Raw genomic sequence first — 57,671 nt, 5'->3', positions numbered from 1 at the left:
AAGGAGAGCGGCAAGGTAGGCGCTTTTGATGAAAAGGTGGAAGCGGCACTGGAAATGGGCATCGAAACAATCGTCATCGGTCGTCCGAAGATCGATTACGGAACGAAGTTTTCCGACTTTACCAGTGTTTTAGAACAACTCAAAGAGGTTGTTCAATAAGTCGTCTTTTGATCACGAAGTGGTTCGTGAAGCATATTCGACATCGAATATGGCGTTCACCGTCAAAGTCCGGTTCTCGCCATCTTCTCGGTGCTGAAAAGCCGACTTTTTGAACGCGCATTTAAATTGTGACTGGAGGAAACTAACCATGGATTTCAAAACGGAATTTAAACCAATGACCGTACAACCGCAAGAGATTGAGGAATTGAGCTTTCAAATCATTACAGATGAGCTGGGCGAGCATTCTTTTACAGAAGAACAATATCCGGTAGTACAACGTGTCATCCACGCATCCGCAGACTTTGACCTCGGACGCAGTCTTGTTTTCCACCCGGACGCAGTAAAATCGGGAATCGAAGCGATCCGCAGCGGCAAAATCGTCGTAGCAGACGTACAAATGGTGCAAGTCGGCATCAGCAAAAACCGCATTGAAAAATTCGGAGGAGAAGTAAAGGTGTACATCTCTGACCGCGATGTGATGGAAGAGGCGAAGCGTCTGAATACGACCCGTGCGATCATTTCCATGCGCAAAGCGATCAAGGAAGCGGATGGCGGTATCTTTTGCATCGGAAACGCACCTACGGCACTCCTGGAGCTGATCCGCATGGTGAAGGAAGGCGAAGCAAAGCCAGGTCTGGTGATCGGTATGCCAGTTGGCTTCGTTTCTGCGGCAGAATCCAAGGAAGAGCTGGCGAAGCTCGATATCCCATTCATCACGAACATGGGACGTAAAGGCGGAAGCCCAGTAACCGTAGCAGCATTGAATGCCATTTCGATCATGGCGGAACGGTTGGGCTAAGCAGATGGCAGCCAAAGCAGCAACGGACGAAAAAGAGGCAAAGCCCCTCCGCCACGGATATACGACTGGATCATGTGCAACGGCGACGACCAAGGCTGCTTTGATCGCGCTGATTACTCAGGAAGAGCAAAGCCAAGCGACGATTCGCCTGCCAATCGGCGAGGACGTCACCTTTCAGATGGAGAGCTGTGAATTTTCATTGGCGAGGGCGACAGTTAGCACGATCAAGGATGGGGGAGACGACCCTGACGCGACACACGGTGCCCTTATCCTCTCAACCGTAGAATGGTCGGATGAGCCCGGCATTATTTTGGATGGCGGACTCGGTGTGGGACGGGTGACCAAGCCAGGTTTGCCCGTTCCGATTGGCGAGGCAGCGATCAATCCCGTCCCGCGTAAAATGATCAGGGAAACCGCGCAGGCTGTTCTGGATGAGTACGGGACCCAGCGCGGGATCAAAATCGTAATCTCCGTGCCTGCGGGCGAGGAAATCGCCAAAAAAACATTGAATGGACGACTCGGCATACTCGGCGGCATCTCCATTTTGGGGACGCGTGGAATCGTGGTGCCGTTTTCCACTTCTGCTTACAAGGCAAGCGTGGCGCAAGCGGTCAACGTCGCCAAGGAAGCTGGCTGCGATCATATTGTGCTGTCGACGGGTGGAAAGAGTGAATCTTACGGGGTCGCTACTTATCCAGAGCTGTCGGAAGAAGCATTCGTGGAAATGGGCGATTTCGTCGGCTTTTCTCTCAAGCAGTGCAAGAACAAGAAGATGCGCAAAGTGACCTTGGTCGGGATGATGGGCAAGTTTTCCAAGGTAGCGCAGGGCGTCATGATGGTTCACTCCAAAAGCGCACCGGTTGACTTCGGCTTCCTCGCTCAAATGGCGGCAGATGCGGGAGCTTCGCAGGAGCGTATTGACGAAATTTTGGGAGCCAACACCGCTTCGCAGGTAGGCGATATGATGGTGGACACGCCCGCCTTTTTCGAGATCATGTGCGAAAACTGTTGTCGCGCTGCACTTAAGGAAGTGGGCGGCGGCATCGAGGTCGAAACCATCATCATCACAATGAAAGGGTCCCTGTTGGGAAGGGTGACGATCAATGACACAGGCGATGAAAGTAATTGGAATCGGGGATGATGGACAGCAGAGTCTGCTGCCGTTGTACCGGACTTGGATAGAAGAAAGTGAACTGTTGGTTGGAGGAGAGCGACACCTCAGTTTTTTCCCGGAGTATACAGGGGAAAAGCGTGTACTGAAGGGCGGTCTGACTGCCATGGTGGAGGAGCTGCGTACAGAGACGCGCAAGACTGTCATTCTGGCGTCAGGCGACCCGCTCTTTTACGGGATCGGCAGCTTGCTTGCAAAAAAACTGAACGTGGAGATTTACCCGCACCTAAGCTCCATCCAGCTCGCTTTTGCCAAAATGGGAGAAGCATGGCAGGATGCGACACTTGCTAGCGTGCACGGACGCAGTATCAAAGGTCTGGCACAGCGGATCGACGGGAAGGATAAGGTCGCACTGTTGACGGATCGGGAAAACTCACCAGCAGCGATCGCCCGCTATCTCCTTTCGTTCCACATGACCGAGTACGATGCGTTCGTGGCGGAGAATCTGGGCAGTGCGGAAGAGCGGACAGGCTGGTATTCCCTTGAGGAAATGGCAGATGGTATCTTCTCTGATCTGAATGTCGTGATTTTGAAAAAACGCCGTCCAAGCCCGGTATGGCCGTTTGGAATCGCAGACGAGGAGTTTTCCCAGCGCAAGCCAGACAAGGGACTCATTACGAAAAAAGAAGTGCGCATTTTAAGCATTGCACAGTTGCAATTGCATGCCAAAAGCATCGTCTGGGACATCGGCACCTGCACAGGCTCTGTCGCCATTGAAGCGGCACGAATTGCGCGTGAGGGTGAAGTGTACGGCGTAGAGAAGAACGCGGACGATCTGGAAAACTGCCGCCAGAACATGGCGAAGTTTCGCACGGATTTGACAGTGATCAATGCACGTGCCCCACATGGCTTGGATCAGTTCCCAGACCCGGATGCCGTATTTATTGGCGGCAGTGGCGGAGAATTGCGCGAGCTGTTGAACATCTGCTGCACACGACTGCGCCCGAATGGTCGGATTGTAGTGAACGCAGCGACCATTGAGACATTGTACGAAGCGACACAAGCATTCGCGCAGGAAGGATTCGAGACATCGGTGACACTGGCACAGCTATCGCGCAGCAAGCCGATTTTGTCCCTGACGCGCTTTGAAGCATTGAATCCGATCTACATCATTACGGCCTGGGCCAAGCAGGCAGAAGACCAAGGAGGAGACAGCAAGTGACTAAGATCGGAACATTGTACGGACTGGGCGTAGGTCCCGGCGACCCTGAATTGATTACCGTAAAGGCATTTCGTCTATTGCAGCAATCGCCAGTGATTGCCTACCCGAAAAAACGGATGGGCAGCAAAAGCTACGCACATCAAATCGCGGAGCTGTATGTGCAATCCCCAGACAAGGAAATGCTCGGACTCGTTTTCCCGATGACGCGGGACAAAGAAATTTTGGAGCGCGAGTGGAACAACACGGTAGAGGTCGTCTGGGAACGTCTGTCTGAAGGCAAAGACGTCGCTTTTGTAACGGAAGGCGATCCAATGTTTTACAGCACGTTCATCCACATGATGCGCGTCATGCATGAGGAGCACCCAGAAGTGCCAATCGTGACTGTACCAGGTGTCTCTTCGTTTTTGGGAGCAGCATCGCGATTCAATCTGCCACTGGCGGATGGCGATGAGCAGATCGGTATCATCCCGGCAACAGAAGACAAGGAAGCCATGCGCAAAGCGCTTGAGAACCACGATACCGTCGTGTTCCTGAAGGTAGCAAAAGTACTGCCAATGATCATTGGCTTGCTGAAAGAAATGGGGCTGGCTGAAAAGGCAGCGGTAGCGACCAAGGTCACTTCCTCCGAGGAAATGGTTTGGACCGATATGCGTGAACTAGAGCGGGCAGAGCTTAGCTATCTTACACTGATGGTGGTGAAAAAGTAATGAAACTGTACATAGTGGGAGCGGGTCCCGGCGACCCTGATTTGATTACAGTGAAAGGCTTGAAGCTGCTGCAAAAGGCAGATGTCATTATGTATACCGACTCTCTCGTGAACGAGGATTTGGTAGCAATGAGCAATCCCGATGCAGAGGTACTGCAAAGCTCAGGTATGGCATTGGAAGAAATGGTAGAGCTGTTGGTAGACCGGATTAGTAGCGGAAAAACAGTCGTACGCCTGCATACAGGTGATCCCTCCATTTATGGCGCGATTATGGAACAGATCGCATTGTTGAAGGAAAAGGGCATCGAGGTAGAAATCGTTCCAGGTGTGAGCTCCGTATTTGCGGCAGCGGCAGCAATAGGTGCCGAGCTGACGATTCCTGATCTGACACAGACGATCATCCTCACACGCGCGGAAGGTCGCACACCTGTGCCTGAAAGAGAAAAGCTGCGTGCACTCGCTGAGCATCATTGCACGTTGGCTCTGTACCTTAGCGCGACTTTGACGAAAAAAGTAGTCCGCGAGCTGGTCGAGGCAGGCTGGAGCGAGGATACGCCTGTCGCAGTTGTACAACGTGCAAGCTGGCCGGATCAATTGATCATTCGCACCACACTGAAGAATTTGGACGAAGACATGGGCAAAAACGGCATCCGCAAGCACGCGATGATTTTGGCTGGCTGGGCATTGGACCCGAATATCCATGACAAGAGCGAGCAATACCGTTCCAAGCTGTACGATAAAACCTTTACACACGGGTTCAGAAAAGGTGTGAAGGAATAATGAAGATCATCGAACTGATCGAGGGAGAAATCCCTGTTATCGAGCAGCGCGGAGACTATGCGATCGTCGCCATCACGAAGCACGGAGTAGAGATGGCGCGCGATTTGGCACAGAAATTCCCTGGGACGGACCTGTACTACATGAGCAAGTTCGAGCGTGGAGATGAGGAAGCGCGCGGCATCCAGCTGTTTTCGAACAGTGTACGGATGCTGTTTCCCGCTCTCTGGCCTGCTTATAAAGGGTTAATCATCATTATTTCACTGGGTGCGGTTATTCGGATGATCGCACCTTTGCTCGAAGATAAAAAGAAAGACCCGGGTGTCGTCGTCGTCGATGATCGTGGGGAGAATGTCATCAGTGTGCTGTCCGGTCATTTGGGCGGTGCCAATGAGCTGGCTCGCGAGGTAGCGGCAGTCATGGGCGCTCGCCCGATTATCACGACAGCATCTGACGTACAAAAGACGATCCCGGTCGATCTATTTGGTAGACGTTTTGGCTGGGAGTGGGATTCCGCTGAAAAGCTGACCCCTGTCAGTGCTTCTGTCGTAAATGAGGAGCGCGTAGCTGTCATCAATGAATCCGGTGAACGTGACTGGTGGATGCATGACACGCCGATGCCACCGTCCATCAAGGAATACGCGACAATCGCTGAGGCAAAAGCCGATCAGCCGCAAGGTGCTCTAGTCGTTTCTCATCGCTTGCTCACACCGGAGGAACAATCGATTTTGGACAACGGCGTCCTTTATCGTCCGAAGGTAATCGTGCTCGGGATGGGCTGCAACCGTGGAACCTCCGCAGAGGAGATCGAGGCAGTCATCAAGGAAACGCTGGATGAACTGCAATTTTCAATCAAAAGTGTAAAAGCACTGGCGACCATCGAGCTGAAAAAGGATGAAGCAGGTCTGATCGCCGTTTGCGAAAAATACGGCTGGTCATTCGTCTGGTATTCGCCTGAAGAGTTGAATCAGGTAGAAATCAGCGATCCGTCTGATACCGTCTTCAAGTTCACTGGCGCGTACGGAGTGAGCGAGCCTGCCGCGAAGCTGTATGCTGGCGCGGGCGAACTCGTTTTGACCAAGAAGAAGTCGGGCAACACCACCATTTCGGTCGGATTGATGCCCTATCATGAGGAGGAGCGCGCATGACGGACAGCCGCCGTATTGTGATTGCCGGAACAGGCAGCGGAGCGGGTAAGACAACCGTTACCATCGGACTGATGGCTGCTCTGAAAAGAAAAGGGCATACCGTACAGGGCTTCAAGTGCGGACCTGACTACATCGATCCTACGTATCATACGGCTGTGACGGGCAGAGCCTCGCGCAATCTGGACAGCTTCATGCTGGAGCACGAGATCGTGAAGGAGATATTTGTCCGCGGCAGCGAGGGTGCAGACATCTCGATTATCGAGGGTGTCATGGGTATGTACGATGGCAAGGAAGCGACCAGCGATAAAGGCAGTACGGCCGAAATCAGCATCCTGACTGGCTCTCCGGTTCTGTTGGTGGTCAATTGTCAGAGCATGGCGCGCAGTGCGGCAGCGATTGTCAAAGGCTTTCAATTGCTCAACCCACAGGCGAGAATCGTCGGTGTCATCGCGAACAAGGTCGGCAGTGAGGGACATCACAAAATCGTGAAGGCAGCGATCGAGCAGGAGTGTGGGATTCCGGTCGTGGGCTACCTGAAACGGGAGAACGAGCTGGAAATACCGGAACGTCATCTCGGATTGGTGCCATCTGTCGAGCGTGGAGAGCTGACACCGCTGTTTGAAAAGCTGGCTGATCTGATCGCGGAGACAGTAGATTTGGAACAAATCTGGGAGCTGGCCAAGGCAGAGCCGCTACAAGCGGAACCTACGCTGTTTGCTCCGCGAAAAGCATCTGCCACTGTCACCATTGCTGTAGCGAAGGACCCTGCTTTTCATTTTTACTATCCGGAAAATTTGGAGCTGCTCGAAGCATATGGCGCGAAGCTCGCGTTTTTTTCACCGCTGGCCGGAGAGGGAGTGCCTGAGGACGCGGATGGCTTGTACATCGGGGGAGGCTTCCCGGAGGAATTTGCAGCAGAGCTATCGCAAAATGAAGCGGTGAAGCAATCGATCCGATCTGCGATCACAAAAGGCTTGCCTACCTTGGCTGAGTGCGGTGGCTACATGTTTTTGACAGAAGCAATCGTGACGACAGAGGGCGACAGCTATCCGATGGTGGGGCTCATCCCAGGCAAGGTGACCATGCAGAAAAAGCTCGCAGCGCTTGGCTATCGGGAAGTGCGCGGCAAGGGAGTCAATTTCTTGCTCGGAACCGAGGAACAGGCAAAAGGACATGAATTCCATTACTCTACTTATGCTTCGGATCAAGAGCTACCAGCAGCATATGAGACGAAAGGGCTTCGCGGTACGAAACCGGAGGGCTATGCACAGGATAATCTGGTCGCAGGCTATACTCACTTGCATTTCGGCTCCAATCCTGACCTGGTCGAACGTTGGCTGAGCCGTTGCGCGGAGGTGGCCGCTCGTGCCTAAAACCCTCCCGTTGATGGTGCAAGGTACCAGCTCGGATGCAGGAAAAAGTGCGATTGCTACAGCGCTGTGCCGGATTTTTGCCCAGGATGGCTACAAGACAGCTCCGTTCAAATCACAAAATATGGCGTTGAACTCCTACGTTACGCTTGATGGAAAAGAAATCGGCCGGGCACAGGGCGTTCAGGCGGAAGCAGCAGGAATTCTGGCGACGACCGATATGAACCCCATTTTGATCAAACCTACTAGAGATTCCGAATCGCAAATTGTTGTCAACGGCGAGCCATACGGCAACATGAAAGCGATGGCCTATCGTACAGAATTTTTCCACGAGGGCTTGCGGATCATTGAGGAAGCGTATCAACGACTCGCTAGCACCTACGAGCGGGTCGTCATCGAAGGGGCTGGCAGTCCGGCAGAGGTTAATCTAAATGACCGCGAGCTCGTCAATATGCGAGTCGCTCGTCTTACGAACGCACCCGTCATTTTGGTGGCAGACATCGAGCGTGGGGGTGTGTTTGCTAGCTTGGTCGGTACCCTTCAGCTGCTTGAACCCGAAGATCGGGACCGTGTGATCGGAGTCATCATCAATCGTTTTCGCGGTGATTTGACACTTTTGCAGCCGGGGCTGGACTGGTTCGAAGAATATACGGGCAAGCCTGTCCTTGGTGTCGTGCCATTTATTCCAGACTTGTGGATCGATGCGGAGGATTCGCTGATTTTGCACCGTTATCAAGGTCAGCGTGAGACACCGAGAGAGATTGACATTGCAGTTTTGCGTTACCCGCGAATTTCCAACTTTACAGACGTGGACCCGTTTTTTGTAGAGCCGGATTGCCGGATGCGCTTTGTGACACGTTTGGAAGAGTTGGGTGAACCAGATCTGATTGTCTTGCCGGGCAGCAAGAATACACTTGAAGATTTGCAATTTCTGCGAGAGACAGGTCTTGCCGCGGCGGTCAAAGACCTTCATCATAAAGGGAAGACGTATATCGTCGGCTTGTGTGGCGGCTATCAAATGCTGGGAGAATCCATTCACGATCCAGCTGGGGTCGAGTCTCCGTTGCAGCAGCTTGATGGTCTAGGTCTCATCCCGATGATCACGACGATGACGCAGAAGAAAACGACAGTTTTGTCCCGCGGAGAAGCAGTATTTGCGAAGGAAAGGCTGACGGTGGAAGGCTACGAGATTCACATGGGGCAATCTGCTTATCCGAGCAATGATTTTCCTTTTATCCAGATGGAGGGGCGTACGGAGGGCTATTGTCAGGAGGAGCGGCAGTTGATCGGCACGTATTTTCATGGCCTGTTCCACAATGACCACTTCCGCACGCTGTTGCTGAATACCATCCGTGAGAAAAAAGGTCTTCCACCTATCGAGGATCGCCCATCCTTTGTCGCTCTGAGAGAGCAGGGGTACGATCTGTTGGCGGAAACCGTTCGTCGCCATGTGAAGTTGGATACGATCGAAGAGTACATGAAGGCTTTTCAAGAAAAAGAGATGCTACAGAGTAAAATTATTCAATAAACCCTTCAGGTTTCTACCTTTCTTACAATCTTGCTGGCTGATGTTCATGGTCCAAGGATCAAGAGCGAATAAATCTAAGAAAATGACAAAGGAGCTGGCTGAGGGTGATACTGGCGAAGAAAATTAGGCTAAAGCCAACCCCTGAGCAAGAACAACAACTTTGGAGATCGGCAGGAACTGCTCGTTGGGTTTACAACTGGACACTAGCAAGACAAGAAGTAAACTATCATAACGGTGGCGCGTTTTTGTTAGACGGAGGTTTAAGAAAAGAACTTACACAACTCAAACAGTCAGAAGAATATGTTTGGTTATATGACGTCTCCAACAATATCACCAAACAGGCTGTCAAAGACGCATGTGATGCATATAAGAGATTCTTCAAAGGACTGGCAGATCAGCCGAGATTCAAGAGACGTAGGCACTCTAAGCCATCGTTTTACAACGACCCTGTGAAGTTAAAAGCAAAGTCTGGTCTCGTTCTCATCGAGAAGGTCGGGTGGGTATCTACATCGGAGCAAGTTCCCATGGATGTGAAATATAACAATCCACGCATCTCCTTTGACGGGAAATATTGGTATCTATCTGTTGGTTTTGAACATGAGATAAAAAAGCCAGAACGAACAGGTCAAGCTCTTGGAATTGACGTAGGTATCAAAGAACTTGCTGTCTGCTCGAATGGAATGGTATTCAAAAACATCAATAAAACGAGAGAAGTAAAGAAAGCTGAGAAGCGTTTGCGTCGGTTACAGCGTAGAGTTTTTCGTCAATATGAATCGAACAAGGAGGGAAACCGTTTCGTCAAAACATGTAACATTGTGAAAGTCGAGAAATCGGTTCGTTTGCTTTATCGAAGACTAACGAATATCCGTACAAACCATATCCATCAGGCTACTAATGCTATCGTGAAAACCAAGCCTAGCAAAGTAGTGATGGAGAACTTGAATATCAGAGGTATGATGAGGAATCACTATTTATCAAAAGCTCTCGCACAACAGAAGTTGTATGCGTTCAAAAGACAGTTACAATACAAGTGCGAGAAATACAGTATTGGCTTCCTGGAAGCTGAGCAATGGTATCCATCATCTAAAACCTGCTCTGATTGCGGAGAAATCAAGAGGGACTTGAAACTATCCGATCGGGTATTTAAGTGTGGTTGCGGTCTAGAACTAGATAGAGACCTCAATGCTTCTATCAATCTAGCGAAATTAGCAAACTAACTTTGATAAGTTATGGCTAATGTGTAGGATTCGTTGTATCCGAATTTACGCCTGTGGAGTGTTACAAAATGTAAGTAGCTACGGCAAAAGCAGACACGAAGAAGCAGGAAGCAAACAAAAGATGCGTAGACTTTTATTATCTTTTGGCAACGGTGCAAATATAATGTCAGTCATTTATCCGGCGATTGAGCCACGAAATCAGGAAGCAAGTGAGCAAACGAGACAGCATGTGGATCAGTTGACCAAGCCTCTTGGCAGCCTTGGTCGCTTGGAGCAATTGGCTATTGAGCTGGCAGGGATGACAGGTGAGACGATGCCTGTTGTGACACCGCCGGGCGTGCTTGTTTTTGCGGCCGATCACGGTGTGGCACGGGAAGGTGTCTCTGCCTATCCGCAGGAAGTGACAGTGCAAATGGTGCTGAATATGGTTCATGGCGGAGCGGGAGTCAACGTCTTCGCCAGACAAATCGGAGCCATCCAAAAAATCGTAGATGTCGGTGTAGCGGTCGAGGTCGAAGCTCCGGGCGTTTACAACAAGCGAATCAGAGCAGGCTCGGGCAATATGCTGAAAGAAGCAGCGATGACCGCAGACGAAGCGCAGCGCTCCATTGCAGTTGGCCTCGAGATGGCAGAAGCGATTATCGGGGAAGGTGCAAAAGTCCTGATCGTCGGTGAAGTAGGGATTGGCAACACGACAGCCAGTAGTGCGATTCTGTCAGCCTTAACTGGAGCTGATCCTGAGCAAATCGTCGGACGAGGAACAGGGCTGGATGACGCAGGCTGGCAGCGTAAAAAGGCAGTTGTTCGTGACGTGCTTGCGCTGCATCGCCCGGATGCAACCAATCCGTTGGACGTTTTGGCAAAAGTCGGCGGACTGGAAATCGGAGCAATGGCAGGGGCGATCATGGGAGCAGCTTCTCGCCGCGTCCCTGTGCTGCTGGACGGTTTTATCGCTACGGTAGCGGCTTTGCTTGCTGTTCGAATGGAGCCACTCGTTGCTGATTACTTGATCGCGGGTCACCGTTCTGAGGAGCCGGGGCATGATTTTGTCCTGCAAGCATTAGGCAAGGAGCCATTGCTCAGCCTGAATTTGCGACTGGGCGAAGGAAGCGGAGCAACATTGGCGTTTCCAATTGTGGAAGCAGCGACACGGATGGTTCGTGAGATGGCGACATTTGCATCAGCAGGAGTAAGTGACCGATGAGCGGCGCGGGTAAAGTCTATCTCGTAGGAGCCGGCCCTGGCGATCCAAAGCTGATTACCGTAAAAGGAATGGAATGCCTGCAAAAGGCAGAGGTGGTTGTGTATGATCGTCTGGCAAATCCAGCTCTGCTGGAGTACGCGCCACAGACGGCGGAACGCATCTACTGCGGCAAGCTGCCAGATCATCACACGATGAGACAGGAATCAATTAACGAGCTGTTAGCGGAAAAAGCGCTGGAAGGAAAAGTCGTCGTTCGGCTAAAAGGTGGCGATCCTTGTGTATTTGGCCGTGCGGGAGAAGAAGCGCAGCATTTGGCTGAGCGAGGAATTGCCTTCGAAATTGTCCCGGGAGTAACAGCTGGGATTGCAGCCTCGGCGTACGCGGGCATTCCAGTGACACACCGCGATCACGGCTCGTCATTTGCTGTCGTGACGGGACATTTGCGCGAAGACAAGCCGGAGTTAGCTGTAGAAAAATGGCGTGCTCTCGCGAATGGCATCGACACCGTTGCCTTTTACATGGGTGTAGCCAATCTGCCGTTGATCCGCACCCAATTAATCAAGCACGGACGCGATCCGCATACGCCAGTAGCCGTCATCTCTTGGGGAACACTCCCGCAGCAAGCGGTGGTAACGGGTACCTTGGCTGATATTGAGGAACGTTTGGCTGAAAACAGTCACATCACGAATCCAGCTATCATTCTGGTCGGTGATGTTGTGAAGATGCGTGAGAAAATCAACTGGTTTGAAGCTACGCTTGGTATGGAGCAAGTGCAACAATAGGAAGCTGAGGGGAGGGAACGCTGGTGATGCACTATGCCATGATGGTCAATCTACAAAACAAGCGTTGCTTGGTGGTCGGTGGCGGGCAGGTAGCCGAGCGGAAAATCGGCAGTCTGCTTGCTGCTGGTGCGGATGTCACCGTTGTGAGTCCCTCCTGTACGGCAATCATCCTTGAATGGGCACACGCTAAGAAGCTGATGGTAGCACTGCGCCCCTTTATCCCGCAGGACGTAGAGGAGGCAGTGCTCATCATCGCGGCGACGAGTGATCCCGCCGTCAATCTGACTGTATACGAAGCGTGCCGTCCGCATCAATGGATCAATATCGTTGATCGCCCCGATCTCTGTTCTTTTACCGTTCCATCCGTCGTTGCACGTGGAGACTTGCAGATTGCTATCTCTACGGGTGGGAACAACCCGGGTCTGGCGAAGAAAATGCGCCGCCAGCTCGAAGAATGGGTGGGACCGGAATACGAGGACTACACGCTTTTTCTCGGCAGCATGAGAAGACAAGTACTCGCACTGGCGGTGAGCGAAGCGGACAAACGGGCAATCTTGGCAGAGCTTTTGGACGACCGATTTTTACAGTGGACCAAAAGTGGCGAAACCGACCGAAGGGATCGGGAGGCAGAAGCGCTGCTTAACATCACAAAAGAGTAGATCAACGCAAAAATAGGATGGCTCTCACTAAGCTACTTGGTGGGAGCTTTTTTCTAGCTCTTTAGCCAGATCATTTCCAAATGCCTTTGGACCTCTTGAAAGCCGAGCTTGCTGTACATTTCCTGTGGCGTATCATCTGCATAGGTCGTCAAGTACATATGGGTGGCCCCGAGTTTTTTGGCGTCCTGCATCATGACCCGAATGATTTCCGTGCCGAATCCTCTACGCTGCCAGGCATCCAGTATAAAAAATTCCTCCATACGAACGAGCTCCTTGTAAAGATGCCATTCACATGCACCGACTGGCTCCTGATCGACAAAGCACACATACTGAATGATCTCACCTTTTTCATAAATTTCTCTTTTCCGGTTCGCTTTACGGACAGCAAAATCAGGATTGATCATGACGGAATCACTCGCGGTAAGGCAGCGTATGCCTGCTTCCATGACGTCAGTTGAATCCCCTCGTAAAACGGAGCAGTGTGGATTCGGCGCTAGTTTATCGGCAACATCCAGCGGTGCAAGCATGTACAGCATCGTATTTACTTCAAACCCAAGCTGGGTCGCAAAAGACACTAATTCTTCTGAATAAGGTAGCGACGGGTGCAGCTCCAGCTTCAAGTGGCCAAGCTGTTGCTCTTTGGCATGTCGAAGCTCTTGCTCGATGTAAGCTTGCACCCAGTCTTGAGTGGGAACTGACATAATTTCTGTATAATTATGGCTATACATGTCCGGGACCGATGCATCGCGATATACGCGCACTTGTGGATGCTCCGTTCGCGTAGAAAAAGCAAGGGCATAGCGCTCCTGCAAAGTAAAAATATTCGTGAGCATTCCTTTATTCCCCATTTCCTGATATGGTGATAATTGTTTGGATACTTGTCTTCCCTAGAGTAAGACATTTTCCTAAAGGAGGAAACGAAAATGTCGGATGCTTTTCAAATAGGCCCCTTATTGTTGAAAATGAGCATGCTGGCGGTCATTGTTTCGCTTTCGCTCGGCTTTGTGGCTATTTCCGCTCAGCTTAAAAATAACAGAGAAATGAAATCAGCCGTTATTGAGCTGTTGAGCAATGCGCTGGTGCTGGCATTTCTCATTTGGAAGTTCAGCTACGTCCTGTTTTATTTTTCGAAAGCGGTGGAGAATCCCTCATCCATTCTTTATTTTTCTGGAGGAGAAAACGGAGCCATGCTGGCAGTCGTGGCAGTTGTCGTCTACCTCACCAAGACGGTACGCAAAAAAGCGATTCCTGTTCATTTCGTCGTCTTGGGAATGGCGACAGGTTCACTTGCTGCAACAGGCGTTTACCAGCTGCTCACGATCGTGTTAGAACAGAGCAGCATGTGGTATCACGTACAGCAGTTCGCCATATGCGCCTTCTTTCTTTGGTGGCTGCAACGGGCAAAGGAAGGACTCATTCATCTAGTGGCTTGGCTTGCACCCGTGATGTGGTTTGCCATTAGCCAAGTCTATGTGCACTTTTTTGTTCCGAATCGAGAAGCTGTGTTTGCAGGACTTTCCGGCGATCAGCTCATGTACTATGCATTTGCTCTCTTGCTGCTCTTTTTGTCCAGACGAGTGAAGCCGATAGGGGGAACGACCGATGAAGAAGCATCATAATGTTTGGGCGATCGTCGTACTCTTGGGGCTTTTGGGATGGGGCATTTTTGATGCGGAATTCTTGAACAAGCAGGAGCCCATCGCTTCAGGCAACGGGCAGATTGGCATTGAAAAAGGAAATACCGCTCCGGATTTTGAACTCCAGCAGATAGGTGGCGGTACGGTCAAGCTGTCCGATTTACGGGGGAAAAAAGTCATTCTCAATCTGTGGGCGACGTGGTGTCCTCCTTGCCGCGCAGAAATGCCGGACATGCAGCGTTACTACGAAGAGAACAAGGAAAAAGGCGTCGTTATTCTCGGGGTTAATTTGACCGATACGGAGACGAGCCCGGAAGCGGTGGCGGATTTTGTGAAGTTGTATGGCATTACCTTCCCGATCTTGCTCGATCCCGATAAAGAAGTGGCGAATGTGTACAAAGCCATTTCGATTCCGACCAGCTACATCATTGATTCGAACGGCGTGGTCCAGAATAAATACATCGGCCCGATGAGTGAAGAAATCATGGAGAACATGCTGTCTACGATCAAATAGAAAAACCGACAGCAGGCATATCTGCTGTCGGTAGTGATGTCTCTCCTATTATCCAGCGTCTGCTTTGTTTTCTGGTTCTTTGAGTGGTGTCTTTCGATCCAGACGAAACACAGCATTGAGCAACTTGTAAATATGCTTGGATTCCTTGGTCAACAATGGACCTAAAATGGCGAGAATCAAAACGTAAAGAGCCGCAAATGGTTGCAGAATTTCCATGAGTGCGCCCGCTTTTCCGAGATTAGCCATGATAATGGAGAACTCACCGCGAGATACGATGGTCAGTCCAATATTGGTAGAAGCCTTAGGAGACAGTCCAGCGCTTCGGCCAGCCAAAAGTCCGGCCACGACGTTACCGAAGAGGGTAATGGCGACTGCAGCGATGGACAACCATACGGCTCCACCCAACTCCAACGGATCAATCGTCAAGCCGAAGCTGAAGAAGAACATGGCTCCGAAGAAGTCACGAAACGGCAGGATGAGGTGCTCGATGCGCTTCATGTGTTGTGTTTCTGCCAAGACGAGACCTACGAGCAATGCTCCGATGGCTTCGGCAACATGGATCGTTTCGGAAAAACCCGCAATCAGAAACAGAGCGGCAAACACCGTAATCATAAACACTTCGTTTGATTTGATGTTCAATGCCCGATTCAGGAAAGGTACGAGCTTGCGGCCTACGATAATGAGGAGAAGCATGTAGCCGAGTGCAATCAATGCGGATGAGAGTACGCCAGCAAGAGAGGTTGCACCACTTAACACCAAGCCGGACACGATCGAAATATAGACGGCCAAGAATATGTCTTCGAACATGATGATCCCCAAGATCATCTCTGTTTCGCGATTTGCTGTACGTTTGAGATCCACCAGTACTTTTGCCACAATGGCGCTGGAGGAAATAGTGGTAATACCGGCGATAATCAATACCTCTTTGAGAGGGAAGCCAGCGGCCCAACCAAATACGAGGCCGAGGGTAAAGTTAATCACGATGTAGATCGTACCGCCTACGGCAATGGATCGACCAGCCTTGATCAGACGGCCTACCGAAAATTCCAGTCCGAGGTAAAACAACAGGAAGAGTACGCCAAGTCTGCCCATAAATTCGATGAGCGGGGCGCTTTCAATAAAGCGGAGATCAAACAAACCGATGTCGGGAGCGTGTGGACCCACGATCATCCCGACAAGAATGTAGAAGGGTACAATGGAGAATTTTAACTTCATAGAGAGGAACCCCGCAATTGCTATGAGTGCGAGGGCGAGACCGACTTCAAAAACGATGTGCTCCAATATCACTCACCTCCGTTGCTGAGATTAGTCTTGAGAGCCTTCACCTGCTTCCGTTCACCTGCAACGACCAACGTAGATCCTGTACAAAGGACATACTCGGGGCCGGGATTAATCGTTTGTTTATGGTCTTTTTCGATAACAGCGATGATGGTAGCTCCTGTTTCTTGACGAATGTTGAGCTCCCCAATAGTCTTGCCAATGGCAGGAGCGTTCGATTCAATCTTGTACCATTCGATCATGAGTTTGTCTAACGCAACCTCGACTGTTTCCAGTGCAGACGGTTTGTACGTCAAACCGCCTACGATGGCAGCAATTTGTCTCGCCTCATCATCGTCAAGGGTAACCATGGAGATCGTTTCGTCCATATCATCACGGTCAAAGTGATACATTTCCCGGCGGCCGTCATCGTGAATGACGATAACCAGCTTGTCGCCACTTCTGGTTTCGACCTGGTACTTCCTACCGATTCCTGGTAAATCGGATTCTCTAATAGAGAACATGTAAGATCCTCCTTCGCGCAAAACACTGTATTGGCATAGATAGCGGCTCTTTTTTTCAGTGAGCAACAAGTCGTCAATAATTATTTGGAATTATATCCATTCCGGTGATATTTTAGTAATAATCCCCCCTGTTGTGCGGATTATTGTCGACATTCATACCTACATCAACTATTATACACGAAATGACGTCGTTTTTCTTCAAAATGAAACGTTTTTATTAAAAAATGACACACTTATAAACGAACAGGAATATTAACCTTCCTCTAAAACGCGGTCGCTCCACCATGAGTGGGCTTCGATAGAGGTTATTTTAAGGATGATGAAACATGGCGAATAAACAGTATCGATTAACAGAAGCTGAATGGATCTTTATTCAAGACATGCGGTCCATGGATATGGATGAGCTATTGGACATCGTGATCGCATTGCGCAATGAGGTAAGGGAGCTGGAGAAAAAGGCGGAGCTGATCAGAGAGCGCGAGAAAGAGGGCTGGCAGGAGGAGTATCAGGCAGCACAGAAGCGAATTAATCACCTGCGCCAATTTGAGCAGGAGCTTCGTAAGACATGGCCAAATGACTAAAGCAAAAAGAGGTTCTCTCTCAATAGGAGAACCTCTTTTTTATAGGGACTAGGCCATGATCGGTTTTGCTTCTGAATCGTTGTCCGACTCGATGGCGGTTTCATCTGCTTGCTGGACGCGTCCCGGATGGAACTCATTTTCATGCTTGGCTATGACCACGGTAGCTACGCCATTTCCGATCAGATTCGTGATGGCACGAGCTTCTGACATGAATCGATCAACACCGAGCAAGAGGGCAATGCCTTCGACCGGAATGATAGGGAAGGCTGCCAAGGTAGCGGCGAGTGTAATGAAACCAGAACCTGTGACACCGGCAGCCCCTTTTGACGTAATCATCAGGATTCCTAAAAGGGTGACCTGTTCCCAGAAGCTGAGCTCGATGCCATATGCCTGGGCGATAAAAATGGCAGCCATAGATAAATAGATCGAGGTACCATCCAGGTTAAACGAGTAGCCCGTCGGTACGACCAGACCGACAACGGATTTGGAGCAACCGTACTTCTCCAGCCGATCCATCATTCTCGGAAGAGCGGACTCTGAGGAGGATGTACCGAGCACGAGCAGGATTTCCTCCCGAATGTATTTGATAAACGAGAAGATGTTGAATTTGTAGTAGCGCGCGATCCCGCCGAGTATGAGAATAATGAACAAAAACATCGTGATGTAGACAGCCGTCATCAAAAGCCCCAGTCTGGTCAGCGAACCGATGCCGAATTTGCCAATCGTGTACGCCATTGCACCAAATGCAGCTATTGGAGAAACCTTCATGATCATGTTGACGACACCAAAAAATCCGTGTGCCAGCTTATCAAACAGCTTGATGACAGGCTGGGACGCTTGCCCCATGGCAGCGAGTGAGAGACCAAACAGGACAGCGAAGAACAGAATGGGCAACAACTCGCCATTTGCCATAGCACCGACGACATTTTCCGGGATGATCGCCGTAATAAAATCAATAAAACCGTTGTTACTCTGGGCAGCAGCCTCTGTGTATTTGGAGACGTCCCCGCTGGTCAGGCCCGATTTGTCAAAGCCTACCCCAGGCTTGATCAGGTTGACCACGAGCAGTCCGATTGCCAATGCGATTGTGGTAACGATTTCAAAATAGAGCAGCGCTTTGCCACCGATCTTACCGACCTTTTTCATGTCTCCCATACTGGCGATTCCATTCACTACGGTGAAGAAGACAATCGGTGGAATGACCATTTTGATCAGTTTGACAAAAATATCGGCCAACACCTTCAGCTCTGCGCCAAATTTGGGTGCAAAATGACCAACTAGGATACCGAGAATGATGGCAATAACGACCTGTATGGTCAGATTTTTAAAGTTGATCCGCATGAAATTCGTTCCTCCTCCAGGTTTTGAAAACGCTTTATTCCTCTCTTTCGCATTGTATAAATTGTGTGAAAAATTGAAAATGATACGGTCATATTGGTTGTTTTGGTCCTTTTGGTCATAGAAATCCCCTCAAATTGGAAAGGAAAAAATCAATTGTTGACATACTCTCGACACGAACGATAGGTAAAGTAAGAGATGTACATAGTGACACGAAAGAAATAGACAACCGGGAGAATGGAGGATTTTCTATGTTCAAGAAGCAATATCTGGCGATTGCCTCAGCGTTGATTCTGACTACCACACTTATTCCGACGAGCTCTCAAGCAGCTACTGGAACGAAGAATCTGCAAGCTAAGTACAACAACATTAAAGTTATCTATAACGGTGCAACTGTTCCAACTACAATCGAACCATTCATCGTAAACGGAACCACGTACATTCCACTTCGCATGATGGCTGGTGTATTTAACAAGGATGTAGCATGGGATGGCGCGAAGTACACCGTTACGGTAAAAGACATGCCTAACTCCCAGCACGCAAACGAGTTGGCTGCACGTGACGCTCAAATCAGAAGTCTGCAAAACACCATCGATAGCCTGAACAAAGAGATCTCTGATTTGAAAAACGGCAAGAAAAACAATAATAATAACAACGATGATGATATTCAGGATGCCTTGGATGATCTGGAAGATGATCTGAATTCTGATTACGATGACTACAAAGACCTCAAATGGAGTATCTCCCTGAAGGGCGATGAGGATGATATCGACGTAGAAATCGAGATCAATCTGGATAAATACCAAGATGAATTCGATGATCTGGATGACGATGGCGATGTAGAGGCTCTCGTTGAAGATATTATCAAAGATATCTGGGACAACAAGGATTTCGAAGATGCCGACATTACAGGTGAAGTCATCGACAGCGACAATAACGATACCATTTATGAGTTCGAAGGCGATGCTAGCGACGAGGACATCAACTTTGACGTGTAAAATGATCTAAAGTGGGGACATTTCTCACAAAAAAAGCCTTGCTCCTTTTCAAAGGATGCAAGGCTTTTTTCCTATTTTCCAAAAACATCAAAGCCAAATTTTAATACGAGGATGTAAACTGATAGAATAGAGGTACGTAGACTATTAGAGAGACCATGCGACAATTCTCGAATAGGAATGATCATATGTCTGTAAATCAGGTAGGGAAGTTATGAAAAGCATTTTGTTGGTAGAAGATGAACTGGTGATATCGCGCGTGCTGAAGGCTTACTTGCAAAAGGCAGGGTATGAGGTCTGGCAAGCGAACGACGGAATCGAGGCGATGGAGCTTTTTGACGAAAAAAAGCCGGATCTTGTTCTGTTGGATGTCATGCTCCCTGAACGCAATGGCTGGGAGATCCTCCAGTACATTCGCGAAAAGAGCTCCTGTCCGGTCATTATCATGACGGCGCTTGGTCAGACAGACCAAAAGCTCAAAGGACTCAATCAAGGGGCGGATGACTACATAACGAAGCCTTTTGTCGCGGATGAAGTAGTTGCACGAGTCAATGCGGTGTTGCGCCGCTCCGTTATTTTGGTGAAAGATCAGGAAACCCGACTATTTGGAAGCTTAAAAATAAACTTTCAGTCCCACCACGTGACGTTGCACGGTCTCGAACTGACGTTTCACCCGCGTGATTTGTCCTTGCTGCTTTTTCTGGCACAAAATCCGAATCAGACCTTTACCCGTGAGCAATTGATCGAACAAGTATGGGGTATGGACTATGGTGGCAGTGACCGCGCTGTAGACCTGGCGATCAAGCGGGTCAGAAAGACACTGGAAAATTGGCCAGTTCAGGAAGGCGAGATCAAGACGCAAAGAGGGGTTGGGTATCAATTCTGTGTTTATAAAAAACAATGAGCCCGTATCGCTGCTGCGCTACTGGACCACACGCTATCTACTCACCCTCGTGATCGGATTGCTCATCATTGGGGCTGTCTCTGCTTATTGGATCAAGTACGCTGCGATTGAAAAGCAGATCGAGGTCACGCGACTGTTTGCAGAGGAAGTGGCTGATCGAGTCGTCGATGATGTTGGAAATATTTTGGTGGGCGAAAAGCTTCATCAGGTATTGGATAATCGGCGCAAGTTTATGGGTGTGGATCGCAATCTGATTTTGTTCATTGAAGATGTAAAAGGAGAGGTCGTTTACAGTCGGCCGACCAAGCTTCCACCTCCCTTGCAGCAGGCAGCACCTGAGATGCTGGAGCAGGCGGACACGCGGGATAAAGTGAGGCATCCGTCAGGGGAGACCCTGTATGTAATCAGAAAAAATTTGGAATACAATGATCGAATAATAGGCAAGGTGATCTTGCTTTTCCCAGAAACAGATATCAAGGTAGGCAAAGAAGAAATCCAATATTTGGTCATCATGTTGGGGAGTTTGGGTGTGCTTGGCTGGGCGGTTATTTATTTTCATGCGCGGAAGCTGTCTGAACCGATTCAAAATGTGGTGATGTCCGCACGACAGATCGTAGAAGGAAACTACGACGTCTTGATTAATAAAACGATCAAGGAAAAAGAAATTCACGAGCTGGTGCATACGTTTGCGGAAATGGCCGACCGTCTTCGGCAGTTGGAAAGCATGCGCACAGAGCTTTTGGCTGGGGTGACACACGAGCTGAAAACCCCCGTTACGTCGATTAGCGGATTAATCCAGGCAATTAACGACGAGGTGGTTTCCGGTGAGGAACAGAAGGAGTTTTTGGAAATCTGCCTGAAGGAAACGAAGCGCCTGCAAAAAATGGTAGAGGATTTGCTAGACTTCAATTCATTTGCCGTAGGAGCGATCACCGTTTGTCAGGAAGAGCAAAACGTGAACAAGCTGATCCGCGAGATCGCCTCACAATGGCAGATTGTCCACGACCTCGGTCACGTGACGTTTACCGTTTGGGTTCTGGAAAAGCAGGCGATGATCTATGTCGATCCGGGCCGTGTGCAGCAAATCTTGATTAACCTTTTGAACAACGCGAAACAGGCTGTCGGTGAGAAGGGGAGCATAGCGCTCACTCTATACGAAACGGACACCGATTTACGAATCGACGTCAAAGACGATGGGCCAGGAATACCCGCAAAGGAACAGCCTCTTGTGTTCGAGCGTTTCTTTCGGGGAAGCAATAAAAAAGACAAAGTACGTGGACTCGGTTTGGGGTTGTCCTATTCTCGCATGATGGCGAAGGCTCTTGGCGGAGATCTCCTCCTCGCAAAAAGCACGTCAGAGGGATCTGTATTTACGCTCATTTTGCCCATGCGCAAGGAGCAGAAAGAGGAGATTGCTTGAGAGCTTCACCGGCGTTGGTGGAGCTCTCTGATTTTCTGCATCAAGGGTTCTCCGATACTCGGAGCGAATTGATCGTAGACTGGTTGTAATGCTTCGATCCAGGCGGCACGTTCTTCGGCAGTCTGTATGTGGATGTGCATTCCCCCATTTTCTTGGAGCAAGCGCAGCTGTTTGTCATTCATCGAAACAGCCAATTGATTATTGTAAGCTGTCGCTTCCTGCATCGCTTCCGATATGGCCTGCTGAATATCGGCGGGGAGGTTGTTCCAAAACGTTTTATTAATGACGACGGTGTAGCCTAGATAGCTGTGATTGCTGATCGTCATGTGCTTTTGTACTTGATAGAGCCGTTTGGTGTACACATTGGAGATCGTATTTTCTTCGCCGTCTACTTTTCCGGCAGCCAGCATGCTGTATAATTCATTGAAGGAAGAGCCTACAGGGATTGCCTGGAGCGTGCGAAACTGAGCTTCGATCACGTTGCCTGGAATGATGCGCAAGCGTTGTCCGACAAAATCGGAAGGCATGATCAACGGGCGGTTGGCTGTGACTTGCTTAAAGCCGCTTGCCCAAAAGGCGAGTCCTTTCATGTCGGAATCTTCAAGCTTATCGAATAGTATTTGACCGATTTCCCCATTGAATACGGTTTCGACATCCTCCTGGGATCGAAACAGATAAGGCAGATCAAGCACAGCCCACTCAGGAATCGTGTTCGACAGATAGGAGAATGCAGGGGCGATCATCTGGATCTCGCCGTTTTGCAAAGCAGTCATCTCGGTTTTCTCGGTATGAAGGATACTGTTGGGAAAGACTTGTACCTCGACACGTCCGTTTGTCTTTTCCTTCACTAGCTGGGAAAAGCGTTCGATGGTTAGCCCCTTCGGTGTATTTTCCGCGATTACGTGGCTGAACTTGATAATAATTTGATTGGACAGTCCTACCTGTTCTTCGTCGTATCCTCTGTTTTCCATCAGGAAATCTGGTCCGAAGCCTATAATGACAGCGCTCACAAGTCCGAGTATGACAATGAATGTACTGGTTACCAACGATTTCATTTTCTAACACCTGCTTATGTTGAATGAATTTGAGTTGCAAACCCAATGGAAAGGAAAGAACGAACCTGTTTGAACGCTTAACAATTAAATGGAAGATTATGCTGCTCTCCGTCGGAATCGTTCTTTTTTCTTTGATCATCGGAAACTTGATCATGGCCGGAGGGATTATTCGGATTACGGAAACCCAACTGGGACAACGGCTGATGACCACAGCGCGCACGGTTGCGACGATTCCCAATGTACAAAAAAGCATTCAGGAACCAGACGGGTGGAAGGTGATCCAACCGACAGCAAACAACCTGCGCGTCGTCAACGATGTGACGTATATCGTCGTGCTGAATAAGGAGCGTGTCCGTTATTCAGACCCATTAGATGAGCGAATCGGTACGGTATTTATGGACCCAGCGGTTGATGAGGCCTATGCCGAGCACTCCTATTTTCAAAAAGTTAAAGGAGAGATGGGAACGGCTCTGCGGGCCTACGTGCCGATCATGGATGACCAGCATCAGCAGGTGGGTGTTGTCTTGGTCGGACGTGTCATGCCTGATGTCTGGGGGATCTTGTACACCGAGCGAAACAATATCGCGCTGACCTTTTTCTTCTCCTTATTGTTCGGGGTGTGGGGCTCCTATCAGTTGGCACGTCACATGAAAAAACAGATGCTCGACCTGGAGCCAGACGAAATCGCGCGAATCCTGGTAGAGAGAACCGCAACCTTCCATGCCATGCATGAGGGGGTCATCGCCATCGACAATCGGGAGCGAATCACGATTTTTAACGACCGGGCGAAGCAAATTTTTGGCATCGAAGGAGAGGTGCTGGGCAAGCACATTCGGTCTGTCCTGCACGACACAAGATTACCAGAAGTGCTGGAGCTTCGCCAGAATTTTACCAACACAGAAATTCACGTCGGCAATGCGCTGCTATGGTCGAACCGATTTCTGATCAAGGTTGAGGAAAAGGTCGTCGGCGCGATTGCGATTTTTCAGGACAGAACAGAAGTGGCGAGAATGGCGGAGGAGCTGACGGGCGTAAAAGAATTCGTCGGTGCGCTGCGGGTACAAAATCACGAGCACATGAATCATTTGCATACTATCGCAGGCTTGCTCCAGCTCCATCAGCATGAAAAGGCACTCGCGTATTTGTTCGAGGTCAATGAGCAACAGGAGGAACTCACTTCCTTTTTAACAACGCGAATCATGGATGAGAATTTATCTGGGCTCTTGATTGGCAAAGTAAGTCGCGGAAGAGAGCTGGGCATCCGTGTTGTCATTGATCGCAGGAGTCATCTGGAATGTTTTCCGCCATACATGGATCATCACAATTTCGTGCTCATATTGGGAAATCTGATCGAGAATGCCTTTGATTCACTGGAGCGAATCGAACACGAGGAGAAGGAGATCATGATCAGTATCGAGCAGGACGAAGAGGTTTGCTCCATCCTGGTGGAGGACAATGGAATCGGCATGGACGAAGAGACGCGCCGACACATGCTGGAACGGGGATTTTCTACGAAAGAACGAGCGCACCGTGGACTTGGTCTGCATCTGGTGCATCAGTTGGTCAATAAAGGAGGGGGCGAGCTGGTATGCCATTCGGCAAGAGGAGAAGGGGCCAGCTTTCTCATAACGTTTCCGATGGGGGAGGAGGACAGTCATGGAGAAGGATAACGATAACATTCGCGTACTGATTATGGAAGACGATCCGATGGTACAGGAAATCAACAAGCAGTTCATTGAGCGCGTCCCGGGCTTCGGCGTCGTAGGAATTGCAGCCAATGGGGCAGATGGACTCAAGCTAGTGAATGAACTCACTCCTGACTTGGTGATCATTGATATTTTCATGCCAATCCAGGACGGGGTGAAGGCGCTGATGGAGCTGCGCGCCGCCAAACATGCTGTGGACGTCATCGTCGTGACAGCTGCAAAGGACAAGACCACGATCCAATCGATGCTGCGCAATGGGGCGATGGACTATATTATCAAGCCGTTTCAGTTTGAACGGATCAAGCAGTCGTTGGAAAACTATCGAGAGTTTCGCCGACGGATTGATTGGGAGGGCACCGCATCTCAGGATGAGGTTGACCAGCTGCTATTCCGAAAAAGTCCAGAAAAAGAACTAGCCGATGCCACTACAGGCAGGGCAGTGCTGCCGAAGGGACTGCACGCTGTCACCATGGAGCAAATCATGCGACAGATCGAGAAAGAGAGTCAGCCACTATCGGCAGATGACGTGGCCGAGCGCGTAGGGATTGCGAGAGTGACGGCCAGACGCTATTTAGACTATCTGGAGAAGAGCGGGAGTGTCAGAATGGACGTCAGCTATGGTGGGGTAGGCAGACCAACGAATCGCTATGTACGTGTCACTCCACAAGTGGCGGGGGGCACCGGAGGTAGAGAGCGCCATGATCGATTATGAAGCGTTAATAGGCTCGCTGTTTGATATCGTGCACGTAACAGACGCAGAAGGCAGGACTTTGTATGGCTCGGAACGATATGAAGAATTTTTTGGAATCGATCCCAGGGAGATGATGGGCAAGCCTATCGAGAAGTTTTATCATCTCGGCTATTTTGCGCCAACGATTACGATGCGGGTTATTCGAGACAAGAAAAAGGTACACACGATTCAGACCACCCGCAAAAATCGCAAGCTTTTTGTGGAAGGCACACCGATTTGGGGTCAGGACGGGAATTTTAGCGGAGTGATCCATACGTTCATTGATATCACTAGCCAGGAGCAACTCCAGCAGGAATTACATGAAGTCAAGTACGTCGGCACGGTCTTGCAGAGTGAAATGACCAAGGAGAACAACAGACAAAAAGGTGAGACGAGCTTGATCTACCGCAGTCAGTCCATGGAGCAGGTCGCCATGATGGCCAAAAAACTGTCGCAGGTAGAATCATCCATGATCCTGTTAGGAGAATCAGGTGTCGGAAAAGGCGTGCTGGCAAAATACATCCACGAGTGCAGTCCGCGGGTGGACAAGCCATTCGTGCACATCAACTGCGGAGCCATTCCCGAGACATTGCTGGAGTCAGAGCTGTTTGGCTATGAAAAGGGTGCTTTTACAGGAGCATTCAAAGATGGTAAGGCAGGTTTGATTGAAAAGGCAAACGGAGGCACGCTGTTTTTGGACGAGATCGGGGAGATGTCACTCTCCTTGCAAGTGAAGCTGTTGAATGTGTTGCAAGAAAAAACGATTACGCCCGTAGGTAGCTCTGTTTCGCGAAAAGTAGATGTAAAGCTAATCACGGCCACGAATAAAAACCTGCGACAAATGGTCAAGGATGGCAAGTTTCGCGAGGATTTGTACTATCGTATTCACGTCGTCCCGTTGGAAATTCCACCACTGCGCGAACGGCAGGAAGAGATACCTGTGCTCGTTCATTACTTTCTCAATGTCTTTTCGCAAAAGTACTGTTTGGAAAGACAGCTCACAGATACCTGCTATCGCATCCTCAGTGAATACGATTGGCCTGGCAATGTGCGAGAGTTGGAAAATGTGGTGGAACGGCTCGTCGTCACGTCTCACGATGTCCTCATTACGCCCGCGCAAATTCCTCGTTATATTCATAACCAAGAGTACAGTGAGCACAAAGGGATCAAGGTAGATCGTGTGATGGCGATGCAAGAAGCAATGGACGAGGTGGAGCGCCAGCTCGTGCACCGGGCGTATGAGCAGCATAAGACGACGACAAAGGTAGCAGAAGCGCTCGGAATCAGCCAGCCGTCTGCAAGTCGCAAGCTGCGAAAATGGATATGCACCATGTGACACAGATGTATGATAATGGGGAGAGAACCCGGAGGAGGAGACTGGACAGATGAACAAAGGGAAAGCATTGCGAGCGGGAGATACAATCGGAGTAGTGGCAACCTCTAGTCCTGCTACAGAAGAAGTGCTGAACAAAGCAATGGCAGAGCTGCAAGGTTTGGGATACAAGGTGAAAATATCGGATACGTGCCGAGAATCGTACGGTGGTTATTTAGCGGGAACTCCTGAGCACCGGGCGGCTGAGCTGAATGCCATGTTCGTCGACGAGGAAGTGGACGGAATCATGTGCATGCGGGGCGGATACGGTTCCCCGCAAATTCTGTCCTTGCTCGATTATGACCTCATCGCCCAAAATCCAAAGCTGTTTATCGGCTACAGCGACATTACGGCGCTGCATACCGTTTTCGGACAGCGGGCGAATCTGGCTACCCTTCACGGCCCGATGGCTACCTCAGATATCGCACATGGACTGGATGACTGGTCCAAGCAATATTTGCTGCGCGCCATGACTCGCCCCGAGCCATTGGGAGCGATCATTAATCCGCCTGGGGAAGAGATCGTCTGTCTCGTCGAAGGTCAGGCAGCTGGACCCGTAGTCGGCGGGAATCTCGCCCTCGTCTCCGCGTTGATGGGGACGCCTTACCAGCTCGATACGAGAGGCAAGCTGTTATTTCTGGAGGATATCGACGAAGAGCCGTACCGGATTGACCGCATGCTGACACAGCTTGCTCAAGGCGGCTTGTTTGATGATTGTGCAGGCGTCGTCATCGGGACATGGACAGATTGTGAGCCGAAAAAGCGCGAAGGCTTCTCTGTCTGGGATGTGTTTCAAAATATCGTCGTACCGTACGGAAAGCCGACCATCTGGAACATTCAGATCGGACATGGCGCGTGCAACATTGCTCTCCCTCTGGGCGTAGAGGCCAGTCTCGATGCGACAAACGGTGAACTGGTGATCGAAGAGAGTGTAACCATATAACGAGAATGCTTTTTCTTTCAAGAAGGCTTCCCCAACCATTCTAGAGTTGGTGGAGGCCTTTTTGGGTTATTTAGAAAAATAAGGAAACGGGACGTTTGACCCATAAATTACTTTCCAGTTTATCCCGATTATTAGATGGAATGTAAAATTAAGACGAATTATGGAAGTTGCTTGCAGAGGATTTTTTTGGAAAGGGGGATAGGTCTAAAGATGCTAGCGTTACTTCAAGCACTTGCAATGGGGTTGTTCAGCCCCGAGTACTCATATGTCGTGCGGGGAGCGACCCTCAAGTGCAGTAAGGGAACTGACCCCGGCATATTGAATTTGCCCTTGTGCCATGGCGTTTATAGCCTAGACAAGCCTGTCATGAATGTTGCCGATCACGTCCCCGGAGTGAATATCGGATGCTTTGGGTTTTGCACAGCGGCAGGAGGAGGACTGTGTGTGCCACAGACGACCTCGAAATGGACAGATGGAAAGCACGATGTGCTCATCGACAACGAGCATGCCTTACTGAGCAAGTCGCAGCTAGTCTGCAATCTGTCAGGCATCATCACGATTGAAAAAGACGGTCAGGATTGACGCTTCCCGCGCTTGCTAGAGAAGGAGGGGAGAGAACATGCAGCGTACAAGCGGCGTCATGACCTATCAGGATATAAAATTCGTTTGGCCATATGGACCGGTCCGGCTAGATCAGCTGGAGTTCGTCCATCAAACAGGCACGCATGCCAAGCTCACGATCACAGGAATTGTCCCGGAAGAAAAAGAGGACGAGATCATCAATCGTGCCGGCACCCACGATCCCATCGAGCTGTACAAGGTGGAAGGCGGGCAAAAACAGCCGATTTTCATGGGGCGGCTGGATCATGTGGAGATCAAGGTCGTACGGGACATTCACTACGTCACGATAAAGGCCGTGTCTCATACATATGCGCTGGACATGAGCGTAAAAATACGTTCGTTTCAAGAAGTGAATCGGTTGTACCGGGATGTCGTAGACGAAATCATGTCCGTCTATCACGGTGGAGATGTCATCGATCAAGCCTTCGACGACCGTAAGCAGGGCAAATACATCATGCAGTACGAGGAGACAGACTGGACTTTTTTAAAACGAATCGCGTCCCATGTCGGAGCCGTTCTCGTACCGGATTTGAGTGCGCATAAGGTACGCTTGTGGATCGGCATGCCCGAGGGACGCAAGCAAATCAAGCTGGAAGAAGAATCGCCATACGAGGTCAACCGGGCCATCGCGCCGTACATGAAAAAAGCCGCAAACGGATCCTCGTCCGTCAGCGAGTACCAGTACACGACGTACGCCTTTGACTACGAAGACCTGCTACAAATCGGGGATGAGGTGCAGCGGGAAGGCCAAACGTTTGTCATTACAAAAGTGAGTGGGAAGCTGAAGCAGGGACTCCTGAGATGGAGTTACGTCTGCGCTGTGCCTGAAGCCGTCAAGCAATCGAAGCTGTACAACAAGGCCATCATCGGTGCGGCGATCGACGGAAAAGTGATTCAAATTGGTCGCAATCAGGTCAAGCTCCATCTAAACATGGACAAAAAGCAAGAGCCAAGCAAGGCCCAGTGGTTCCCGTATGCGGCGGAAGGCAACCAAATCTTGTACCTCATGCCCGAGCTCGGTTCGAAAGTAAAGCTGTACTTCCCGAGCGCCGATGAAGACGACGGTATGGTCATGAACTCCGTGCGTCATGCGCCCAAAGGAGCGGCTGCCGAGAAGCAAGATCGACAAATGCAGGACCCCGGTGTGAAGTCGTTTGGGAATCCGCAGGGAAAAGAGTTTACGCTCGGGGATAAAGAGCTGACGATGACTGCTCAGGAAGGGATGCTCTACATCTCGATGAACAAGGATGTGGGCATCAGTCTGAACAGTACCTCGGATGTGAATATCAGTGCGAGTGGTGCGCTGAGCTTGAGTGGGGCGGCTGTGTATTTGTCCGGGACTGAGAGCTTGAACGTGAAAACGGCGTCGGATACGATAGAACTATTGGAGGAAAACAAATCCAGTAGTGAGGAAATTAAGCTGGAGGCGACCGTTCGTCAGGCGTTTCCGATGATATTAAGTGCGTTTGAACAGGATTTGAAGGAAAACGGTCAGGCTGCCATCATGGCCCGCAGAGCCTTCAACAACCAGGTGGCAGAGGTAAAAGGGAAGTTAGATGCCTTTGGAGATACATTGGCGGGGTTGTGGAATACCGCAGTAGATGCCGGGGACATGCTGCTGACAGGACTTGCGGGAGAAGAGAATACGCAAGATATATATGAATTTGTAAGCGGCGAAGAAGTAGGCACACTGAGAGAACGCAATGGCATCGTGAAAGGCATCGAGCAAGGCGTAAACAACACGCTCAATTATGTGGGAGATACGTTTACGGGCAAGAAGGCACCGGAAGAAATCCTTTCAGATTTGGGGAAGCTGGGAGAAGGGCTTTACGACGAGTATCTCGATCCATTCGCGAAGGACGCCCAATACGATCAAGATAACTTGATTAAAGGCGGTCTGTGGACCAGATCGGAAGACGAGAGCTATGCGAAGGGCCAGAATGAGTTCAAGAAAGACATGGTGGTAGCTGAGGTAGCGGTAACCGTTCTTAGTGCCGGAACAGGTACAGCCGTCATGAGGACGGTGAAAACTGCCGATAAGCTGAATGGGCCGGATGGCAAGAAAAAGTCTGGTGATCAAGAGGGAAATGGGAAAGGTGTCCTTTTGCCTAATTCCAGTATTGATGAGGCAATGAGCGCCATGCTTAAGGATGGAAAGCTAAAGACGGCGGCTAAGAGTTTTGCAGAGTCGATGATTAAATTAAAAGATAAAATTGAAGAGTTTCTTAAACTGATGAAAGATTATACAGATATAAGAGTTAGAGTGATGTGGACTAGTCCAATTGACGGTGGTGGAATTAGTTGGCCAGTAATTTTTATAGAAAAGCGCAACAGTCATGGGAATGGAAATGGAGGCGGCGGTGGAGGAAATCATCGTCGTAGAAAAGAGGAGGAAGAGCGAGAAAGGGAAGAGAGGGAAAGACAAGAGCGTGAGAGGAAGGAACGTGAAGAAAAAGAGAAAGAAGAAAGAGAAAGAAAGGAAAGAGAAGAAAGAGAAAGAAAGGAAAAAGAAGAAAGGGAACGAGAGATAGAGGATACTGGGGGGACGGGTAAAAGTGATTTAGATATAATCAAGAAGGATGCCCCAGATTACTATCAGGAATTAATGGATAAGTATGGTGATAAGGGAACTTATCATGCTAGAACACCAGATGAGTATGAAGATTTGGCAAGAGATCCAGACCATAATTTTAACATTGATGACAAAACTAGAATAGAACGTCAGGCTGGGCTTGAATTAGAGGTTAGAGGAGAACTTACGGGGCCAATTGTACGTGATCCAGTTACGGGTCGTGGTGAGTTTATCGATGGAAATGGACAAGTGTGGGATGTAAAGGGATTTAACTCAAATTACCCTCCTAAGAAAGGCGGGTTTAGATTAGATAAGGCAATGGCAGATATTGAAGATGAATTAAGCAAGGGAGAAAATGTTATTCTTGATACCACTAAATTATCCCAAGATCACATTGAGCAATTAACAAATGCTATAAGTACAATGGAATGGAAGGGAAAAATCCGTTGGTGGCCTTAAATGGAAAGAGGGGGCATAATAGATGTTAACTCAACAAGAACTAAATAAAATGATTGAGGATCACCAATTATGGATCATTGAATCAAAATCTAGAGGCACACAATTGTATTTAGAGGATGCTACTTTAATTGAATTGGATTTAGTTGATAAGAACTTAACAGATGTGGTACTGGTAGGCTCAACATTACAGAAATGTTTATTAACCAATACTGATTTTTATTATTCTAATCTGGCATCAATTAATTTTTTTGATGTCAGTATGAATGGCGTGATCTTGACAAAGTCAAATTTGGATTACTCAATATTTAAGAAATGTGAAGCAACTAACTCTAAGGCTATAAAAGCTACGTTTTATGAATCAGTAGTAGAGGAAGTGAATTTTTCCGATTCTAGTATGATGAAAGTGAGGTTTATGTATTCTAACCTTAAAAATGTAAAATTTATTAATTGTGATTTATCGAGAGCATCTTTTAGGAATTCCATACTTCAAGATGTAGACTTTACTGGTGCCGATTTATCTGAAGTAGACTTATCAAACGTAGAGATAAACAATGTTATTTTTAATGGGGCTTTTTACAATCATAAAACTATTTGGTCTGAAAATATAAGTTTAGAACAAATGGGAGCTATTTTCAAAGATGAATAGCAATTGGGGCCCTTGTAAAAAATTAATGTAAACCCGTTTACAATCCCAACAACAAGACAATACAATCAACAAACCAAACACTAAAAAACTTGATAAATACGCTTAGACCAATTTTCAAAGGCTTATTCCACTTGAACAATAAGGAGGAATGAGCTTTTTTGTTCGCCCGAATTTAAAAGTGTATATTGTAATTGAGGAATAGACGTATAGCGTAATTAAGCTCCGAAGCTCGCGAAGTTACAGCGCTTCAAATCAAACAGAATAAGAAATAGTAAGTAAATTTCACGGTGGGAGTATATAGCAAAATGAAAAATAATAACTTAATAAGTGTCGCAGAAAGAATCTCATCGATTGATTTTGATAATATTCGTAACCAGGATTACAAATCACATCATTTATTAATGCAAGAATTCCTTAGAAGGGCTACACGTGTTATTCATGAATATTCAATTACATTAAAGACTTTAAGATATCCGTTTATTTCAGCATATGATGTAATGGATAGAGAGTTAGACATAGATGTCCTTCAATGGTGTCCAAAACTTGAAGAAATTCATTATGGTACTATTAAATATATGTGTCGATACTATCTTCAATGGTCAGTTTTAATAGATAAAGGGATACCAGTTGCGTTAGAACATAAGGATTTGTATGAACCGTTGATACAATTATTAGAAAGAGGAGGGAGTTTTGATATTCGTCAAAATTCAATGATTGTTGGTGAGGCTACCTTCCATCTTCCTACTTATCGTGACAAGGTAATTAAGGAACCCAATGACATTAGTGACCAACATTTAGATCGATTGGATTTAGAACAAGACATGGAAATAAAGTGGGAAAATGAGGACGGACTGATTATTACAAGCTACTTAGAGTATGCTCAAACTAGAATTACGTCTATCAATTTTATGCTTGAACAACCAGAAAAGAAATCCCATGTAATCTTAATAAATGAATTTTTAAGAAGGGCGGCATATTTTGAACGATTTTTATATTTAAGTATCGATAGTCCGTTTGTTAATGCTGTAGAAGCGCTGGGGTATTCATATACATTAGAGATAGAAGAAGTATGTCCAGCTATTCAATCAATTGAAAGTGAATTAATCAAGTCAGTTTGTATAAATTACTTAGAACTATCAGCGTTAGTAGATCAGAAAGTACTAAAAGCTCGAAAGTATTATAATCTTTATGAGCCTATTATTAAATATTTTGAAAGGGGTGGGAAAGTCATCCTTATGGATAAGAATATTATTGCTGGATCAGAGATGATTCCGCTTGCAGATTGGTATGTAGACGCCATTACGAACTCACCAGAAGATATAAGTGATAGAAATTTAAATTTACTTGACTCAACTTTAGTTGAATGAAGTAACTAAATAAATCTTGATATAATTTGGGTAGATTCGGGATTCACTGAGCAAGCTGATATTGAAGCTCTATAATTTATTATTTTAGGAAAAGGATGATCTAGTAGGGCTACCAAGTGCTGAATATACCTATCATTTAACACATATAAACCATACAAAAATGTAGAATGGGTTTACATCGTAATAGTAGGACGTAGAATACAACCAACAAACCAAACACTAAAAAACGTGACAACCAAACTTGATAAACTTTCAAAGGCTTATTCCACTTGAACAATGAGGAGGAATGAGCCTTTTATGCATGCACAGAATTAAAGGAGGCCGAGGAAAATGGCAAAGCAGGTACAGGAAAAGGTAGGATGAATTGCACAGGCACAGGCACAGGCACAGACAGAGTATGAGGCAATCATAGATGAAGTGAGAGGCTACTGCCAGAAAGCACGAGAGTTATGGAGAGATAAAGGTACTAGCGAGAATCCATCTCCAATAAGCGGATTCTTTTTTCTATACGAAGAAAGGCTGCCGAGTTTCTCGACAGCCTTAAAATGGGGGAGGGAATTTCTTAATTCTTCTTTTCTTCGCAGCTATTAATCTTTCAGAGCGGTAATCACTTTTGAAGTACGTTTTTCATCCCGAGTTGGGAACATTTGATATTGATGTTGAAGCTCGAGTTCTTTCTCAATCCATTCATTTGACTCTTTTTGCTCAACTTGTCCCTTGTGTTTATCGCTATTTTTCACGAACAGTCACTTCCTTCAAGGGAGAAGTTACCTACTTTATCCCAAAAGCTCACCGCTTAATCGGCAAAGAATAGTAACCAAACGCTAAATCAATCAAGGCACTTGCTTCTTGACGCTTCAGCAAATCTTTTGCGCGGAATGTCAAAGAGCCATCTGCGCTTATCTTCGTATCAGGATCGACGATGCCTTGTGAGGCAAGCGTAGTGATCGCATCTTTTGCCCATGCATCGGCTGTGTCTTGCAGCTTCACTTTGCTGGTTGCCTCCGGTTCAAGCTGCTTCAAAGTTTGGATCATGACAGCAGCGGCTTGTCTTGTGATAGGTGCCGAAGGGTTCAAATCAGGGACGCGCGCGGCCAATTGCTGTCTATTGATGGCTTCATCCCCGGGAAATCCGTACCAGCCATGTGCTTTGATCAGGGCGTCAATAAATTCGCCTTGTGTCATGGTCCCTGTAGGATCAAATTTACTTCCTGTTTTTGCTCCCATAATGGAAAGCGCGCTGAGATTGTTGATATAGGTCTTATAGCTACTGCTATTAGATACGTCTGAGTATGTCTCTTTCTTATCCATTTTTTGTGAATGGGCAACGGCAAGTGAGACGTTTTTTGGCGTGGAATAATAGAAGTATGTAATGTTACCGTCTTTCTCTTCTTTGAATGCGATTTTACTGCCTTCCTCATCTACAAACAGTAGTGGATGAATCATGCGCAGCTTTTGTTTTCCGATTGTTGCATCTTCCACCATAAGTGAGCCATTCTCGTAGGCAATAGAAGTACGGTTCCAAAAGCCACGCGTATTTTCGTACAGCCCGATATATTTTTGCGCGTCCTTTTCACTCAAGGGCAAATACACAGGCTCCGCTTTTTCTTTTTCCGGGAAATAATGATCCATGAACTCTTTGAAAATTTCTGCTCTCATGTCCGAATCATTGTTGTAGGACATATAAAAGGCAGTTTTTTGTTCAGGGATCAATACGATCAGGGAAGCATGTCCAGTAATGTTTCCACCCTTGAAAACAACGTGCTGACCATTTGTCAGGTCTCTATAAAGGTTTTCAAAGCCTACTGTTGTGACCGGGATGTCCTTTTCCGCAAAAATCTGGTAAGAATGCATTAAGTCCATGCTTTTTTGGCTGACGATTTCCTTGCCGTCAAATTTTCCGTTTTGCAGGTGCATGATCATGTACTTGGCCATGTCTTCTCCCGTTGATAGAATGCTTCCCTGCGGACCATCAGTTGGAAGGAATCCATCTGCCGGATGTGGCTCGCCATTAGGACCGTAATGGGCAGCCATTCTCTTCAAGAGCTCAGGCTTGAAGCGTACGCTACTCGAGGTCATTCCGAGAGGCTTGAACACTTTTTCATCCATATACTCGTTATAAGGGACTCCACTTGCTTTTTCCACGGCGTAGCCAGCGAGTAAGAATCCAGTATTATCATACGAATAGACCTCGCCAGGTGGTCGGATGACAGTCGGCATATTATTCTTGGAAAGGAATTCATCCATCGAGATGTCCTGCTCGGTGTATTGTGGACCGAGAAAGGTAGTGATGTCATGCATATCGAAGCCGCTTGAGTAGGTAAGCATGTCGTACATGGTGAGCGGTTTTCCGGTCGTATTGGGAATCTTTAGCCCGCCGAGATATTCCTCTACATTATGATGCAGGTCTATTTTACCCGCATCGACTTGCTGCAAGACGGCCATGGCGGTAAAGGTTTTCGTTACAGAGCCAATTTGGAACACCGTGTCTTTATCAACAGGGATTTTCTTTTCCTTGTCAGCGAAACCGTATCCTTTGTTCACGATAACCTTGCCATCGTGGACGACAACAAAGTTGGAACCATTCACATTGAATTTTTTCATTTTCTCTGCAAACAGTGGATCGGCAAACGCTTCTACTTCTTTGGCATCCAGCGGTCCTTTTATGTTGGTGGCAGCAATGGAAGCAGTCTGATTTATTTCCATTGCACCAAGCGGCTGCGTGCATACGGCAATCAAGGTCGTGGAGAGAAGAAAAACCGTGAGACTCATTTTTTGAAAAACCTTTTTCATGCGAGATTCCCCTTTTGATTTATGCTTTTATGCTAACACGTTTTGGGGCACCGACTCCGAGAGTGAGCGCTTGAGCACAGTATGGCAAAGCTCGTGTCATACTCGGTAGTTATTTTCTGTCATATGCTCGGTAGTTATTTTCTGTCATATGCTCGGTAGTTACTTTGTGTCATATGACATTTTGGCACTCGCTCATGTCATGCTCAGCGGATTACGGAGCAAATGAAAAAGGCTGCCGAGTTTCTCGACAGCCTTAAAGTGGGGGAGAGTAGCTATTAATCTTTCAGCTCAGTAATTACTTTTGAAGCACGTTTTTCATCCGGGGTAGGGAACATTTGATATTGATGCTGAAGCTCGATTTCCTTCTCATTCAAGTCACTCGAAACTCTTTGCTCAGCTTGTCCCCTGTTTTTATCGCTATTTTCCACGACCAGTCACCTCCCTCAAAGGAGTAGGGTATACAACAAGTCCCTACTTTATCCCAAAAAGAGGAAACAGATGCTTACTGTTTAATCGGCAATGAATAGTAGCCAAACGCTAAATCAAGCAAGGCACTGGCTTCTTGACGCTTCAGTAAATCTTTTCCGCGGAATGTGAAAGAGCCATCTGCGCTTACCTTCGTGTCAGGATCGACGACGCCTTGTGAAACAAGTACAGTGATCGCATCTTTTGCCCATGCATCGGCTGTATCTTGCAGCGTCACTTTGCTGGTTGCCACAGGTTCAAGCTGCTTTAAATTTTGGATCATGGCAGCAGCGACTTGTCTTGTGATTGGTGCCGATGGGTTCAAATTAGGGATGCCAGCAACCATTTGCTGTCTAATCCCGTCTTCACTCCCGGCCATTACGTACATGCCTTGTGCTTTGATCAGGGCGTCAGCAAATTCGCCTTGTGTCATGGTCCCTGTAGGATCAAATTTACTTCCTGTTTTCGCTCCCATAATGGAAAAGGCGCTGAGGTTGTTGATATGGGTCTTATAGCTGCTGGTGTTAGGGACGTCTGAGTAGGTGTTTTTCATTTCCATTTTTTGTGAATCGGCAGCAAGGCTAGCGCCTTTTGCCGTTGTATAATAGAAGTATTTGATGTTACCGTTTTGGTCTTTCTTGAACGCGATTTTTTCGCCTTCCTCATCTACAAATAGCAATGGGTGAATCATTCGCAGCTTTTGTTTTCCGGTTGCCTCACCCTCAAGCACGAGTGATCCATTCTCATAGGTAATAGAAGTGCGTGTCCAATAGAAACGCGTATTTTGATACAGCCCGAAATATTTTTGCGCATCCCCTTCACTCAAGGGCAAGTAATCAGACTCTGGATCTGCTTTTGCTTTTACTTTTTCCGGGAAATAATGATCCATGAATTCTTTGTAAATATCAGCGCTAAACATTGTGTCATTGTTGTAGGACATGAAAAAGCCGGTTTTTTGTTCCGGGATCAATACCATAAGGGAAGAATGGCCTGGCATGTTTCCGCCCTTCAAAACAACGTGCTGACCATTTGCAAACTCTGGAAAATAGTTTTCAAAGCCTGCGGTAGTGATTGGGATGTCCTTTTCTGCGAAAATCTGGAAAGAATGCATCAAGTCCATGCTTTTTTCGCTGACGATTTCCTTGTCGTCAAATTTTCCGTTTTGCAGCTGCATGATCATGTACTTTGCCATGTCTTCTGCTGTTGATAGAATGCTTCCCTGCGGACCATCAGTTGGAGCGTGTCCTTCTGCCGGACGTGGCTCGCCATTAAGATCGTAATGGGCAGCCATTCGCTTCATGAGCTCAGGCTTGAAGCGTACACTGGTCGAGGTCATTCCGAGAGGCTTGAACACTTTTTCATCCATATACTGGGCATAGGGGATTCCACTTGCTTTTTCCACGGCGTAGCCAGCGAGTAAGAATCCTGTATTATCATACGTATAGGCTTCGCCAGGTGGTCGGATGACGGTCGGCATGTGCTTTGGAAGGAATTCATCCATAGAGATGTCCTGCCCAATGTATTGTGGACCGGTAAAGGTAGTTTCGTCAGGCAATTCGAAGCCAGTTGAGTAGGTGAGCAAGTCGTACATGGAGACCGGTTTTCCTGTCTTATTAGGAATTTTTAGCCCACCGAGATATTCCTCTATATTGCCATGCAGGTCAATTTTACCCGCATCGACTTGCTGCATGGCAGCCAAGGCGGTAAAGGTTTTCGATACTGAGGCAATTTGGAACACCGTATCTTTATCAACAGGGGTTTTCTTTTCCTTGTCAGCAAAGCCGTAGCCTTTGTTCACGATGACCTTGCCATCACGGACAACAACAAAGCTGGAACCAGTCACATTAAATTCTTTCATTTTATCTGCAAACAGTGGATCGGCAAACGCTTCTATTTCTTTGGCATCCACCGGTCCTTGGGCAGCAATGGCAGCAGTCTGAGTGGATTCCACAGCACCGAGCGGTTGCGTGCATGCGGCAATCAAGGTCGTGGAGAGAAGAAAAACGACGAGACTCATTTTTTGTATCACTTTTTTCATGTGCGATTCTCCTTTTTGTTTTGGCAACACGTTTTGACGCACAGACTCCGAGAATGAGCGCTTGAGCACAGTATGGCAAAGCTCGCGTCATACTCGGTAGTTACTTCTTGTCATCATTTTTCCGATATACAAAATAGTTGCTGTCTCTGTGATGAAATGACATGACTTGACATGCCATATGACGTTTTGGCACTGGCTCAGAGAGGAGAGGAGTTAGTTTCGTTTAATCGGCAGCGAATAGTAGCCAAACGCTAAATCAAGCAAGGCACTTGCTTCTTGACGCTTCAGTAAATCTTTTGCGCGGAATGTGAAAGAGCCATTTGCGCTTACTTTCGTATCCGGATCAACGATGCCTTGTGAAACAAGAGCAGTGATCGCATCTTTTGCCCATGCATCGGCGGTATCTTGTAGCTTCGTTTTGGTGTTTGCCACTGGTTCAAGCTGCTTCAAATTTTGGATCATGACAGCAGCGACTTGTCTGGTGATTGGTGCAGATGGATTCAAATTAGGGATGCCCGCGGCCAATTGCTGTCTAATCCCGTCTTCACTCCCGGCAAATACGTACATGCCTTGTGCTTTGATCAGAGCGTCAGTAAATTCGCCTTGTGTCATGGTTCCTGTAGGATCAAATTTATTTCCTGTTTTTGCTCCCATAATGGAAAGAGCGCTGAGGTTGTTGATATAGGTCTTATAGCTACTAGTGTTAGAGACGTCTGAGTAGGTCTGTTTCATTTCCATTTTTTGTGAATCGGCAACCAGTAAAGCACCTTTTGGCGTTGCATAATAGAAGTATTTGATGTTACCGTTTTTGTCTTCCTTGAACGCGACTTTATTGTCTTCCTCATCTACAAACAGCAATGGATGAATCATTCGCAGCTTTTGTTTTCCGGTTATCTCATTCTCAAGCACGAGTGAGCCATTCTCGTAGGTAATAGAAGTACGGGCAAAATAGACACGCGTATTTTGATACAGCCCGAAATATTTTTGCGCATCCTTTTCACTCAAAGGTAAGTAAGCAGGCTCTGCTTGTTCTTTTGTCGCTGGGAAGTAATGATCCATGAATTCTTTGTAAATTTCGGAGCTTAATAACGAATCATTGTTGTAGGACATGAAAAAGCCGGTTTTTTGTTCTGGGACCAATACCATCAGGGAAGAATGGCCAGGCATGTTTCCACCCTTCAAAACAACGTGTTGACCATTTGCCAGCTCTGGAAAATAGCCTTCAAAGCCTACGGTTGTGATCGGGATGTCCTTATTCGCGAAAATCTGGTACGTATGCATCAAGTCCATGCTTTTTTCGCTGACGATTTCCTTGCCGTCAAATTTTCCGTTTTGCAGCTGCATGATCATATACTTGGCCATGTCTTCGCCTGTTGATAGAATGCTTCCCTGTGGACCATCAGTTGGAGTGCGCCCTTCTGGAGGACGAAGCTCTCCTTTACGACCGACGTAATTGGCAGCCATTCGCTTCATGAGCTCAGGCTTAAAGCGTACACTGCTTGAGGTCATTCCGAGAGGCTTGAACACTTTTTCATCCATATACTCGGCAAAGGGGATTCCACTTGCATTTTCCACGGCGTAACCAGCAAGTAAGAATCCAGAATTATCATACGTATAGGCTTCGCCTGGTGGTCGGATGACGGTCGGCATATGCTTTGGAAGGTATTCATCCATCGAGATGTCCTGATCAATGTATTGGGCACCGGTAATGGCAATGCCATCAGGCAAATCGATGCCACTTGTGTAGGTAAGCAAGTCGTACATGGTGACCGGTTTTCCTGTTTTATTAGGAATTTTTAGCCCACCGAGATATTCCTCTACATTGCCATGCAGGTCAATATTACCTGCATCTACTTGCTGCATGGCAGCCAAAGCGGTAAAGGTTTTCGATACAGAGGCAATTTGGAACACCGTATCTTTATCAACAGGGATTTTCTTTTCCTTGTTAGCGAAGCCGTAGCCTTTGTTCACGATGACCTTGCCATCACGGACGACCACAAAGCTCGAACCATTCACATTGTATTGTTTCATTTTCTCTGCAAACAGAGGATCGGCAAACGCTTCTACTTCTTTGGCATCCACTGGTCCGTTTATGCTGGAAGCAGTCTGATTTGATTCCATGGCACCGAGCGGCTGTGTGCATGCGGTAATCAAGGTGGTGGAGAGAAGAAAAACGGCGAGACTCATTTTTTGTATCACTTTTTTCATGTGCGATTCTCCTTTTTGTGTTGGTAACACCGCAGCGACTCCGAGAGTGAGCGCTTGAGCACAGTATGGCAAAGCTAGTGTCATACTCGGTAGTTACTTCCTGTCATCACTTTTCCGACTTACAAAATTCTTTTGATGAAATGACATGACTTAGCCTGTCATATGACATTTTGATACTGGCTCATGTGACGCGCAGTGGATTACGGTAAGGGCAGACCGTCATCATCGTGTCGGAAAAGGTATAGATAGGAGCGAGTTAGCTTAGATGAAAAGAGCGATCATGCGTAACGTTCAAAATGTTATCTTTTTGCTGTTTACATTTGTCTCGGGGGTATTTTATTTATGTTTTTACTTGGTCAGTATCGTGCTTGGCTTGGCCTTGTCATTTACCGTAGTGGGAATTCCATTGCTCACCAATGTGTTGCGTACAAGCCAAACCTTTGTCCAGCATGAACGTATTCAGACGAAGATTTATACCGATATTTCCATAGAACCGTTGGCAATGAGACAAAGAGCAGCGGGAAACCAATGGATGCAGGCAAAGGCGGAATTAATGAATGTAAGAAACTGGATATCCGTTTATTGGCTGATGCAAAAATTCGTCCTAGGGTGCATTTGCCTGATTATCGGAGTGCTCATCTACATTGCACCCGTATGTTTTGCGTTCATACCGTTGCTCTATCCTTTCGTGGAGCTACATTTTTTCGGGAGCGTAGTGGATTCAGAGCTGAAGGCATTGCAAATAATGAGTTTAGGATTCATACTCATGATCGGGTGCTCCAAGCTCGGGAACGGACTCGTACATTTAATTGGTGGGTACACGCGCTTGATGTTCAAAGCAATTAGGGGATGATAGTTTGTTAGATATCGTAAAACAATGGGCCTGGTATGACTGGGTGATGTTTTTTTTGCGTCTGATCGTTTGCTTTTCACTCACCGTTACGACTGTAAATTTTGGAGAATATCTCACTCTGCCCTTATGGATGGTTATAATTTGGGAAATGATGGTTTTTTCCGTCCCGTGGATTTGTTTAATGCTGAGCTATCGTTACTATCTGATAGCAGAAATGCTCTTGTTTGGCGGATTATCGATTTATCTCACGTCTATGTTTCCGGAGGCGTACCTTACTTTTTTGATGCCAGCTTTTTTGATTGCCGCCAATAGTGCGGAGAAATCGTTTCGCTGGTCGGCTCCCATTACGATTGTTTTTATCCCACTGTTGATAATGTTTTTTTCTCGTGCAATTGATGTGTTCGAGATTTTTCCGCAAGTCGGGCTTGCTTATGTGATAGGGTTTGCCTTTCATTTGCTCATCGTCAATCATCGGCAAAATGAAATTATCCGCAAGCAAAACAGTGTGCTGGAGCAATACCTCTCTCAAATCGAGAGAGTGACACTGCTTGAGGAGCGGGACCGCCTTTCCAAGGACCTGCATGATACGATGGGGCATTCCTATGTCTCGATCATCATGGGGCTGGAAACCTTACGTCCGGATGTAGCGTCGCAGGAAGGGACGCAAAAGCTCGACTCCCTCTTGCAGCTTGCGCGAAAAGGCATGAAGGAAGTGAGAGGGTACTTGCATCAGATGGGGTCACCGGAAGAGACACTTCCCTTGGTCCATTCGCTGAGGCAGCTTGCGGAGGAGTTTCAGACGCATGCCAAGGTGAATGTGCGGTTTCGTGCGATCGGAGAAGAGTATCCTGTTGGTAAGCAGGTGAAAATGACCTTTTTTCGCTGCTTGCAGGAATCTTTGACGAATGCGGTACGCCACGGGCAGGCTACGGACATCGTCGTTTCTCTCTATTTTGAGCCGCAACAGACGAGGCTGGAAGTACAGGATAACGGTCACGGGATGGAAAATTGGAAGGATGGTTTCGGGATCACGACGATGAAAGAGAGGGCAGCTCATTTGCAAGGCAGAGTATCCGTATACTCAGAGCGGGGAGAAGGAACGATCGTTACTTGTTTTGTGCCGAGGCTGGTAGAGAGTGCGGATGAAATCATTCGTTTGTTTATCGTAGATGATCACTCGTTTATTCGGGAAAGCTTGCGCACCATACTCGAGGGACAGCGGGACCTGCGGGTAGTCGGGTTAGCCGAGGATGGGGCGCAGGCTGTGGAGCTGTGCGAGGAGCTAGAACCAGACCTAGTGCTGATGGACTTGGAAATGCCGAATATGGACGGGATCACTGCGACAAAACGAATAAAGGAAAAATGGCCGGGTATTCGTGTTCTTGTCCTGTCTACGTTTCAGGATACTGAAAAAGCCAAAGAAATCATGCGCAGTGGTGCAGACGGCTATCTTTTGAAATCGATTGAATCACGCGAGCTAGCGGAAACGATTCGCCTCGTCCATCGCGGCGGTACGATGATTGCACAAGACCTACTTCATAAAATGCTGGATGCACAGCCAGTAAACGAACAGGAAGATTTACTCGGTGCACCGAAAATAAGCGAAAAAGACGAGAATGTTTATGGTTTAACGAAGCGGGAGCTGGAGATTTTGCAGATGCTCTCCCAAGGCATGCGCTATAAAACAATCGCTTCCAAGCTGTATTTGTCAGACGGGACAGTGCGTAACTATGCGTCTGCCTTGTATGACAAGCTCGGTGTGCGGAATCGGGATGACGCGGTACAAAAAGGGAAAAAGGAAGGACTTCTGTAACGTATGACAGCCAGGGAGAGTAGGCCCTGGCTTTTTTGCTTTTCCTGTCCTGAAAGCTAGAGGGCACAATGCATTTTGCTAAAAATAGCTAGTTTATTGTAAATATTTCTTGTTCTGTTAATATGAAGTTTGGTACAAATGATGGGAATTGGGAGACAGAGCAAAGAGATTATCGAGGAGATTTTTAGTGGAGGACAACAATGAAACGATTGATGGCAGCATTGTTAAGCCTTGTGTTAATCCTGATGGCCCAATCTAATACGGTTCAAGCCAATGGGAATGACACAAGAGTCGATTACGAACAACATTATACACGTATCGGGGAGGATTACCACATCCTTAACGATAATGTGCTACTGTCGAAAAAAGATGGAACCGTATGGACTTGGTACATCTATGGACATCCTCTTAGTTCTTCAGATCCATTCTATAAAGCCAAAAAGATGCAAATTCCGGGCTTGCAGAATGTGAAGGAGATGATAGTCAAAAGAAAGTCGGCCCGGGGTAACTATATTGTTAACTACGTGGCCCTAAAAAATGACGGAACGGTGTGGTATTGGGACGCCGCCCCCGGCACTACTCTTGAAGCGAGTACGGCTAGTGCTCCGAAGCAAATCAAAGATTTGAAAAATGTAACGTCACTAGCCACGCATTATAACAGTGCCTACAAGGTCTTGTTCGTACTAAAATCAGACGGTTCCGTATGGAGTTTGGGAAGTGAAATAGGTACCACGAAGGGGGCCTCGCCCGTTCCAGTCCGAACAAAGCTGCTAGATGATGTCGTATCCATAAAAATGGCTGCCGGCATCGTATTCGCTGTGAAAAAGGACGGTACGGTTTGGAGATGGAAGGCAAATTCGTATCTGCCGAATAACCGCTCGAAAAACACAAGTCCAGAGCAGATGAACGGATTTGCTGATATCGTCAAGATAGAGCCGGGCATTTCTACCAGCTATGCCTATATGAAAGATGGCACTGTCTTGTCTTGGCCAACTGCTGACACGAAAAAATATCCTTTGTATTTACATGCAGCAAAAGACGCGCGAACGATCGTGCAATTTGACTCCTTGAGAGATCGGAATATCGATAAAACGTATGCCTTCCGAGAAGACGATCAGCTTTGGTCAGTGGACAACAACGATAAAGTTTTCCCAGAGCTTACGGACATTGCTTCTATATACCAAAATGACTATTCCCTACAAAATAGGTATTACTATGTAGTAAAAAAGGATCAGACATTGTGGGCTTGGGCAGATTCGATTGCCTTGCCAAAGCTAGTTGTTTTCACGGATGAAACGGTAGCTCGTAATCGTTCAGAGAAAGCAGACAAACCAACAGCCGAACGCCCGAGGACAGCAGACAAACCAACGGGCAATCGCTCTGAAACAACAGCCCAGCCTGTGATACGAACTACGCCGGAAATGAGTCTCTATCCGTATGTCACGATGCTGCAACCTGGCGACAAACAGTTCATTGCGGTAAATAATCTGCTTCCTGGGACAAAAATGACGTACACCATTGAAGATCCGAGCATAGGAACCTTATCGAATGTGAATGGTACACAGGTCGTAAAAGCGAACAAACCCGGGCAGACCATTGTGCGGGCAACTGTAAGCAGAGCTGGTTCTCCGGACGTGACCGCTTACTTTTTGTTGTACGTCGTCGATAGTAATAGACTGTCCGAGACGTATTACACTGCCGTCCAATCGGTTCCTGTCGCTGACAGACAACGTCCGTTTATTGTGGAGGGACTAACCCAAGCAGGAGAGCTAGTTATTACAGCCGCAAGTAGCGAAAAGTCGGATATTGTGAATGGCCAACTCATCATCACGCCCGAGTTGGTTGACCGCGTAGCTGACAATGCGCGAAAGGCTAAGACTGCTGTAGAGCAGACGCTATCGGAAAACAACATTGCTCTTGCTAGAGAGTTGGTCGTGAATGGGGAAATTTTGTCTTTGTCTGAACAAAAAGGTTTTACAGTCAAACTTTATAAGGATAGCTTCACCAATCGTAAGGATATCGACTATCTTACCGTCCATGCGGGGGATGCGAAACTGACGTTTAACCTTGCGACCGTAAATCGCCTGTTCCATTCGCTCCCGGTTATTGTTATTCGCTTGGTCGAAAACAATAACGGCGGATACCATGTACAATTTTTAGATGAACAAGGGCAGGAGCTTTCTAACGTATCTAGCAACATCGGGCTCATTCTGCCTGCACATCAGGCGGACGCGACAAATAATAGCGTGTTCTATTCGAATGGGAAAAGCACGCAGCCTATCGGTGGAAAGTTCAATCCGTACAATAACGGCATGGAAGCCGAAATAAACCGTTCCGGAACGTATTTCGTGGACGATAATACCAAAACGTTCCCTGATGTTGACAATCGGGATCCTGAGTTACAGCAAGCCGTACAATTTCTGGGATCGAAAGGAATCGTAACCGGGGACGACAATGGCAACTTTGAGCCCGATTCACCGCTTACCCGTGCAGAGTTCACGGCGATGCTTGTAAGAGCTTTTTACGCTTTGGACGAAACGGCGACGGAGAGCTTTTCAGACGTGAATCCGCCGCAATGGCATGTTCCATTTATCGCGTCATCCGAAAAAAAGGATATCGTCAAAGGTTATCCGGATGGCACGTTTAGGCCAGATGATACCATATCCCGGGAAGAAATGGCTGCGATTGGTGCAAGATCATTACATGAAAAGAAAAATTATCATTACCCTTCCAATACGGAAGACTACTTGAGTCAATTCACAGACCAACACACGATTTCCGATTGGGCGAAACCAACGATGGCTCTGGCTGTGAAGCAGCGCTTGATAGATGTACCTGCGGATAAACAGATTAGAGCTGGCGAGGCTGTCACTCGCGGGGAAGCTGCCCGAATGCTGTATCGACTATATTTGCAGCTTTGATACGGTTACTAACGCGATAAACTTTCAAAGGCTCATTTCAACCTGACTATAGGGAGGAATGAGCTTTTTAAAATAATGGAGAAGAGAAGAGGTGAGAGCATGGACTGTAATATTCGAGAGATCCGCGATTATTACGACTCTGAAGTGCAAAATTATGATTACAATGAATGAATAAGCTTCGGAAAATTTGACAGGCATTTTCAAAAAGTTGTATATTAAACTACCAAATGGTACCCCTATATCCATAAACAATTCTTCTATCAAAACTCCACGAGGAGGAATGACGCGATGGAAATGTCTATCACAAGAGGACTCTCAGAACTAAAGTTACTCGATAAACGAATCCAAAAAGGAATCAATGAAACGACTTTCATGTCTTCGGCCATTGGGCATAAGCCAGTATCTGGTTACACGTCAACAGAACTCTATGAGGAAACAACAGAGCGAAACTACCAATCCACCATTGATCTAATACTAAGAAGACAAAAAATGAAGGCGCTGATCGTCGAGTCCAACGCAAAGACGATGGTAACGATAAGCGGCAAGAGAATGACAGTTGCCGAAGCAATCGAGCGAAAAACGTCCATTCAATACGAGAAATCACTGCTGGAGAAAATGAGAAGAGATTACAACCAAGCAGTCACGCAGGTTGAATCGAAAAATGAAGAAGTACAGCTGCGATTAGAAAAGCTGCTCGAAGCGAACTTTGGCAAAGACTCCAAGGTGAAGGATACGGAAATGGAAGCGATCTCCAAACCGTTTAAAGAGCAAAATGAAGCGAAGCTCGTAGACCCATTGAAGTTGAAAGAAAAAATGGATACGCTTAGTAAAGAAATTGACGAGTTTGAGTGTGAAGTCGATTTTATTTTAAGCGAATCCAATACCATTACCAAAATTAATCTTGTGGATTGACAGTGTGATTTGCTAATCATTTGAATAGCTGATAAACGAGAGTCCCTTGCCTAGTGGGTCAACTAGGCCATCCTAAAATTATTTGGCGAATACGAGGATGAAAGCTCAAAGATGAGAGCTCAGCTTTCAAAACTTACGTATCAAAGCTCTTTAGGCTCAAAGATCAGGACTTACGCTTTAAGACTCGATGAAATCTTGGGGCATTGGTCCATAAAAGTACACTCTCTGGACTTTTCAGCAACCACCAAGCTAAATGGTTAGCAACTAGGACTTATTCGAAGTAGAGATATGTTGAGAGAAGATCCTCAGCATACCTCTACTTTTTTATTTTATAAACGAAACGGTTAAGAGATAGAAAAGATATGTCGATACAAATAGGAAGAAAAGGTAATAAATTGATTGTGCAATACAAGGATAGTCAGGGAGTGAAGCAATGGAATTTGAGTTTCATGTTACCTTCAACGATCTACAACTTGATGAAAAGGAAGCTTTTATCGATCTCTGCCAATCGCAACAAGTGAAACCGGTCATGATCGTCTTGGATCAGGGAAATTACATCAATCAACCGATGATAACAGGGGTAATCAAACGACCAGATTTTCATGAAGCCAATAAAGAGATGGAAAAGATTGCAGCTACGTTTCAAAACAACGGTTTTACCATCGTCCGAAAAAAAGTAGAGATTTCTCCAAAGGAAGAAACGTATTTTCACCAGCCCATTCTAAAAAATTCGAAGCCTTACTTCGAATGGCATGGCAAAGTAGCGGTCGATGATGTCGCCGCCCTACGAAATTTATGTGAAGGTCATGGTGGACATATTTCGAGAAACTCTTTGAATGCGAATGGAAAAGTGAGATTTATCACCGTCCGAGAATATGAGAGCCCGAAACAGTTTTACGATCGAGTAGAAATGATACATACCATTTTGCAAGCAAATCAGATTGGGCTAATCAAAGAACAATATGAACTATGTATTTATGACAGCCGTGAAGAACTGGACAGCGGCTGGATTTCCTAATTTTTAGATGGAGGATCATGATGATTACATATGATGATGTAGCAGAGTTGGAATATGAAGAGAGAGAGCTCGTTGTTTTGGAAGCACTATTGAGAAGAATTGTTCTAGTGAATATGCCCTTTGTATTAAAAGGCAGCCTTCTAACCAGACAATATTTGGACAACCGAGAGATTCGGGACGCAGATGATATCGACTTATTGTATGCGGGGAAGATCAGGGACGTCGAACATGCACATGAAGTATTTACACAGTGGATGATTCAAGTAACCGAAATGGATCTGAACGACGGCGTCGTGTTTAGAAGTTTTCGAAAGAATGCATTTTGGAGATATATCGACTACGCTATGGCAGATGATTTTCCGACGATCAATACGGATATTGCCTATTATTTCACAGGTCAACCAAGGGAAGCGTCTGACTATAATGAGCTTAATCTGGATATTTCGTTTAACTTGGAAATGGATGCAGATCCGGTTCCACTAGAGTACCAACCTGCCATTGGAGAAAGCTTTCATGTTCCGTACACTGTACCTCTGTCCATCCAGGTTGCTTGGAAGCTGCATCAAACGATTGTCAGGCCGAGGTTTAAAGACTTGTATGATTTGAAATTTTTACTCTCTCACCCGTCCTATGACAATGATGCGCTCAAGGAAACATTACAGGCGCTCGTGAACGAATGCAGTATCGATCCATCTATTAAAAAAGCGGATATGAAAAAAGTGCTCGTTGATGATTTACAGCACATATACGATTCATTATCCTACGATTACGAGTTGAGAAAATATGCGGGCAGCATGGATCGTGGCCTCTATTTTACGCAGTTTGTCAGTGATTTGCGTAAAAAGATGGATTTTGCCGGTATTAATGGGTATACGTTTGAAAGTTTGCCAAGTCCAACACCGAAAAAATTGTAACAGCATAGTAAGTGAAGTAGGCTTGTTCCGTCTGTCGTGGTAGACGGAATGAGCTTTTTTTATAACTACCATAGTTATTCGTTGCTAGTACATTGCCTTTAGGTCATATAGATTGGTCGGAACATTCACCATCATCATTCATGAATAATACCCTACATTAACCCAATTTCTTTAGATCACATGTGTCTTTCGAGTTAATGGGAGCAAAACTGTACATGTAGGGGAGTATCGAATGAGCAAAAGTAAGCAGAAAGATGGGAAAATCATTTATGATTACATTGTTGTAGGCACTGGTCCAGCAGGTTCTGTTATTGCAAAGAAACTAACAGACGATAAAAAAACATCCGTTCTCGTATTGGAAGCAGGAGAAAATAATGATAGGGACACGCCAATTAGCAACTCAACGTTTGCCTTAGAGCTGGAGGAGCTGTATCTTCCTCAATATTTTTGGCAAGGAGAAGGAGTACCCCAGGAAAAAGTAAATGAACGAAGTTTTGAATGGACGACGGGTCGATTATTGGGTGGAGGCTCTTCTATTAACACACAGCAGTATGTAAGACCTACCTCAGCAGTTTTTCAACAATGGGAGAAGCTGTTGGGACCTCTTTGGTCTCCAAAGAATGCAACTCGCAGTTTCCGAAAAATGGAGAATTACAATGGGAAGACAAACAATAAAGAGGTTCACGGTTATAAGGGATTGATCGACATTCGGCAAGCACCTGAAAATCCAACACCCATGTCCAAAAAGTTAGTGTCAGCCATCGAGAAAGCAACAGGATTTCGAAAAATTCTCGATTATAATGACCCGAAAACTCCCCTTGGACCCTTTACGCGTTGGCAATTATTTCAGCAACCCAATGGACGGCGAGAAAGTGCTTCCACCGCTTTTCTATCATCAGATATCATGACTACTGCTGGTCAAGGAGTCAATGGTCGAAAGCTGCAAGTTTTCTTTAAATCAACAGCTCTTCGGGTATTATTTAAGAATAAGCGAGCAATTGGCGTTGAATTTCTCAAAGAGGGTAAACGCGTGAGAGCCTACTCTCGGAAAAAAGTAATCATCTCAGCAGGCATCCATAGTTCTCAGCTTTTAATGCTTTCTGGAATCGGTCCCGCCAAAATGCTTAAGGACGAAGGAATCCCAGTTGTTTTCGCCAACTCCCACGTAGGCAAAGGCCTTAGAAACCACACGCTCAACTTTGCTGAGTTTAGTGCCAATCCGAAAGATAACCCATTGCCTGTTGATGATCCAAATGCGCTTTTTTCAGGTGGCGCCTTTTTGCCAGATCCCACTCCAGGCTCAAACAAAACTCGTCGTGCAGTCCAACTGATTGGAATCGGCTCAAAAGGGAAACTGACGATAGCTATCCTTTTCCTAAAACCAAAGAGCCGTGGTTCCATAAGTATACAAAGTAATGATCCGTTGAAAATTGTGCTGGCTGATGAAGGGTATCTCAATAATCCCGCAGATCTTGAAGCAGTTAAAAACTGCTATAAGGTATATATCAAGAAGATAGCCGCACAATTAACCGCGATCGATCGATCATACCGGCTTATTTCACCAACTCTAGATATTATCAATAATAATCGCAAGCTTGAAGAGTTCATCAAAAATAATTTTGACCATAATCATCATGAACAAGGTGCGCTTCGCATGGCGCCTCTTAGCAAGGGGGGAGTGGTGGATAGCCATGGTCAAGTCCATGGAGTAAAAGACTTAATTGTTGCTGATGATTCGATTATTCCATTCACGGTGGATGGCAACACGTCTGCACCAGCCTACCTTATTGGAAATACAATTGCTCAGCAGCTCTTGAAACAAAACTCGCGAGATAATATGAAAAAGTGAAATTAGTAATGAAAATAGTAATATCCCGTGAATCCGCAATTGTACGGAGATTCAGGGGATATTATTCATGGATTGCCGTTGTACGGAATCTCGGGTTTTTGGTTTGTAGCTACAGCGGAAATCTAGGACGATAGTATCGCGTCTTTAGCTGCCGCTGTATTCTGTTATTGGTTGATTAACCCAAAAAGGCAATAGAACGCTTCACTTTCCTGGCGAATGCAATGGGATTATCAATCGACTCCCAATGAATATACATAAGACGCGGGTTTTCAAAGAGCCAGTGATTATGGACTGCTGTTACCTTTATCCCGTTTTTGCGAAGGTTTGACAGCAAACGGTTTACTTGGTTTTGGAAGAGAGCCGTTTCCCCTAAACAAAGTGCACGTCCTGAACTGTTCAAGGATTCGAACGAGAACAGTTGATAACGGACCAATGGGGATGTGGTTCTTCTGCCTAATATGGACGCATTGAATATTCTATTTCTGGAGACGAAACAAACGGGACCTCTCGTAATTTCATGCTCTGTTCCACCTAAAATGGCAGAAAATCGGTTACACAGTCTTCTAAACTGGGGACTTGCCTTTGCTTTTGCCTTTACTTTGCCCATATCCGTCATCCTTTCGATTATGATGAAATGAAAACTTCATGGCTCCACCATGTTAACCCAGGAATGCGATGGACTCTTTGGTTTTCCTGGCGAATACGATCGGATTTTCTATCGCTTCCCAATGCATATACATTAAGCGCGGGTTTTCTTTTAGCCAGTGGTTGTGAAGTGCCGTCACTTTAATCCCACGTTTGCGGAGATTCGACATCAAGCGGTTCACCTGATTTTGGTGAACGGCAGTCTCGCCCAAACAAAGGGCACGACCCGACCTATCAAGGGATTCAAACGAAAACATTTGCGCTCGAACTAAAGGGGAAAGCGTTCGTCTTCCCAAGATTGTTTCTCGAAGATTTGCAAGCCGCATGACAAAACAAACCGGCCCATTTTCAACTTCCGACTCGCCCCCTAATATTCTTCCAAATCGGGCACAGAGCCTTTTAAATTGTGGGCTAACCTTCGCTTTTGCTTTAGTCGCCATAGTAATCCTCCTTTTGTCAATCTAGAAATATCTTATGATTGACAGAAAAAAGGGAAATGAGTAATCTGTGGCTTTTTTACATGAAAAAGATACAGATTTCATTCTAGGTCCTAGTTGTTCAAGGGATTGGCTTTGGCACAGATATAGGAGGCTTTACTTTACATTTTGGAGTGACAAACTTGAATATTGAATGGAGGAGACCAGCATGTACAAAGAATTAGATGTTTTCATAACAGGCTGCCAAAATACCGTTGATTATTGGTATGACTATGGCTGCATAATAGCGTCTGACATGCTAGTGAAGTTCAGTCAAAAGGATTGGGAAGACCTGTCCAGTCATATGCTGATGAAACCGTTAGAATGGCAGCGAAAACTTGCGTACTGTATGGACAGTTGTTGTAACGAGCATGAACTAAATATTCTACTATCGTTGCTGGATACGGATGATGAGGAACTTTTCGTGATCTGTGTAGATACGTTGAGAAGCTATACGACTCTAGAAGGGAAACAAATGATACGTGACAATCCTGCCATACTCGTTCGTGTAAATGAATTACTTCCCAGAGCTGGCGTTGCGACTAGGAGAGTATTAGAGGATTTTCTTGTGAAAATACATGGCTAAGTTGCTTCATTTATTGAGTTGCTAAAATACGGAGAGCATTATGAAGATAGGCTAAAGGATCTTGTAGATGCGCTCTGTACATGAAAAGAATAGAAACGACCGATTCACCACATACTACAAACGATTGATACCATGAGAGGTGGAGCGCCCGGATGAGTATGACAATGAGTCGGCCCGTGACCGACGTACTTAATAAACAGGTTGCCAACTGGTCTGTGTTGTATATGAAGCTGCATCATTATCATTGGTTTGTCAAAGGCCCGAATTTTTTTACCCTGCATGAAAAATTCGAGGAGCTATATAACGAGGCAGCCAAAAATGTGGATGAGCTGGCGGAGCGGCTGTTAACGGTTGGAGGCAAGCCTGTTTCGACGTTGAAGGCTTGTATGGAGCAGGCTTCCATAAAGGAAGCCACAGGTGGAGAGTCTGCGGATCAAATGGTAGAGGCAGTCGTGAGCGATTTTACACTCCTGATCAAGGAGCTCCAAGAGGGCATTACAGCCGCGGAAGCAGGGGACGATGAAGCGACTGGCGATATGTTCTTGGGGATCATGGACAGCTTGCAAAAGCATGTGTGGATGCTGCAAGCCCACTTGGGAAAATAACGAGAAATTCTTTTACAAGCAAAGCTGATGCCATGGGGTATCAGCTTTTTTCCTATGTGCTCATGAAGGCAAAAGTGCAGGGCTGGTCTGATTTGGGACAACCCCCTTGTTCCCAAGAGAGACATGCTGGTGTAAACTAACCTTGTGTGAAATAAAGAAAGCACTTTCATGATGGAAAGGATGTACATTCCCATGGCATCACCCTATGTTACATTTAATCGCGAGCAGTGGAGTGCTCTGCGGGCTTCCACGCCGTTGACCATATCTGATAACGAGCTTTCCCTTTTGCAGGGCTTGAACGAGAAAATGTCCATGACGGAAGTCTCCGACATTTACCTACCATTGTCCCGTCTGCTGAATTTGTATGTCGGGGGCACGCAGGAGCTGTACCAGGCGACTCACACTTTTTTAGGGAACCAGGATGGCAAGGTTCCATTCATTATCGGTATCGCAGGTAGTGTGGCTGTAGGCAAAAGCACAACGGCTCGCATTTTGCAGACGCTGTTGTCCCGCTGGCCGAATCATCCGAAGGTCGATTTGGTAACGACAGATGGATTCCTGTATCCGAACAAGGTTCTAGAAGATAGAGGAATCATGAAGCGCAAGGGATTCCCAGAGAGTTATGACTTGCGCCGCTTTATCAATTTTTTATCCGATGTAAAATCGGGTTTGCCTGAAGTGAAGGCGCCAGTTTATTCCCACCTTGTGTATGACATCGTACCAGATGAATGGCAGACCGTCAGACAGCCTGACATTTTGATTGTCGAAGGCTTGAATGTGCTGCAACCGCCTAGAGGTGACGAAAACGATGCTCGTATTTCCGAGGTCATTGTTTCCGATTTCTTTGACTTCACGATCTACGTGCATGCGGAAGAGAAGCACATTTTGAAATGGTATGTAGAGCGGTTCAAGCTGCTGCGTCAGACCGCGTTCTCCGATCCATCCTCGTATTTCAAGCGTTACGCGAGTCTGTCTGACGAGGAGGCGACTGAGGTAGCCACCGGCATTTGGACGGAGATCAACGGAGCCAACCTGCGCCAAAATATTTTGCCGACGCGTGTTCGCGCTCAATTGATTTTGGACAAGGGGCAGGATCATATGATACAAAGCGTGAAGCTGCGCAAGCTGTAGATAAAAAGGTGGGGGACGGTTGTCATGAAAGTGATTAGTGCCTGTTTGATCGGCTGTGAATGCCGTTACGATCAGAAGTCATGCTTGGACCAAGAGCTGGAGCAATTGCTCCGGGAAGGAAAGGCTATTCCCGTCTGTCCTGAACAGCTGGGAGGCTTGCCAACACCACGACCGCCAGCAGAAATCATCGGGGGGACGGGAGAAGATGTTCTGGATGGCAAAGCACGCATCATAGACGACACTGGTCGAGACGTCACCGAGGAATTTTTGATGGGGGCAAACCAAGCGCTGAAGCTGGCGAAAACGGTTGGAGCCACATCCGCCATATTAAAAGAGAACAGCCCGTCCTGTGGAAGCTCCTTTGTTTACGATGGCAGCTTTTCCGGGAAAAAAATGCCGGGTGTCGGGCTGACGGCGGCGCTGTTTCGCAGAAACGGGATTGAGGTAACATCTGAGTCAATAGTATCCAATGAATAACAAAGGGGGACGCGATGGATAGCGTCCTCCTTTTTACAACTCCTTCAACAACCTCTCCAGCTTCTTCTGCTGATCCTTCCGTTTCTTTTTCGCAATCCGGTCTTCTTCCTGCAATGCCATGACAAGAGAAAAGCACATCAGGACCATGATGACGGTAAAAGGCAGCGCTGCCACAATAGAGGCTGTTTGCAGACCTTCTAAGCCGCCGCTTAACAATAGAACGATCGCGATAGCGGATTGGAGGATGCCCCAGGTGATTTTTACCCGGTTCGACGGGTCCAGGTTGCCATCAGAAGACAGCATGCCGAGTACAAAAATAGCTGAATCCGCCGATGTGATAAAAAACGTGATGATCAAAAGAATCGCAACGACAGCGAGGATGTATCCCATGGGCAACTGCTCCAGTGCGAGGAACAACGCAGTCGAGATGTCACGTTGTACCGCTGCCCCTATAGCTGCTTGATCAAAAATCTCGAGATGAAGCGCAGTCCCGCCAAACACCGAAAACCAAATGAAGCTCAACAAACTCGGAACGAGCATCACGCAAATGACGAATTCCTTGATCGTGCGACCTTTGGAGACGCGTGCGATAAACATGCCAACGAACGGCGCCCAGGCAATCCACCACGACCAGTAAAACAGCGTCCAGTTGGCTACCCATGTCCCTTGTGTAAAAGGGGTCAGCCGCAAGCTCATCGAGATGAGATTGTTCAAATAACTGCCCAGCGTGCTGGTGAAGGCGTCAAAAATAAACGAGGTTGGTCCCAATACGAGCGTCAGCAGGAGGAGCAACAAGGCCAATACCAGATTCGTATTGCTTAAATACTTGATTCCCCGATCCAGTCCTGTCGTAGCCGAGAGCAGAAATAGTACCGTAATAATGGAAATGATCACGATTTGCACGGTGGTGTTCGTCGGCAATCCAAAGAGGTGAGACAAACCTCCGTTTATTTGCAGAGTTCCGAGGCCAAGTGAGGTTGCGACACCGAATGCCGTGGCGATGACAGCCAGAATATCGATCCCTTTTCCGATCGGTCCGTGTATACGCTCACCGAGCAGCGGGCCAAAGGTAGAGGAGATCAAGCCCTTCGCCCCTTTGCGAAATTGAAAATACGCGAGAGCGAGAGCGATGAGAGCGTAGATCCCCCATGGATGCAGCCCCCAGTGAAAAAACGCATACCGCAGAGCAGTTTGTGCGGCTTCGGTCGTTTGTCCGGTCACACCTGCTGGCGGAGAGAAGTAATGAGAGACGGGCTCTGCCACTCCCCAAAAGACAAGACCAATCCCCATCCCAGCAGAAAACAACATGGCAAACCATGTAGGGAGCGAATATTCCGGCTCGTCATCGTCGCTCCCTAAAGGGATTTGTCCGTATCTGCTAAAGGCAAGGAAGATACAAAAGATCAGAAAACCGAAAGTCACGATTAAATAAAACCAACCAAAATTCGTCGTGGTCACTTTCAATACATGGGAAGCCGCAGAGGCGAAAAGCTCAGGAGAAATCGCGCCGAACAGCACAATGACAAATACAATGACCAAGGATATCAGGAAAGTCATCTTTATCCTCCCGGGAATCTACAAGAAATGGTAATAGTTTATCATCCCGCGGGATTTCCAAGATTATTCCGGATGTGACCGCTCCTGAATGGAGTTACGATGAAAACGTCTCGATAAACCGATTCGCTGCTTTGGACAGATGGCGTCCAGACTGCCAAACGACAGCAGCGGAAGAATAAATGGAAGTTCCGGAGAGGCGAATCCCGCGAATTTGTTCGCTCTGATGAGTCTCCCATGCCGAGATAGGGACGATGGAGGAACCGACCGAGGAGGCGACCATGCTGACGATGAGAGAGATGTCCGGGCACTCGCAGATGACGTGCGGTTCCACGCCTAGACGGGAGAACTCTTTAATAATCAAGTCGTAGATGCCCAATCCTGGCGTGCTCGGCATGATGAGCGGAAGCTCCGCGATCTCGCGCATTTCGATTTCCTTGCGATCGGCATAGGGGGAGGTGGCAGGAACGATGAGCACAAAATCCTCTTCCTCCAACGGAATCATGGTGCAGTTGTTCAACGAGTGGGGAAGGCGTACGATAGCGACTTCTATGGTTCTGCGCTCCAGCCACTGATTGAGGAGCTGCGTATCGCCTTTCCAGATTTTATACGTAATGAGCGGATACTTTTGCTGAAACACACGAATTTGTTCTGGCAGGCGGTAGGCCGACAGTGCACTGACACCGATGGACAACGTCCCCCGAATGCCTTCGCCTGTTTCTTTGACCTCGGAGAGAGCTTCCTCCATTTGATGAACGATATTGAGCGCCTGTTTATAGAGAGTGACGCCTGCTTCTGTCAGGATCATTTGTTTTCCTGAGCGCTCAATGAGCATGACCCCGAGCTCCTCCTCCATTTGCTTCAGCTGCTGACTCAAAGGTGGCTGGGCCATGTTCAGTCTTTTAGCCGCCCCCGTTATTTGACCTTCCTCTGCTATGGCGATAAAGTAACGCAGTTGCCGAATATCCACACACAATGCCTTCTTTCCTTACGAGAATGGTTCCATATGAAAACGATATGAAAATTAGATTTTATGGATATTTTTCATATTGATGAAGCTATGATAGCATGTTTCCTGTGAATCTTCACT

Annotated in this window: 52 protein-coding genes (1 of these 52 only partly in view); 38 read left to right on the top strand and 14 right to left on the bottom strand. The window is 47.1% G+C overall.

The features are described 5' to 3' along the window. The 13 genes from cobK to ACFVS2_RS22965 all read left to right on the top strand — a co-directional run. On the top strand, positions 1–159 hold the 3' portion of the coding sequence (gene cobK / locus ACFVS2_RS23025; RefSeq protein WP_173620113.1) for a precorrin-6A reductase. 609 nt of this gene lie to the left of the window's left edge; only the last 159 of its 768 coding nucleotides appear in the window; its start codon lies beyond the left edge, outside the window; it ends in the stop codon at positions 157–159. Between the two features lie 148 nt (positions 160–307). Continuing rightward, a complete protein-coding gene (locus ACFVS2_RS23020; RefSeq protein ID WP_007715906.1) occupies positions 308–958 on the top strand; it encodes a precorrin-8X methylmutase in 651 nt (216 codons plus the stop codon). A gap of 4 nt (positions 959–962) precedes the next feature. Next, a complete protein-coding gene (locus tag ACFVS2_RS23015; RefSeq protein WP_390238328.1) occupies positions 963–2,099 on the top strand; it encodes a cobalt-precorrin-5B (C(1))-methyltransferase in 1,137 nt (378 codons plus the stop codon). After that, positions 2,062–3,291, top strand: a complete 1,230-nt coding sequence (cbiE, locus tag ACFVS2_RS23010) for a precorrin-6y C5,15-methyltransferase (decarboxylating) subunit CbiE (protein WP_173620111.1) — start codon at positions 2,062–2,064, stop codon at positions 3,289–3,291. The genes ACFVS2_RS23015 and cbiE overlap by 38 nt, the downstream gene beginning before the upstream one ends. Continuing rightward, positions 3,288–3,998 (top strand): precorrin-2 C(20)-methyltransferase, encoded by a 711-nt coding sequence (cobI, locus tag ACFVS2_RS23005; protein ID WP_390238064.1) that lies wholly within the window; start codon positions 3,288–3,290, stop codon positions 3,996–3,998. Before cbiE ends, cobI begins: the two co-directional genes overlap by 4 nt. Next, on the top strand, positions 3,998–4,777 hold the full coding sequence (cobM, locus tag ACFVS2_RS23000) for a precorrin-4 C(11)-methyltransferase (RefSeq protein ID WP_390238062.1): 780 nt from the start codon (positions 3,998–4,000) through the stop codon (positions 4,775–4,777). The genes cobI and cobM overlap by 1 nt, the downstream gene beginning before the upstream one ends. Continuing rightward, positions 4,777–5,922 carry a cobalt-precorrin 5A hydrolase gene (locus ACFVS2_RS22995; RefSeq protein WP_173620108.1) on the top strand — a complete coding sequence of 382 codons (1,146 nt, stop codon included), beginning with the start codon at positions 4,777–4,779 and terminating at the stop codon, positions 5,920–5,922. The genes cobM and ACFVS2_RS22995 overlap by 1 nt, the downstream gene beginning before the upstream one ends. Further along, entirely contained in the window at positions 5,919–7,295 is a 1,377-nt protein-coding gene (locus ACFVS2_RS22990; protein WP_390238059.1) for a cobyrinic acid a,c-diamide synthase CobB, read from the top strand. Before ACFVS2_RS22995 ends, ACFVS2_RS22990 begins: the two co-directional genes overlap by 4 nt. After that, on the top strand, positions 7,288–8,820 hold the full coding sequence (locus tag ACFVS2_RS22985) for a cobyric acid synthase (RefSeq protein ID WP_390238057.1): 1,533 nt from the start codon (positions 7,288–7,290) through the stop codon (positions 8,818–8,820). The genes ACFVS2_RS22990 and ACFVS2_RS22985 overlap by 8 nt, the downstream gene beginning before the upstream one ends. A gap of 104 nt (positions 8,821–8,924) precedes the next feature. Beyond that, complete coding sequence (locus ACFVS2_RS22980) at positions 8,925–10,037, top strand: RNA-guided endonuclease InsQ/TnpB family protein (protein WP_390238056.1); 1,113 nt, start codon at positions 8,925–8,927, stop codon at positions 10,035–10,037. Between the two features lie 163 nt (positions 10,038–10,200). Continuing rightward, positions 10,201–11,241: a nicotinate-nucleotide--dimethylbenzimidazole phosphoribosyltransferase gene (cobT, locus tag ACFVS2_RS22975; RefSeq protein WP_390238326.1), complete on the top strand. Its 1,041-nt coding sequence runs from the start codon at positions 10,201–10,203 to the stop codon at positions 11,239–11,241. Next, positions 11,238–12,023 carry a uroporphyrinogen-III C-methyltransferase gene (gene cobA / locus ACFVS2_RS22970; protein WP_390238054.1) on the top strand — a complete coding sequence of 262 codons (786 nt, stop codon included), beginning with the start codon at positions 11,238–11,240 and terminating at the stop codon, positions 12,021–12,023. The genes cobT and cobA overlap by 4 nt, the downstream gene beginning before the upstream one ends. Positions 12,024–12,046: 23 nt before the next feature. Continuing rightward, the gene (locus ACFVS2_RS22965; protein WP_390238053.1) at positions 12,047–12,682 is read left to right on the top strand and encodes a precorrin-2 dehydrogenase/sirohydrochlorin ferrochelatase family protein; all 636 of its coding nucleotides are present in this window, start codon (positions 12,047–12,049) and stop codon (positions 12,680–12,682) included. A gap of 53 nt (positions 12,683–12,735) precedes the next feature. On the opposite strand, the gene ACFVS2_RS22960 is transcribed toward ACFVS2_RS22965, so the two are convergent. Beyond that, positions 12,736–13,515: a GNAT family N-acetyltransferase gene (locus ACFVS2_RS22960; RefSeq protein ID WP_390238050.1), complete on the bottom strand. Its 780-nt coding sequence runs from the start codon at positions 13,513–13,515 to the stop codon at positions 12,736–12,738. Positions 13,516–13,605: 90 nt separating this feature from the next. Here ACFVS2_RS22960 and ACFVS2_RS22955 point away from each other — a divergent pair, with 90 nt between their 5' ends. Together ACFVS2_RS22955 and ACFVS2_RS22950 are read left to right on the top strand one after the other, a co-directional pair. After that, a complete protein-coding gene (locus ACFVS2_RS22955; protein ID WP_390238047.1) occupies positions 13,606–14,301 on the top strand; it encodes a hypothetical protein in 696 nt (231 codons plus the stop codon). Next, positions 14,285–14,833: a peroxiredoxin family protein gene (locus ACFVS2_RS22950; protein WP_390238045.1), complete on the top strand. Its 549-nt coding sequence runs from the start codon at positions 14,285–14,287 to the stop codon at positions 14,831–14,833. The genes ACFVS2_RS22955 and ACFVS2_RS22950 overlap by 17 nt, the downstream gene beginning before the upstream one ends. 48 nt (positions 14,834–14,881) lie before the next feature. Here the strand turns inward: ACFVS2_RS22950 and ACFVS2_RS22945 are convergent, their stop codons facing one another. Both ACFVS2_RS22945 and ACFVS2_RS22940 read right to left on the bottom strand, forming a co-directional pair. Further along, entirely contained in the window at positions 14,882–16,114 is a 1,233-nt protein-coding gene (locus ACFVS2_RS22945; RefSeq protein ID WP_390238043.1) for a cation:proton antiporter, read from the bottom strand. A gap of 2 nt (positions 16,115–16,116) precedes the next feature. After that, on the bottom strand, positions 16,117–16,614 hold the full coding sequence (locus tag ACFVS2_RS22940; RefSeq protein ID WP_173620098.1) for a cation:proton antiporter regulatory subunit: 498 nt from the start codon (positions 16,612–16,614) through the stop codon (positions 16,117–16,119). 326 nt (positions 16,615–16,940) lie between these two features. Between ACFVS2_RS22940 and ACFVS2_RS22935 the strand changes: the two genes are divergently transcribed. Beyond that, entirely contained in the window at positions 16,941–17,195 is a 255-nt protein-coding gene (locus ACFVS2_RS22935) for a hypothetical protein (protein WP_173620097.1), read from the top strand. 48 nt (positions 17,196–17,243) lie between these two features. On the opposite strand, the gene ACFVS2_RS22930 is transcribed toward ACFVS2_RS22935, so the two are convergent. Then, the gene (locus ACFVS2_RS22930; protein ID WP_390238039.1) at positions 17,244–18,536 is read right to left on the bottom strand and encodes a dicarboxylate/amino acid:cation symporter; all 1,293 of its coding nucleotides are present in this window, start codon (positions 18,534–18,536) and stop codon (positions 17,244–17,246) included. Between the two features lie 248 nt (positions 18,537–18,784). Here ACFVS2_RS22930 and ACFVS2_RS22925 point away from each other — a divergent pair, with 248 nt between their 5' ends. The 3 genes from ACFVS2_RS22925 to ACFVS2_RS22915 all read left to right on the top strand — a co-directional run bounded on the left by ACFVS2_RS22925 (position 18,785) and on the right by ACFVS2_RS22915 (position 21,852). Then, on the top strand, positions 18,785–19,531 hold the full coding sequence (locus tag ACFVS2_RS22925; RefSeq protein WP_390238037.1) for a stalk domain-containing protein: 747 nt from the start codon (positions 18,785–18,787) through the stop codon (positions 19,529–19,531). Positions 19,532–19,742: 211 nt separating this feature from the next. Further along, positions 19,743–20,432 (top strand): response regulator transcription factor, encoded by a 690-nt coding sequence (locus ACFVS2_RS22920; protein ID WP_007725990.1) that lies wholly within the window; start codon positions 19,743–19,745, stop codon positions 20,430–20,432. Then, positions 20,398–21,852, top strand: a complete 1,455-nt coding sequence (locus ACFVS2_RS22915) for a HAMP domain-containing sensor histidine kinase (RefSeq protein WP_390238034.1) — start codon at positions 20,398–20,400, stop codon at positions 21,850–21,852. Before ACFVS2_RS22920 ends, ACFVS2_RS22915 begins: the two co-directional genes overlap by 35 nt. A 5-nt stretch (positions 21,853–21,857) precedes the next feature. Here ACFVS2_RS22915 and ACFVS2_RS22910 read toward each other — a convergent pair whose 3' ends face one another. After that, positions 21,858–22,907, bottom strand: a complete 1,050-nt coding sequence (locus ACFVS2_RS22910) for a DctP family TRAP transporter solute-binding subunit (protein ID WP_390238031.1) — start codon at positions 22,905–22,907, stop codon at positions 21,858–21,860. Positions 22,908–23,005: 98 nt separating this feature from the next. Here ACFVS2_RS22910 and ACFVS2_RS22905 point away from each other — a divergent pair, with 98 nt between their 5' ends. The 8 genes from ACFVS2_RS22905 to ACFVS2_RS22870 all read left to right on the top strand — a co-directional run bounded on the left by ACFVS2_RS22905 (position 23,006) and on the right by ACFVS2_RS22870 (position 33,323). Continuing rightward, positions 23,006–24,577, top strand: coding sequence for an ATP-binding protein (locus tag ACFVS2_RS22905; protein ID WP_390238324.1), 1,572 nt, complete (start codon positions 23,006–23,008; stop codon positions 24,575–24,577). Then, entirely contained in the window at positions 24,564–25,325 is a 762-nt protein-coding gene (locus tag ACFVS2_RS22900; protein WP_390238029.1) for a response regulator, read from the top strand. Before ACFVS2_RS22905 ends, ACFVS2_RS22900 begins: the two co-directional genes overlap by 14 nt. Then, positions 25,312–26,679, top strand: coding sequence for a sigma-54 interaction domain-containing protein (locus ACFVS2_RS22895; RefSeq protein ID WP_390238028.1), 1,368 nt, complete (start codon positions 25,312–25,314; stop codon positions 26,677–26,679). The genes ACFVS2_RS22900 and ACFVS2_RS22895 overlap by 14 nt, the downstream gene beginning before the upstream one ends. Before the next feature lie 49 nt (positions 26,680–26,728). After that, entirely contained in the window at positions 26,729–27,658 is a 930-nt protein-coding gene (locus ACFVS2_RS22890) for a S66 peptidase family protein (RefSeq protein ID WP_390238025.1), read from the top strand. A gap of 210 nt (positions 27,659–27,868) precedes the next feature. Beyond that, positions 27,869–28,240, top strand: a complete 372-nt coding sequence (locus ACFVS2_RS22885; protein WP_007726007.1) for a DUF4280 domain-containing protein — start codon at positions 27,869–27,871, stop codon at positions 28,238–28,240. A 37-nt stretch (positions 28,241–28,277) separates the two neighbouring features. Beyond that, positions 28,278–31,310 carry a late control protein gene (locus ACFVS2_RS22880; RefSeq protein WP_390238022.1) on the top strand — a complete coding sequence of 1,011 codons (3,033 nt, stop codon included), beginning with the start codon at positions 28,278–28,280 and terminating at the stop codon, positions 31,308–31,310. Between the two features lie 22 nt (positions 31,311–31,332). Continuing rightward, complete coding sequence (locus ACFVS2_RS22875; RefSeq protein ID WP_390238020.1) at positions 31,333–31,956, top strand: pentapeptide repeat-containing protein; 624 nt, start codon at positions 31,333–31,335, stop codon at positions 31,954–31,956. A gap of 305 nt (positions 31,957–32,261) precedes the next feature. Next, positions 32,262–33,323: a hypothetical protein gene (locus tag ACFVS2_RS22870; protein ID WP_390238017.1), complete on the top strand. Its 1,062-nt coding sequence runs from the start codon at positions 32,262–32,264 to the stop codon at positions 33,321–33,323. A 587-nt stretch (positions 33,324–33,910) separates the two neighbouring features. On the opposite strand, the gene ACFVS2_RS22865 is transcribed toward ACFVS2_RS22870, so the two are convergent. From ACFVS2_RS22865 to ACFVS2_RS22845, 5 genes are all read right to left on the bottom strand, one after another. Next, the gene (locus ACFVS2_RS22865) at positions 33,911–34,063 is read right to left on the bottom strand and encodes a hypothetical protein (protein WP_390238014.1); all 153 of its coding nucleotides are present in this window, start codon (positions 34,061–34,063) and stop codon (positions 33,911–33,913) included. Positions 34,064–34,112: 49 nt separating this feature from the next. Then, positions 34,113–36,116: a serine hydrolase domain-containing protein gene (locus tag ACFVS2_RS22860; RefSeq protein ID WP_390238011.1), complete on the bottom strand. Its 2,004-nt coding sequence runs from the start codon at positions 36,114–36,116 to the stop codon at positions 34,113–34,115. 275 nt (positions 36,117–36,391) lie between these two features. After that, positions 36,392–36,544, bottom strand: a complete 153-nt coding sequence (locus tag ACFVS2_RS22855; RefSeq protein WP_390238009.1) for a hypothetical protein — start codon at positions 36,542–36,544, stop codon at positions 36,392–36,394. A 74-nt stretch (positions 36,545–36,618) separates the two neighbouring features. After that, on the bottom strand, positions 36,619–38,619 hold the full coding sequence (locus ACFVS2_RS22850; RefSeq protein WP_390238006.1) for a serine hydrolase domain-containing protein: 2,001 nt from the start codon (positions 38,617–38,619) through the stop codon (positions 36,619–36,621). A gap of 213 nt (positions 38,620–38,832) precedes the next feature. Next, positions 38,833–40,827, bottom strand: a complete 1,995-nt coding sequence (locus tag ACFVS2_RS22845; RefSeq protein ID WP_390238003.1) for a serine hydrolase domain-containing protein — start codon at positions 40,825–40,827, stop codon at positions 38,833–38,835. 265 nt (positions 40,828–41,092) lie between these two features. On the opposite strand from ACFVS2_RS22845, the gene ACFVS2_RS22840 reads away from it, so the two are divergent. From ACFVS2_RS22840 to ACFVS2_RS22810, 7 genes are all read left to right on the top strand, one after another. Next, positions 41,093–41,680, top strand: coding sequence for a sensor domain-containing protein (locus tag ACFVS2_RS22840; protein WP_390238002.1), 588 nt, complete (start codon positions 41,093–41,095; stop codon positions 41,678–41,680). A gap of 4 nt (positions 41,681–41,684) precedes the next feature. Continuing rightward, the gene (locus tag ACFVS2_RS22835; RefSeq protein WP_390237999.1) at positions 41,685–43,493 is read left to right on the top strand and encodes a response regulator; all 1,809 of its coding nucleotides are present in this window, start codon (positions 41,685–41,687) and stop codon (positions 43,491–43,493) included. 200 nt (positions 43,494–43,693) lie between these two features. Beyond that, complete coding sequence (locus tag ACFVS2_RS22830) at positions 43,694–46,414, top strand: S-layer homology domain-containing protein (protein ID WP_390237996.1); 2,721 nt, start codon at positions 43,694–43,696, stop codon at positions 46,412–46,414. A gap of 288 nt (positions 46,415–46,702) precedes the next feature. Next, positions 46,703–47,326 carry a hypothetical protein gene (locus ACFVS2_RS22825; RefSeq protein ID WP_390237993.1) on the top strand — a complete coding sequence of 208 codons (624 nt, stop codon included), beginning with the start codon at positions 46,703–46,705 and terminating at the stop codon, positions 47,324–47,326. Positions 47,327–47,759: 433 nt separating this feature from the next. Further along, complete coding sequence (locus ACFVS2_RS22820) at positions 47,760–48,344, top strand: hypothetical protein (protein ID WP_390237991.1); 585 nt, start codon at positions 47,760–47,762, stop codon at positions 48,342–48,344. A gap of 20 nt (positions 48,345–48,364) precedes the next feature. Beyond that, positions 48,365–49,258 carry a nucleotidyl transferase AbiEii/AbiGii toxin family protein gene (locus ACFVS2_RS22815; protein ID WP_390237989.1) on the top strand — a complete coding sequence of 298 codons (894 nt, stop codon included), beginning with the start codon at positions 48,365–48,367 and terminating at the stop codon, positions 49,256–49,258. Positions 49,259–49,490: 232 nt separating this feature from the next. Then, complete coding sequence (locus ACFVS2_RS22810; RefSeq protein WP_390237987.1) at positions 49,491–51,107, top strand: GMC family oxidoreductase; 1,617 nt, start codon at positions 49,491–49,493, stop codon at positions 51,105–51,107. Between the two features lie 175 nt (positions 51,108–51,282). Here the strand turns inward: ACFVS2_RS22810 and ACFVS2_RS22805 are convergent, their stop codons facing one another. Both ACFVS2_RS22805 and ACFVS2_RS22800 read right to left on the bottom strand, forming a co-directional pair. Next, positions 51,283–51,714: a DUF1259 domain-containing protein gene (locus ACFVS2_RS22805; RefSeq protein WP_069846206.1), complete on the bottom strand. Its 432-nt coding sequence runs from the start codon at positions 51,712–51,714 to the stop codon at positions 51,283–51,285. 52 nt (positions 51,715–51,766) lie between these two features. Continuing rightward, positions 51,767–52,192, bottom strand: a complete 426-nt coding sequence (locus ACFVS2_RS22800; protein WP_390237984.1) for a DUF1259 domain-containing protein — start codon at positions 52,190–52,192, stop codon at positions 51,767–51,769. A gap of 205 nt (positions 52,193–52,397) precedes the next feature. Between ACFVS2_RS22800 and ACFVS2_RS22795 the strand changes: the two genes are divergently transcribed. From ACFVS2_RS22795 to ACFVS2_RS22780, 4 genes are all read left to right on the top strand, one after another. Further along, on the top strand, positions 52,398–52,814 hold the full coding sequence (locus tag ACFVS2_RS22795; protein ID WP_390237982.1) for a hypothetical protein: 417 nt from the start codon (positions 52,398–52,400) through the stop codon (positions 52,812–52,814). A gap of 152 nt (positions 52,815–52,966) precedes the next feature. Further along, positions 52,967–53,419: a Dps family protein gene (locus tag ACFVS2_RS22790; RefSeq protein ID WP_144617240.1), complete on the top strand. Its 453-nt coding sequence runs from the start codon at positions 52,967–52,969 to the stop codon at positions 53,417–53,419. 192 nt (positions 53,420–53,611) lie between these two features. Then, the gene (coaA, locus tag ACFVS2_RS22785) at positions 53,612–54,550 is read left to right on the top strand and encodes a type I pantothenate kinase (protein WP_228088339.1); all 939 of its coding nucleotides are present in this window, start codon (positions 53,612–53,614) and stop codon (positions 54,548–54,550) included. 24 nt (positions 54,551–54,574) lie between these two features. Continuing rightward, the gene (locus ACFVS2_RS22780) at positions 54,575–55,027 is read left to right on the top strand and encodes a 2-thiouracil desulfurase family protein (protein WP_173620064.1); all 453 of its coding nucleotides are present in this window, start codon (positions 54,575–54,577) and stop codon (positions 55,025–55,027) included. A gap of 33 nt (positions 55,028–55,060) precedes the next feature. On the opposite strand, the gene ACFVS2_RS22775 is transcribed toward ACFVS2_RS22780, so the two are convergent. Beyond that, the gene (locus ACFVS2_RS22775) at positions 55,061–56,584 is read right to left on the bottom strand and encodes a glycine betaine uptake BCCT transporter (protein ID WP_390237977.1); all 1,524 of its coding nucleotides are present in this window, start codon (positions 56,582–56,584) and stop codon (positions 55,061–55,063) included. Positions 56,585–56,678: 94 nt separating this feature from the next. Next, the gene (locus ACFVS2_RS22770) at positions 56,679–57,551 is read right to left on the bottom strand and encodes a LysR family transcriptional regulator (protein WP_007726059.1); all 873 of its coding nucleotides are present in this window, start codon (positions 57,549–57,551) and stop codon (positions 56,679–56,681) included. Positions 57,552–57,671: the final 120 nt, after the last annotated feature.

The sequence above is a fragment of the Brevibacillus sp. NPDC058079 genome, assembly GCF_042885155.1.
Lineage (GTDB): Bacteria > Bacillota > Bacilli > Brevibacillales > Brevibacillaceae > Brevibacillus.
This window is presented reverse-complemented; position numbering and strand designations above follow the sequence as displayed.

Bases quoted from the DNA above. Each gene is read 5' to 3' on its own strand.
- ACFVS2_RS22800 (WP_390237984.1), bottom strand. From the start codon at position 52,192: ATGGCGACTAAAGCAAAAGCGAAGGTTAGCCCACAATTTAAAAGGCTC.
- ACFVS2_RS22925 (WP_390238037.1), top strand. From the start codon at position 18,785: ATGTTCAAGAAGCAATATCTGGCGATTGCCTCAGCGTTGATTCTGACT.
- ACFVS2_RS22825 (WP_390237993.1), top strand. From the start codon at position 46,703: ATGGAAATGTCTATCACAAGAGGACTCTCAGAACTAAAGTTACTCGAT.
- ACFVS2_RS22905 (WP_390238324.1), top strand. From the start codon at position 23,006: ATGCTGCTCTCCGTCGGAATCGTTCTTTTTTCTTTGATCATCGGAAAC.
- ACFVS2_RS22870 (WP_390238017.1), top strand. From the start codon at position 32,262: ATGAAAAATAATAACTTAATAAGTGTCGCAGAAAGAATCTCATCGATT.
- ACFVS2_RS22885 (WP_007726007.1), top strand. From the start codon at position 27,869: ATGCTAGCGTTACTTCAAGCACTTGCAATGGGGTTGTTCAGCCCCGAG.
- ACFVS2_RS22960 (WP_390238050.1), bottom strand. From the start codon at position 13,515: ATGCTCACGAATATTTTTACTTTGCAGGAGCGCTATGCCCTTGCTTTT.
- ACFVS2_RS22815 (WP_390237989.1), top strand. From the start codon at position 48,365: ATGATTACATATGATGATGTAGCAGAGTTGGAATATGAAGAGAGAGAG.
- ACFVS2_RS22775 (WP_390237977.1), bottom strand. From the start codon at position 56,584: ATGACTTTCCTGATATCCTTGGTCATTGTATTTGTCATTGTGCTGTTC.
- ACFVS2_RS22805 (WP_069846206.1), bottom strand. From the start codon at position 51,714: ATGGGCAAAGTAAAGGCAAAAGCAAAGGCAAGTCCCCAGTTTAGAAGA.
- ACFVS2_RS22940 (WP_173620098.1), bottom strand. From the start codon at position 16,614: ATGTTCTCTATTAGAGAATCCGATTTACCAGGAATCGGTAGGAAGTAC.
- ACFVS2_RS22880 (WP_390238022.1), top strand. From the start codon at position 28,278: ATGCAGCGTACAAGCGGCGTCATGACCTATCAGGATATAAAATTCGTT.
- ACFVS2_RS22820 (WP_390237991.1), top strand. From the start codon at position 47,760: ATGGAATTTGAGTTTCATGTTACCTTCAACGATCTACAACTTGATGAA.
- ACFVS2_RS22850 (WP_390238006.1), bottom strand. From the start codon at position 38,619: ATGAAAAAAGTGATACAAAAAATGAGTCTCGTCGTTTTTCTTCTCTCC.
- ACFVS2_RS22935 (WP_173620097.1), top strand. From the start codon at position 16,941: ATGGCGAATAAACAGTATCGATTAACAGAAGCTGAATGGATCTTTATT.
- cbiE (WP_173620111.1), top strand. From the start codon at position 2,062: ATGACACAGGCGATGAAAGTAATTGGAATCGGGGATGATGGACAGCAG.
- cobT (WP_390238326.1), top strand. From the start codon at position 10,201: ATGTCAGTCATTTATCCGGCGATTGAGCCACGAAATCAGGAAGCAAGT.
- ACFVS2_RS22810 (WP_390237987.1), top strand. From the start codon at position 49,491: ATGAGCAAAAGTAAGCAGAAAGATGGGAAAATCATTTATGATTACATT.
- ACFVS2_RS22955 (WP_390238047.1), top strand. From the start codon at position 13,606: ATGTCGGATGCTTTTCAAATAGGCCCCTTATTGTTGAAAATGAGCATG.
- ACFVS2_RS22920 (WP_007725990.1), top strand. From the start codon at position 19,743: ATGAAAAGCATTTTGTTGGTAGAAGATGAACTGGTGATATCGCGCGTG.
- ACFVS2_RS22830 (WP_390237996.1), top strand. From the start codon at position 43,694: ATGAAACGATTGATGGCAGCATTGTTAAGCCTTGTGTTAATCCTGATG.
- ACFVS2_RS22875 (WP_390238020.1), top strand. From the start codon at position 31,333: ATGTTAACTCAACAAGAACTAAATAAAATGATTGAGGATCACCAATTA.
- ACFVS2_RS22890 (WP_390238025.1), top strand. From the start codon at position 26,729: ATGAACAAAGGGAAAGCATTGCGAGCGGGAGATACAATCGGAGTAGTG.
- ACFVS2_RS22900 (WP_390238029.1), top strand. From the start codon at position 24,564: ATGGAGAAGGATAACGATAACATTCGCGTACTGATTATGGAAGACGAT.
- cobA (WP_390238054.1), top strand. From the start codon at position 11,238: ATGAGCGGCGCGGGTAAAGTCTATCTCGTAGGAGCCGGCCCTGGCGAT.
- ACFVS2_RS23015 (WP_390238328.1), top strand. From the start codon at position 963: ATGGCAGCCAAAGCAGCAACGGACGAAAAAGAGGCAAAGCCCCTCCGC.
- coaA (WP_228088339.1), top strand. From the start codon at position 53,612: ATGGCATCACCCTATGTTACATTTAATCGCGAGCAGTGGAGTGCTCTG.
- ACFVS2_RS22995 (WP_173620108.1), top strand. From the start codon at position 4,777: ATGAAGATCATCGAACTGATCGAGGGAGAAATCCCTGTTATCGAGCAG.
- ACFVS2_RS22790 (WP_144617240.1), top strand. From the start codon at position 52,967: ATGAGTATGACAATGAGTCGGCCCGTGACCGACGTACTTAATAAACAG.
- cobM (WP_390238062.1), top strand. From the start codon at position 3,998: ATGAAACTGTACATAGTGGGAGCGGGTCCCGGCGACCCTGATTTGATT.
- ACFVS2_RS22930 (WP_390238039.1), bottom strand. From the start codon at position 18,536: ATGCGGATCAACTTTAAAAATCTGACCATACAGGTCGTTATTGCCATC.
- ACFVS2_RS22910 (WP_390238031.1), bottom strand. From the start codon at position 22,907: ATGAAATCGTTGGTAACCAGTACATTCATTGTCATACTCGGACTTGTG.
- ACFVS2_RS22795 (WP_390237982.1), top strand. From the start codon at position 52,398: ATGTACAAAGAATTAGATGTTTTCATAACAGGCTGCCAAAATACCGTT.
- ACFVS2_RS22895 (WP_390238028.1), top strand. From the start codon at position 25,312: ATGATCGATTATGAAGCGTTAATAGGCTCGCTGTTTGATATCGTGCAC.
- ACFVS2_RS22840 (WP_390238002.1), top strand. From the start codon at position 41,093: ATGAAAAGAGCGATCATGCGTAACGTTCAAAATGTTATCTTTTTGCTG.
- ACFVS2_RS22860 (WP_390238011.1), bottom strand. From the start codon at position 36,116: ATGAAAAAGGTTTTTCAAAAAATGAGTCTCACGGTTTTTCTTCTCTCC.
- ACFVS2_RS22950 (WP_390238045.1), top strand. From the start codon at position 14,285: ATGAAGAAGCATCATAATGTTTGGGCGATCGTCGTACTCTTGGGGCTT.
- ACFVS2_RS22990 (WP_390238059.1), top strand. From the start codon at position 5,919: ATGACGGACAGCCGCCGTATTGTGATTGCCGGAACAGGCAGCGGAGCG.
- ACFVS2_RS22780 (WP_173620064.1), top strand. From the start codon at position 54,575: ATGAAAGTGATTAGTGCCTGTTTGATCGGCTGTGAATGCCGTTACGAT.
- ACFVS2_RS22845 (WP_390238003.1), bottom strand. From the start codon at position 40,827: ATGAAAAAAGTGATACAAAAAATGAGTCTCGCCGTTTTTCTTCTCTCC.
- ACFVS2_RS23020 (WP_007715906.1), top strand. From the start codon at position 308: ATGGATTTCAAAACGGAATTTAAACCAATGACCGTACAACCGCAAGAG.